The organism is Solilutibacter silvestris, assembly GCF_002895945.1.
Taxonomy (GTDB): domain Bacteria; phylum Pseudomonadota; class Gammaproteobacteria; order Xanthomonadales; family Xanthomonadaceae; genus Solilutibacter; species Solilutibacter silvestris.
Genome location: NZ_NPZB01000001.1, coordinates 1563961 through 1619671 on the forward strand (window position 1 = coordinate 1563961; position 55711 = coordinate 1619671).

Annotated in this window: 56 protein-coding genes (2 of these 56 running past the window's edge); 31 read left to right on the forward strand and 25 right to left on the reverse strand. The window is 62.7% G+C overall.

Annotation, left to right across the window (positions count from 1 at the left end):
* The 4 genes from Lysil_RS07185 to Lysil_RS07200 form a co-directional block, all read left to right on the forward strand.
* On the forward strand, window positions 1–226 hold the 3' end of the coding sequence (locus tag Lysil_RS07185; RefSeq protein ID WP_129588393.1) for an HNH endonuclease. The gene continues 980 nt to the left of window position 1, outside the view; only the last 226 of its 1206 coding nucleotides appear in the window; its start codon lies beyond the left edge, outside the window; the stop codon is at window positions 224–226.
* The gene (locus Lysil_RS07190) at window positions 223–1416 is read left to right on the forward strand and encodes a nucleotidyltransferase domain-containing protein (protein ID WP_205756880.1); all 1194 of its coding nucleotides are present in this window, start codon (window positions 223–225) and stop codon (window positions 1414–1416) included. Before Lysil_RS07185 ends, Lysil_RS07190 begins: the two co-directional genes overlap by 4 nt.
* A 3-nt stretch (window positions 1417–1419) precedes the next feature.
* Window positions 1420–2220 carry a hypothetical protein gene (locus Lysil_RS13220; protein WP_129588394.1) on the forward strand — a complete coding sequence of 267 codons (801 nt, stop codon included), beginning with the start codon at window positions 1420–1422 and terminating at the stop codon, window positions 2218–2220.
* Window positions 2221–2331: 111 nt separating this feature from the next.
* A complete protein-coding gene (locus Lysil_RS07200; protein WP_103074804.1) occupies window positions 2332–5025 on the forward strand; it encodes an ATP-dependent DNA helicase in 2694 nt (897 codons plus the stop codon).
* A gap of 459 nt (window positions 5026–5484) precedes the next feature.
* Here Lysil_RS07200 and mfd read toward each other — a convergent pair whose 3' ends face one another.
* The 5 genes from mfd to Lysil_RS07225 form a co-directional block, all read right to left on the reverse strand.
* On the reverse strand, window positions 5485–8976 hold the full coding sequence (gene mfd, locus Lysil_RS07205; protein WP_165782411.1) for a transcription-repair coupling factor: 3492 nt from the start codon (window positions 8974–8976) through the stop codon (window positions 5485–5487).
* 447 nt (window positions 8977–9423) lie between these two features.
* Complete coding sequence (locus Lysil_RS07210; protein WP_103074806.1) at window positions 9424–9849, reverse strand: TfoX/Sxy family protein; 426 nt, start codon at window positions 9847–9849, stop codon at window positions 9424–9426.
* A gap of 4 nt (window positions 9850–9853) precedes the next feature.
* The gene (locus tag Lysil_RS07215; protein WP_103074807.1) at window positions 9854–10429 is read right to left on the reverse strand and encodes a GNAT family N-acetyltransferase; all 576 of its coding nucleotides are present in this window, start codon (window positions 10427–10429) and stop codon (window positions 9854–9856) included.
* A gap of 73 nt (window positions 10430–10502) precedes the next feature.
* Window positions 10503–11393: a DUF808 domain-containing protein gene (locus Lysil_RS07220; protein WP_103074808.1), complete on the reverse strand. Its 891-nt coding sequence runs from the start codon at window positions 11391–11393 to the stop codon at window positions 10503–10505.
* Window positions 11394–11449: 56 nt separating this feature from the next.
* Window positions 11450–12310, reverse strand: coding sequence for a 23S rRNA (adenine(2030)-N(6))-methyltransferase RlmJ (locus Lysil_RS07225; RefSeq protein ID WP_103074809.1), 861 nt, complete (start codon window positions 12308–12310; stop codon window positions 11450–11452).
* 116 nt (window positions 12311–12426) lie between these two features.
* On the opposite strand from Lysil_RS07225, the gene creB reads away from it, so the two are divergent.
* The 3 genes from creB to creD all read left to right on the forward strand — a co-directional run bounded on the left by creB (window position 12427) and on the right by creD (window position 16012).
* Window positions 12427–13125, forward strand: coding sequence for a two-component system response regulator CreB (creB, locus tag Lysil_RS07230; protein WP_103074810.1), 699 nt, complete (start codon window positions 12427–12429; stop codon window positions 13123–13125).
* Complete coding sequence (gene creC / locus Lysil_RS07235) at window positions 13122–14543, forward strand: two-component system sensor histidine kinase CreC (RefSeq protein WP_103074811.1); 1422 nt, start codon at window positions 13122–13124, stop codon at window positions 14541–14543. The genes creB and creC overlap by 4 nt, the downstream gene beginning before the upstream one ends.
* Window positions 14544–14632: 89 nt before the next feature.
* A complete protein-coding gene (gene creD / locus Lysil_RS07240) occupies window positions 14633–16012 on the forward strand; it encodes a cell envelope integrity protein CreD (RefSeq protein WP_103074812.1) in 1380 nt (459 codons plus the stop codon).
* Between the two features lie 11 nt (window positions 16013–16023).
* Here creD and Lysil_RS07245 read toward each other — a convergent pair whose 3' ends face one another.
* Both Lysil_RS07245 and Lysil_RS07250 read right to left on the reverse strand, forming a co-directional pair.
* Window positions 16024–16575: a phosphatase PAP2 family protein gene (locus Lysil_RS07245; RefSeq protein WP_103074813.1), complete on the reverse strand. Its 552-nt coding sequence runs from the start codon at window positions 16573–16575 to the stop codon at window positions 16024–16026.
* Window positions 16572–17774 carry a glycosyltransferase family 4 protein gene (locus tag Lysil_RS07250; RefSeq protein WP_103074814.1) on the reverse strand — a complete coding sequence of 401 codons (1203 nt, stop codon included), beginning with the start codon at window positions 17772–17774 and terminating at the stop codon, window positions 16572–16574. The genes Lysil_RS07245 and Lysil_RS07250 overlap by 4 nt, the downstream gene beginning before the upstream one ends.
* Window positions 17775–17924: 150 nt before the next feature.
* On the opposite strand from Lysil_RS07250, the gene Lysil_RS07255 reads away from it, so the two are divergent.
* Window positions 17925–18506, forward strand: a complete 582-nt coding sequence (locus tag Lysil_RS07255) for an NnrU family protein (protein ID WP_103074815.1) — start codon at window positions 17925–17927, stop codon at window positions 18504–18506.
* A 7-nt stretch (window positions 18507–18513) separates the two neighbouring features.
* Here the strand turns inward: Lysil_RS07255 and Lysil_RS07260 are convergent, their stop codons facing one another.
* Window positions 18514–19092 carry a peroxiredoxin gene (locus Lysil_RS07260; protein ID WP_103074816.1) on the reverse strand — a complete coding sequence of 193 codons (579 nt, stop codon included), beginning with the start codon at window positions 19090–19092 and terminating at the stop codon, window positions 18514–18516.
* A 110-nt stretch (window positions 19093–19202) separates the two neighbouring features.
* Between Lysil_RS07260 and Lysil_RS07265 the strand changes: the two genes are divergently transcribed.
* Window positions 19203–19943, forward strand: a complete 741-nt coding sequence (locus Lysil_RS07265; protein WP_129588395.1) for a hypothetical protein — start codon at window positions 19203–19205, stop codon at window positions 19941–19943.
* A gap of 30 nt (window positions 19944–19973) precedes the next feature.
* Complete coding sequence (locus Lysil_RS07270; protein ID WP_103074818.1) at window positions 19974–21857, forward strand: ATP-binding cassette domain-containing protein; 1884 nt, start codon at window positions 19974–19976, stop codon at window positions 21855–21857.
* 450 nt (window positions 21858–22307) lie between these two features.
* Here Lysil_RS07270 and phbB (Lysil_RS07275) read toward each other — a convergent pair whose 3' ends face one another.
* The 4 genes from phbB (Lysil_RS07275) to gluQRS form a co-directional block, all read right to left on the reverse strand.
* Window positions 22308–23051 carry an acetoacetyl-CoA reductase gene (phbB, locus tag Lysil_RS07275; protein WP_103074819.1) on the reverse strand — a complete coding sequence of 248 codons (744 nt, stop codon included), beginning with the start codon at window positions 23049–23051 and terminating at the stop codon, window positions 22308–22310.
* Window positions 23048–23545 (reverse strand): polyhydroxyalkanoate synthesis repressor PhaR, encoded by a 498-nt coding sequence (gene phaR / locus Lysil_RS07280; protein WP_103074820.1) that lies wholly within the window; start codon window positions 23543–23545, stop codon window positions 23048–23050. The genes phbB (Lysil_RS07275) and phaR overlap by 4 nt, the downstream gene beginning before the upstream one ends.
* 219 nt (window positions 23546–23764) lie before the next feature.
* Window positions 23765–24505 (reverse strand): acetoacetyl-CoA reductase, encoded by a 741-nt coding sequence (gene phbB, locus Lysil_RS07285; protein WP_103074821.1) that lies wholly within the window; start codon window positions 24503–24505, stop codon window positions 23765–23767.
* A complete protein-coding gene (gluQRS, locus tag Lysil_RS07290; RefSeq protein ID WP_103074822.1) occupies window positions 24502–25383 on the reverse strand; it encodes a tRNA glutamyl-Q(34) synthetase GluQRS in 882 nt (293 codons plus the stop codon). Before gluQRS ends, phbB (Lysil_RS07285) begins: the two co-directional genes overlap by 4 nt.
* Before the next feature lie 81 nt (window positions 25384–25464).
* Here gluQRS and htpX point away from each other — a divergent pair, with 81 nt between their 5' ends.
* A complete protein-coding gene (gene htpX / locus Lysil_RS07295; RefSeq protein WP_103074823.1) occupies window positions 25465–26370 on the forward strand; it encodes a protease HtpX in 906 nt (301 codons plus the stop codon).
* A 337-nt stretch (window positions 26371–26707) separates the two neighbouring features.
* Here the strand turns inward: htpX and Lysil_RS07300 are convergent, their stop codons facing one another.
* Together Lysil_RS07300 and epmB are read right to left on the reverse strand one after the other, a co-directional pair.
* Window positions 26708–28783 (reverse strand): EAL domain-containing response regulator, encoded by a 2076-nt coding sequence (locus Lysil_RS07300; RefSeq protein ID WP_103074824.1) that lies wholly within the window; start codon window positions 28781–28783, stop codon window positions 26708–26710.
* Window positions 28784–28885: 102 nt separating this feature from the next.
* Window positions 28886–29896 (reverse strand): EF-P beta-lysylation protein EpmB, encoded by a 1011-nt coding sequence (gene epmB / locus Lysil_RS07305; RefSeq protein WP_103074825.1) that lies wholly within the window; start codon window positions 29894–29896, stop codon window positions 28886–28888.
* A 54-nt stretch (window positions 29897–29950) separates the two neighbouring features.
* Here epmB and efp point away from each other — a divergent pair, with 54 nt between their 5' ends.
* The 8 genes from efp to Lysil_RS07345 all read left to right on the forward strand — a co-directional run bounded on the left by efp (window position 29951) and on the right by Lysil_RS07345 (window position 35827).
* Window positions 29951–30517 carry an elongation factor P gene (efp, locus tag Lysil_RS07310; RefSeq protein ID WP_103074826.1) on the forward strand — a complete coding sequence of 189 codons (567 nt, stop codon included), beginning with the start codon at window positions 29951–29953 and terminating at the stop codon, window positions 30515–30517.
* Between the two features lie 26 nt (window positions 30518–30543).
* A complete protein-coding gene (locus Lysil_RS07315) occupies window positions 30544–31203 on the forward strand; it encodes a TMEM175 family protein (RefSeq protein ID WP_103074827.1) in 660 nt (219 codons plus the stop codon).
* Window positions 31196–32524, forward strand: a complete 1329-nt coding sequence (locus tag Lysil_RS07320) for a TRZ/ATZ family hydrolase (protein WP_103074828.1) — start codon at window positions 31196–31198, stop codon at window positions 32522–32524. Before Lysil_RS07315 ends, Lysil_RS07320 begins: the two co-directional genes overlap by 8 nt.
* Window positions 32525–32534: 10 nt before the next feature.
* The gene (ubiG, locus tag Lysil_RS07325; protein WP_103075043.1) at window positions 32535–33263 is read left to right on the forward strand and encodes a bifunctional 2-polyprenyl-6-hydroxyphenol methylase/3-demethylubiquinol 3-O-methyltransferase UbiG; all 729 of its coding nucleotides are present in this window, start codon (window positions 32535–32537) and stop codon (window positions 33261–33263) included.
* The gene (gene gph / locus Lysil_RS07330) at window positions 33260–33925 is read left to right on the forward strand and encodes a phosphoglycolate phosphatase (RefSeq protein WP_103074829.1); all 666 of its coding nucleotides are present in this window, start codon (window positions 33260–33262) and stop codon (window positions 33923–33925) included. The genes ubiG and gph overlap by 4 nt, the downstream gene beginning before the upstream one ends.
* On the forward strand, window positions 33922–34554 hold the full coding sequence (locus tag Lysil_RS07335; RefSeq protein ID WP_103074830.1) for a hypothetical protein: 633 nt from the start codon (window positions 33922–33924) through the stop codon (window positions 34552–34554). The genes gph and Lysil_RS07335 overlap by 4 nt, the downstream gene beginning before the upstream one ends.
* Window positions 34555–34563: 9 nt before the next feature.
* A complete protein-coding gene (gene folE2 / locus Lysil_RS07340; protein WP_103074831.1) occupies window positions 34564–35463 on the forward strand; it encodes a GTP cyclohydrolase FolE2 in 900 nt (299 codons plus the stop codon).
* Window positions 35464–35617: 154 nt separating this feature from the next.
* Window positions 35618–35827, forward strand: a complete 210-nt coding sequence (locus Lysil_RS07345; RefSeq protein ID WP_103074832.1) for a hypothetical protein — start codon at window positions 35618–35620, stop codon at window positions 35825–35827.
* Between the two features lie 41 nt (window positions 35828–35868).
* On the opposite strand, the gene Lysil_RS07350 is transcribed toward Lysil_RS07345, so the two are convergent.
* Window positions 35869–37218 (reverse strand): dihydroorotase, encoded by a 1350-nt coding sequence (locus Lysil_RS07350; protein WP_103074833.1) that lies wholly within the window; start codon window positions 37216–37218, stop codon window positions 35869–35871.
* A 20-nt stretch (window positions 37219–37238) separates the two neighbouring features.
* A complete protein-coding gene (yidD, locus tag Lysil_RS07355) occupies window positions 37239–37469 on the reverse strand; it encodes a membrane protein insertion efficiency factor YidD (protein ID WP_103074834.1) in 231 nt (76 codons plus the stop codon).
* 122 nt (window positions 37470–37591) lie between these two features.
* On the opposite strand from yidD, the gene dksA reads away from it, so the two are divergent.
* On the forward strand, window positions 37592–38629 hold the full coding sequence (gene dksA / locus Lysil_RS07360; RefSeq protein ID WP_103074835.1) for an RNA polymerase-binding protein DksA: 1038 nt from the start codon (window positions 37592–37594) through the stop codon (window positions 38627–38629).
* A gap of 171 nt (window positions 38630–38800) precedes the next feature.
* Here the strand turns inward: dksA and Lysil_RS07365 are convergent, their stop codons facing one another.
* The 5 genes from Lysil_RS07365 to cysS form a co-directional block, all read right to left on the reverse strand.
* The gene (locus Lysil_RS07365) at window positions 38801–39442 is read right to left on the reverse strand and encodes a CDGSH iron-sulfur domain-containing protein (RefSeq protein ID WP_103074836.1); all 642 of its coding nucleotides are present in this window, start codon (window positions 39440–39442) and stop codon (window positions 38801–38803) included.
* Window positions 39443–39473: 31 nt separating this feature from the next.
* Window positions 39474–39743 carry a hypothetical protein gene (locus Lysil_RS07370; protein WP_103074837.1) on the reverse strand — a complete coding sequence of 90 codons (270 nt, stop codon included), beginning with the start codon at window positions 39741–39743 and terminating at the stop codon, window positions 39474–39476.
* 46 nt (window positions 39744–39789) lie between these two features.
* Window positions 39790–40968, reverse strand: coding sequence for an MFS transporter (locus tag Lysil_RS07375; protein ID WP_425477152.1), 1179 nt, complete (start codon window positions 40966–40968; stop codon window positions 39790–39792).
* Window positions 40969–41030: 62 nt separating this feature from the next.
* On the reverse strand, window positions 41031–41468 hold the full coding sequence (locus Lysil_RS07380) for a SufE family protein (RefSeq protein WP_103074839.1): 438 nt from the start codon (window positions 41466–41468) through the stop codon (window positions 41031–41033).
* On the reverse strand, window positions 41465–42838 hold the full coding sequence (cysS, locus tag Lysil_RS07385) for a cysteine--tRNA ligase (RefSeq protein WP_103074840.1): 1374 nt from the start codon (window positions 42836–42838) through the stop codon (window positions 41465–41467). The genes Lysil_RS07380 and cysS overlap by 4 nt, the downstream gene beginning before the upstream one ends.
* A 375-nt stretch (window positions 42839–43213) precedes the next feature.
* Between cysS and Lysil_RS07390 the strand changes: the two genes are divergently transcribed.
* Entirely contained in the window at window positions 43214–44770 is a 1557-nt protein-coding gene (locus tag Lysil_RS07390) for a collagen-like triple helix repeat-containing protein (protein ID WP_129588396.1), read from the forward strand.
* A 157-nt stretch (window positions 44771–44927) separates the two neighbouring features.
* Window positions 44928–46550 (forward strand): ShlB/FhaC/HecB family hemolysin secretion/activation protein, encoded by a 1623-nt coding sequence (locus tag Lysil_RS07395; RefSeq protein WP_165782412.1) that lies wholly within the window; start codon window positions 44928–44930, stop codon window positions 46548–46550.
* A 26-nt stretch (window positions 46551–46576) separates the two neighbouring features.
* Here Lysil_RS07395 and Lysil_RS07400 read toward each other — a convergent pair whose 3' ends face one another.
* On the reverse strand, window positions 46577–47515 hold the full coding sequence (locus Lysil_RS07400) for a helix-turn-helix domain-containing protein (protein ID WP_103074843.1): 939 nt from the start codon (window positions 47513–47515) through the stop codon (window positions 46577–46579).
* A gap of 139 nt (window positions 47516–47654) precedes the next feature.
* Window positions 47655–47837: a hypothetical protein gene (locus tag Lysil_RS13385; RefSeq protein WP_205756882.1), complete on the reverse strand. Its 183-nt coding sequence runs from the start codon at window positions 47835–47837 to the stop codon at window positions 47655–47657.
* Between Lysil_RS13385 and Lysil_RS13495 the strand changes: the two genes are divergently transcribed.
* From Lysil_RS13495 to Lysil_RS07415, 3 genes are all read left to right on the forward strand, one after another.
* Window positions 47775–47939 (forward strand): hypothetical protein, encoded by a 165-nt coding sequence (locus Lysil_RS13495; RefSeq protein WP_205756916.1) that lies wholly within the window; start codon window positions 47775–47777, stop codon window positions 47937–47939. The genes Lysil_RS13385 and Lysil_RS13495 overlap by 63 nt on opposite strands.
* 70 nt (window positions 47940–48009) lie before the next feature.
* Window positions 48010–48765: a hypothetical protein gene (locus Lysil_RS07410; RefSeq protein WP_165782413.1), complete on the forward strand. Its 756-nt coding sequence runs from the start codon at window positions 48010–48012 to the stop codon at window positions 48763–48765.
* 257 nt (window positions 48766–49022) lie between these two features.
* Window positions 49023–50258 carry a tyrosine-type recombinase/integrase gene (locus tag Lysil_RS07415; RefSeq protein WP_103074844.1) on the forward strand — a complete coding sequence of 412 codons (1236 nt, stop codon included), beginning with the start codon at window positions 49023–49025 and terminating at the stop codon, window positions 50256–50258.
* Here the strand turns inward: Lysil_RS07415 and Lysil_RS07420 are convergent.
* Window positions 50238–50975, reverse strand: coding sequence for a transposase (locus Lysil_RS07420; protein WP_129588397.1), 738 nt, complete (start codon window positions 50973–50975; stop codon window positions 50238–50240). The two genes, Lysil_RS07415 and Lysil_RS07420, sit on opposite strands and share 21 nt — an antisense overlap.
* A 198-nt stretch (window positions 50976–51173) precedes the next feature.
* On the opposite strand from Lysil_RS07420, the gene Lysil_RS07425 reads away from it, so the two are divergent.
* Genes Lysil_RS07425 through Lysil_RS07435 form a run of 4 tightly spaced genes read left to right on the forward strand, consistent with a single transcriptional unit; the run spans window position 51174 to window position 53008 of the window.
* Window positions 51174–51434, forward strand: coding sequence for a hypothetical protein (locus tag Lysil_RS07425; RefSeq protein ID WP_103074846.1), 261 nt, complete (start codon window positions 51174–51176; stop codon window positions 51432–51434).
* Window positions 51435–51436: 2 nt separating this feature from the next.
* Window positions 51437–51772 (forward strand): hypothetical protein, encoded by a 336-nt coding sequence (locus Lysil_RS13500; RefSeq protein ID WP_205756884.1) that lies wholly within the window; start codon window positions 51437–51439, stop codon window positions 51770–51772.
* On the forward strand, window positions 51769–52596 hold the full coding sequence (locus Lysil_RS07430) for a helix-turn-helix domain-containing protein (protein WP_103074847.1): 828 nt from the start codon (window positions 51769–51771) through the stop codon (window positions 52594–52596). Before Lysil_RS13500 ends, Lysil_RS07430 begins: the two co-directional genes overlap by 4 nt.
* Window positions 52586–53008 carry a hypothetical protein gene (locus Lysil_RS07435; protein WP_103074848.1) on the forward strand — a complete coding sequence of 141 codons (423 nt, stop codon included), beginning with the start codon at window positions 52586–52588 and terminating at the stop codon, window positions 53006–53008. Before Lysil_RS07430 ends, Lysil_RS07435 begins: the two co-directional genes overlap by 11 nt.
* Before the next feature lie 31 nt (window positions 53009–53039).
* On the opposite strand, the gene mobQ is transcribed toward Lysil_RS07435, so the two are convergent.
* Entirely contained in the window at window positions 53040–54083 is a 1044-nt protein-coding gene (gene mobQ, locus Lysil_RS07440; protein ID WP_103074849.1) for a MobQ family relaxase, read from the reverse strand.
* 257 nt (window positions 54084–54340) lie between these two features.
* On the opposite strand from mobQ, the gene Lysil_RS07445 reads away from it, so the two are divergent.
* Together Lysil_RS07445 and Lysil_RS07450 are read left to right on the forward strand one after the other, a co-directional pair.
* Window positions 54341–54637 carry a hypothetical protein gene (locus Lysil_RS07445; RefSeq protein WP_103074850.1) on the forward strand — a complete coding sequence of 99 codons (297 nt, stop codon included), beginning with the start codon at window positions 54341–54343 and terminating at the stop codon, window positions 54635–54637.
* A gap of 817 nt (window positions 54638–55454) precedes the next feature.
* Window positions 55455–55711 carry the 5' portion of a DNA-binding response regulator gene (locus tag Lysil_RS07450; RefSeq protein WP_129588398.1) on the forward strand. It continues 439 nt past the right edge of the window, so 257 of the gene's 696 nt are visible here — the first part of the coding sequence; the start codon lies at window positions 55455–55457; the stop codon falls past the right edge of the window.

Consider the following 55711-nt stretch of genomic DNA (forward strand, 5'->3'; position numbering starts at 1 on the left):
AAAGGAATTGCAGGTCAGGCTTAGCCAATTGGAAGCGGAGTCCGACCAGCCAATTCATGTGTTTACCGCAATCCCCGCCGCACTTGCGATCGAGTTCGGAGCGCTCCTGTCTACCCAGCACGCCCACCGGTACGTGATCTACGACCGCGAAGGCGAATCCAATGCATTCGCGGTGGCGATGGAACTCGGGCCGCGCCGAGCACCGACCATCAACCAAGCCGCTTGAACAAGGACATATCGATGACAGCTGATGCTGACCAACGTCTCTACGCCCTCTGGCAGGAAGTCGATCTGCCGGAACGGGCTTATGAACTGGCTCTCCGCCGATACGAGGATCTGGGCGAGTGGCTCGCAAGGCCGCAATCGAGGCTGACGGCTTACGACACGCACGTCTTCGTTCAGGGCTCCTTCGCTTTCGGGACGCCGATTCGGCCGGTGATCGAGGGGGAAGAGTTCGACCTCGACTTCTCGTGCAAGCTACGATCAGGGATCAGTCGGCAGACGCATACGCAGAAGCAACTGAAGAGGCTGGTCGGTGACGAACTGGCCGACTACCGCACGGCTCGTGGTATTCAGAAGCCGCTGACGGAAAAGAACCGCTGCTGGCGCCTGGGTTACAAGGACGAGTTGCCGTTCCACATGGATGTCGTGCCAGGCATCCGGGCCGACGATGCCCGTCGCCGCGTTCTGAGCGAAGCCATGCAAGTGGCAGGCATCGATGCCCAGTTGGCACAGGAAGTCGCTCGGCGTGCCCTATGGATCACGGACATGCAGCACAGCCACTATGCCCAGATCTCGGACGACTGGCCGTCCAGCAACCCGGGCGGCTACCAACTGTGGTTCCTTTCCCGCATGCATGGCGGCGTCAAACGGTATCTGGCCGAAGCGCAGGTTGATCCGGCGCCGGTGTACCGCAGCAAGACCCCGCTGCAGCAGGTTGTGCAGCTGCTAAAGCGGCACAGGGATGTCATGTTCCAGGATGACTCCGATCGCAAGCCGGTATCGATCATCCTGACCACTGTCGCGGGTGGCGCATACATTGCAGGTGAATCGCTTTCCCAGACGATGCGTCGTGTGTTGCAGGCGATGGATGTAGTCCGCCGGTCGAACACGGACTTCATTCCCAATCCGGTCAATCCAGCGGAAAACTTCGCTGACCGGTGGACACGCCCCGATTGCACCCACCTGCAGCTCAAGGCGAATTTCCACCGCTGGATCGGTGAGGCCATGCGGGACTTCGGAAAAATCCTCGATGGCACGGATCCGCGCCAAGTCGTCGAATCCGCCGAAGATGCGCTCAAGCTGACCTTGCAGGAAGCGGTTCGTCGGCGTTTAGGGGTCATCGTCGGCACCCCGGCGATCGTGCGCAGCGTGCAGCTCCAAGGCGAACCGACCAGGCCTTGGGCCCATTGGTGACGGATGCGATTCACCGAAGAATCCATCGATGAGTTGCTTGGATCATGGTCGAGGCTGCGGCGATCACCTGCTAAAGAGGCCGGCCTCGTCTCGGTCCATGGAATTCTGGCGTTCGAGCTCGAGCCGAAAGGCCTGCCCAAGATTGACGACGCTTATCGGGTTCGAATCGATATCCGGGTTGATCGCGATGACGAAGTGCCGGAGGTGTTCGAGCTTGATGGGCGGATATCGAGAGATGTAGATGAGCACGTAAACCCGGATGGTGATTTTTGTTTGGGATCACCTCTGGCTGTTCGCCTGAAGCTGGGCCGGCTGCCTAGCCTGACCCATTTCGTCGATCAATGTGTTGTTCCGTTCCTCTACGCTGCATCGTGGCGCAGAAAGGGAGGCATTGGATGGCCGTTCAATGAACTGCCGCACTACAGCCCTGGCCTTCTGGATGATTACCAGCGGTTGCTGCGCGTGAGCACTGCCGCGAGCACCAGGTTGGCATTGGCCGCTCTGTGTGTCCGCCCCCGTGTGGCGAACAAGCTGCCTTGTCCCTGTGGCTGTGGACTTCGCCTCGGCAAGTGTTCGTATCGACAACACTTGGCCAGTTTGCGCCCCTTCGCTACGCGCCCATATTTTCGGCGTATTGCCGAAGACTTCGAGAGGCGGAAATTCTGCAATACCTCGGATGACCAAATCGACCCGCAAGCCGATATTCCGGATCTTTCCCCTCAAGCGCTAGATCGGATCCGTGCGGCAAGCCGCCACCTGGAAGCGGATTTTCATCCCACCAGTTCATTGCTCCCGGGAGTCTGACTGCGTGCACCGGGTCGACTGTTCAGGTGACCGAAAATTGATGGTCAGGTCGCTGACTCGCCAGTGGTACCTTGATCGCAGACCTTGTTGTTCCATCTATGAGGCAATGCCATGGCTTCGGTTGCAGAGCAAATCCAGAGCGCAAACGAGGCCATCTGCCAGAACATCGCGGCCTTAGGCGAGCAGCGCCCACTGTTGTCGCAGAACGTGCTCGCGCAGCTTCGCAATCTGGTCGAGGGAGTCATCGTTCGCCTGCACCTTGGCGCTGATGGCGCAGAGTTTCGCTATGAGGCCGTCGAGCCCGCTTTGGCCTACATTCGGAGTCAAGGAAAACTCAACTTTCTCGGCCGCTTTCACAAGTTGCTGCAAGCCACTGCCTCGCATTACACCCTGGACGGCGATGCTTCCGAGCGGCTGATGCTCAAATACTACGAATACCTGCATCGCCTGCGCAGTCTGGTCTGGACTACTTGCGGCAAGAGCGTTTTGGCCAATTTGGAATCGTTTCCGGTCGATTTGGATCCGTCCCTGCGCGAGTATCACTTAAAAATATCCGAGCGCATCGAGGCCGTGCGCAATACGAAACTAGATCGGGAGGTCGGCGCGCGCTACTACATCCATAAGATCCGGCCGTTCTTCGTCGAAGGACATATCTACTACGAAGTGACCTTCCATCGCGCCGTGAACCGGGTGAGCAAGTTCGATCGCGCCATCGCTTTCACCGACATTGACATCACCGACAAGTACTCCGCCTACCTAGTCTTGCAGCGCGAATCTATCCGGGTGCTCGATCAGGCGATGCCCATCACGATCATCCGCGCATGGGATGTGTCGATCCGCCCATGCGAGCTGACCAACTTCGCACGACTTCTTGGCATCAAGGCGAATGTTCAGAGCACCTCACCGGAGTTCCACTACCTGATGCACGGGCTTACAGCCACCTCTGGAAGCCTGCTGGATCTGATGGACATGGATGACGCGGAATATCGATCGATTCGTTTCGTTCCCAAGGTGGGAGACAAGCCCGTCATCTTCTCGATCTTGGATGAAGCACGTCGGCTCATCCGGGCTCGAGCTCGGGGCTACAACCTCATCCGATACTTGATGCTCCGGATGCATAACCAAACTATTAAGTTGCAGTATGCTTCTGAACCATGCCCATGGCTGTCGAATCTTTATCTGCAGATGGGTTGCACCCCGTTTGAGACAATGCCGTTTTGCACCTCGCCGAGGGGACACAATCCGCGCCTGTCGGATCTTGTCGAAGCCCTGGATGCTGGTGACCGGCGGCACGAGTTGCTCGCACGGCGGCTCCATACCAACGTCGAACAACACGGCATGCTTTATACGCCGGAAGAGGACTTCAAATCCTTCGGTGATCCTAGCGCGTTGATAGCGACATTCAATGGGAAGATTTACCACAAGCACGCGCATCGAAAACTGATGCAGGACAAGCGCCACGTCTTCATAGCTGGCTATGAGGATGAGACGGCCGAGATTGTCTCGACTCTGCAAACGATAGCGGCCGAGGGAATCGCTGGCTACACGCAAGCGGTGCAGCGCTGGTTGCAACAAGCATCGCGCGAAATCGACGACCCGGCAAAAAAAGATGCGCTTGAGCGTTTGTTCAGCGACTCCAGAGTTGCTTTGATCTATGGCGCTGCAGGGACAGGCAAGTCGACCATGGTCAATCACATTGCTAACTACTTCAACGACAAGTCCAAGCTTTTCCTCGCGCACACTAATCCGGCCGTCGATAACCTGAAACGCAAGGTCGTTGCCCAGAACGTGACGTTTCGGACCATCAGAAGTCACATCCATCGGACTAGCGTCGAGCCCGACTACGATCTGCTTGTCATTGACGAGTGCAGCACGGTCAGCAATGCGGACTTGCTCAAGGTGCTCCGGAAAGGCTCGTTCAAACTACTAGTGCTGGTGGGGGACGTCTTTCAGATCGAGTCGATCCAGTTCGGGAACTGGTTCTCGATCATCCGCTCGTTTCTTGCCCCCAGCGCGATCTTCGAGTTGACGACGCCCTATCGGACAAAGAATCCGGCGCTGCTGCGATTCTGGAACAAGGTTCGGCATATCGAGGACGACCTCGATGAGGTGATCGCTAAGAATGGCTATTCCGGAGTTTTGGACCGAACCCTCTTCGAGCGCATCGGAGACGACGAGATAATTCTGTGTCTGAACTACGATGGCCTCTATGGAATCAACAACGTTAATCGCTTTCTTCAGAGCAGCAACCCCAGGCCCCCAATCATCTGGCGAGAGGCAACCTATAAAGTGGGCGACCCGATTCTTTTCAACGAGTCCGAACGATTCCACCCGGTGCTCTACAACAACCTTAAGGGCCGAATCGTGGCGATGACTCAGGGGCTTGACTCATTGAGCTTCGATGTCGAGGTAGATCGCCCGCTCAGCGAATTCGACGTTATGAGTGCTGACTTGGAGTGGGTGGAAGGATCGATCGTGCGGTTTACCGTTTTCGATCATGATGCCAGCGACGAAGACGATGACGCGCTGCACACCTTAGTTCCATTCCAAGTCGCCTACGCGGTCTCGATCCACAAGGCACAAGGCCTGGAATACGATTCGGTCAAGGTCGTTGTGACCAACGCGAACGAAGAAGATTTGACACACAGCATTTTCTACACTGCGGTCACCCGAGCGCGAGAGCATCTTCGGATCTTCTGGACGCCAGAGACCCAGCGGAAGGTGCTGGCAAACCTGCGCCGCACAGTCAATCCGAAAGATGTCCAGCTACTTGCGGTGCGTCGTGGACTTGAACCCGTGCGCTAGCCTCTTGGCAGCAAAGTGCGTCCAAATCCGACCTTCTTGGCATTAGGGCCCGATGTCCGCTACTAGCCGACTTCGGCCCTTGTGCCTACGCCTACCATGTCGGTGTACTAATCAGAACCGATCGGTTTGGGTGGTCAGATTCATCGGTGTGCGCATCTGGGCTGCCGCCGGCTGCAGAACGAGCCATGTGGAGCCACCGAATGACGCCTCTCTGCATCACTCGGCAGCTTGAGCTTGGGTCAGCGGGGAGCTGGGCACAAACATCGGCTATGGACATAGAAACGACGAATCGAGCCCCTAAATGCGGTCTAGCCATGGACATCGTCTGTTCACGGCTGAGACCGCTCAAAAAAGGGCTTTCTTGCCTTGTCCATAGGCACATCACCTGCCGGTGTTACACGCACGTGCTCGGTCGCGGCGCTGGCGGCATCCTTAGTCCGCTCGATCGCGAGTACTGACTCAGGATGAAATCGCCAGCAACGCGAACAGTCCACGTGCGAGTTTTTGTCGCGTTTCGAAATCGGGTGCGGAGAGTTCGGTGATCCTCAGTCGATCCGGTCCATCCAGCTGGTAGCGCTTGGGCTGGCTCTGGATCATGCGGATGATCGCCATCGGATCGACGTTCGGCTTCGCTTCAAACTGCACGCGCCCGGAAGATTCGCCGATGTCGAGCTTGCGGATGCCCAACCGTGTCGCTTCCAGTCGCAGTTCGGCGATGGCGAACAGGTGCTTCACCTGGTCGGGCAGCAGGCCGAAGCGGTCGATCATCTCCACCTGCAATTCCCGCAGCGCATCGATGTCACCGGCGCTGCTGATGCGCTTGTACAGCGTCAGGCGCGTGTGGACGTCGGGCAGGTAGTCATCCGGAATCAGCGCGGGGACATGCAGTTCCACTTCGGCGCCACGATGTTCGCGCGCGTCCGCATCCGGCAAATGGCCTTGCTTGATGCTGCGCACCGCGCGTTCCAGCAGCTCGGTGTAGAGGCTGAAACCGACTTCCGCCATTTGCCCGCTCTGTTCGTCGCCCAGCAATTCGCCAGCGCCGCGGATTTCCAGATCGTGGGTGGAGAGGGTGAAGCCCGCGCCCAATTCGTCCATCGAAGTGATCGCTTCCAGACGTTTCTTGGCGTCGGCGGTGATCGATTTGCGATCCGGGATCACCAGATAGGCGTAGGCGCGATGGTGCGAGCGGCCGACGCGTCCGCGCAACTGGTGCAATTGTGCGAGGCCAAACTTGTCGGCGCGATTGATGATGATGGTGTTGGCGTTGGGAATATCGATGCCGGATTCGATGATGGTCGAACACAGCAGCACGTTGAAGCGCTGGCGGTGGAAGTCGAGCATCACCTGTTCCAGCTCGCGTTCCGGCATCTGGCCGTGGGCGATGCCGATGCGTGCTTCCGGTACCAGTTCCTCCAGCTCGCGCTGCATGCGCACGATGCTTTCGAGGTCGTTGTGCAGGAAGTACAACTGGCCACCGCGTGACAGTTCGCGCTGGAAAGCCTCGCGCATCAATGCGCTGTCCCATGGCGTGACGAAGGTCTGTACCGCAAGACGATTGGCCGGTGGGGTCGCGATGATGCTGAGGTCGCGCAGTCCGGCCATCGCCATGTTGAGCGTGCGCGGGATCGGGGTGGCGGTGAGCGTGAGCAGATGCACGTTCGCGCGCAACGACTTCAGCGCTTCTTTCTGGCGTACGCCGAAGCGTTGTTCCTCGTCGACGATGACGAGGCCGAGGTCCTTGAAATGCACATCGGCCGACAGCAGCTTGTGGGTGCCGACCATCACGTCGATTTCGCCGCGTGCGAGTTTCTCCAACGCCGCCTTCGATTCCTTGGCCGATTTGAAGCGCGACAGCACTTCGACGCGCAGCGGCCAGTCGGCGAAGCGGTCGCGGAAATTGCGGTAGTGCTGTTCTGCCAGCAAGGTCGTTGGCACCAGAACCGCGACCTGTTTTCCCGCAGCGGCGGCGACAAAGGCGGCGCGCACCGCGACTTCGGTCTTGCCGAACCCGACATCGCCGCAGACCACGCGATCCATAGGCAACGAGGATCCGACATCGCCGATCACCGCTTCGATCGCGGCGTGCTGGTCGGGCGTTTCCTCGAAGGGAAAACTCGCGGCGAACGGTTCGTACATCGAGCGATCGACATCGAGCCGCATGCCGGCGCGGGCCTGTCGACGTGCCTGGATGTCGAGCAATTCGGCGGCGACATCGCGGACTTTCTCGGCGGCCTTCTTCTTCGCCTTGCTCCACTGCTCGCCGCCCAGTGAATGCAGCGGCGCGGTTTCCGGCGACGCGCCCGAGTAGCGGCTGACCAGGTGCAGTTGCGCCACCGGCACGTACAGGCGATCGCCCTTGGCGTATTCGATGTCGAGGTATTCGCCGCGTTCGCCGCCGGCTTCCAGCGTGATCAGGCCGCGATAACGACCGACGCCATGGTCCTCATGGACGATCGGCGCGCCTTCGCTGAGTTCGCCGAGATCGCGGATGATCGCTTCGGGTTCGCGTCCGGCACGCTTGCGGCGACGCGTTTGCGTCGCACGTTCCGGGAACAGCTGGCGTTCGGTGAGGACGGCGAGCAGAGGCGCATCCAGCGCGAAACCATCCTCCAGTGGTGCAACGGTGATCGCGAAGCGCGGCGGTTTCGCCTCAGCCGCCATCTCCGCGATCGATGCCACCACCTGCGGCTGCAATTCCGCGGCACGCAACACGTCGAGCAGGGCTTCGCGACGACCGGCCGATTCCGCGGCGATCAATACGCGGCCGGGATAGCTGGCGAGGAAATCGTGCAACGCCGCGGCCGGACGATCCTGATGGCCAGCGATCGCCACCGCGGGCACCGGTTGCACGCCGAGTGCGAGAGCTTCGCCGCGGCGGGCGTGGCCTTCGTCGCAGACTTCGATGCGTTGGCCGTCGTTGAGATGTTCGCGCAACGCGATCGGCGTGAGATACAACTCGCCGGGCGGCAGCAGCGGACGTTCGATGTCATGGCGTCGCTGTTCGTAGCGATCGCCGATCTGCGTCCACGATTTTTCCGCAGCTTCGAACACGTTTTCGCCCAGCAGCGGCAAGGTGTTCGCCGGCAACCAGTCGAACAGCGTCGAGGTGCGTTGGCCGTCGCGTTCGGGTTCGAAGAACAGGGGCAGCCACGCTTCGGCGCCGGCTGGCATCAATCCGGCCTTGAGGTCCTGATAGAGCGCACTGCGGCGAGTGTCGATGTCGAAGCGCTCGCGCAATGCGGCCATCGCGCGTTCGAATGCGGCGTCGTCGCTGGGCAGTTCGCGGCCCGGCAGCAGTTGCACGGCATCGACGCGATCGAGCGAGCGTTGTGATTCCGGATCGAAGCCGCGGATCGATTCGATTTCGTCGTCGAGCAATTCGATGCGATAGGGCGTGTCCGTGCCCATCGGGTAAACGTCGAGCAGGCCACCACGCACGGCGAAGTCGCCCGGATCGAGCACCTGCGGCACGTTGCGGTAGCCGGCGGATTCGAGTCGACGTTTTTCGCCATCAAGGTCGAGGCGTTGACCGGTCGCATAATCGAAGCGTCCGCCTTCGAGGTGGCGATGCGGTGCCAGTCGTTGCATCAAGGTCTGCACCGGCACCACGACGATGCCGCGTTTCAGCCTCGGTAGTGCGTGCAAGGTCGCCAGTCGCTGCGAGACGATGTCGGGATGCGGACTGAACTGGTCGTAGGGCAGGGTTTCCCAATCGGGGAATGGCTGCAGCGGCGTCGAGGCATCGCCGGCGAGCAGGGTGCGCAGGTCGCTTTCGAGTTGATGCGCGTGTTGGGTGTCGGCGGCGATCGCCAGGATCGGGCCGTCGTGCTCGCGCGCGGCGCGCGCGATCGCCCACGCCAGTCCGGAGCCGGTGCCGGGTGCGCGCCACCAGGCACGCGATTGGCCGGTGCGTGGCAAGGGAATGGGGGGAGGGGAGGACTTGCTCATCAAGCTGCGTATTTTAGCTTGGTCGCAATGGCGCGCGCTGGCGGCATGTTGTCACCCCGGGCACTGCATGTCGTTACGAACGCAGTGAGGGATCAGCTTTCTCGCGCCCGGCGTGGGCCCGCTTGGGTGTCCCTATTGCCGACACGCCGTGAATCCATCCATGGAGGCTCAGCCGCGCCATCCGTGGCGCAGAATGGTCGGCCATAGGGACCCACCGCGCAGGCGCTGCCGGGCGGGGAGTGTTTCGTCACTTCGGTGAAGTCACAACGTGCGAGCTGTTGCTCTCGCGAGCCGCCACAACACGCGCGCGGCCAGTGGGCGGTCTGCCCGATGCGCGGGCATACGAGGCAGGATGCCGAGTCGAGCCTCCATGGACGGATTCACGGCGTCCCGCGCATTGGGTCTGCCGGCCACGCCAGCCAGCGCGTGCGAGAAACTCCGCGCGTGCTAACGCTTCTTCTTCGCGGTAGCCTTCTTTGCAGGTGCTACTTTCTTCGCGATGGCCTTCTTCGCAGCTGCCGCTTTCTTCGCAGGTGCGACTTTCTTCGCAACCGCCACCTTCTTCGGCTTCGGCGCCGGCAACTCGTCCGCCGTCGCCAGCAACACGATGCGCAGGGCATCGCCATCGTCCAGCAACTCGTCGATCACCGGATAATCCTTCGCCTCCGGATACGGCGGCCGCATCGGCGCGTGCGGCACCAACTTTTTCGCGGCGGCGGTCGGCTTCAGGAACAGACTGTTGTCGCAACCGAACGCGACGACTTTCTCATCCACATAAAACGCGTATTCCCCGAACATCCGCCGCATGGTCAGGCGACTGCCCAGCCCGGCTTGCTCCATCACGTAATCGACGAAGATCCGGTCAGTCGCCATTGTTTCAAGCGGCCTCGACCTCGGTCGAATCGCCTTCGGTCTCGGACAGATCCAACACCACGCGCACCAGCGTTTCCTTGCTGTTATCGCGATCGATCTGGAATCCCAGCGAATCGGCCAAGTGCAGCATCGGTTCGTTTTCCTGCAGCACGTCGCCGGTCAGGCGTTCCAGCCCACGACCCTTGGCCCAGCGCGCCAGGCGCTGCAGCAGGTGGCGACCCAGACCCATGCCATGCACGTAGCGGCTGACCAGGATCGCGAATTCGGCGTCCTTGGTTCCCGGCACCGTATGCGCGCGGGCAACGGCGCCAACCAGCGCCTCGCCGGGGGTGTAGGGCTCGGCCGCGACCAGCACGAAATCGGTGCGCGGATCGGGTTGGGTGAAGGACGCGGTCTCGGCCTCGGACAACTCCGACATCGCATGGTGATAGCGCAGTCGCACTTCTTCCGGCCCCAGCAGCGGGAAGGAGGCACGCAGCGGCGCGGCGTCCTCGGGGCGGATCGGTCGGATCAGGATCTCGCGTCCGTTGGCGAGACGCATGCGTTCATGCCACGGGGGCAGTTGGTTGCGGATAGCCATGGGTTCATCCTGCCACGCATTGCATGAATGGCATGTTGTCCGGGGTCATATTGCGTTCATCTATCTTAACCAATCAGCGCCGACGTCGCAGCGCAGCGATGCCCTGGACGATGGCGACAACCATCGCGCCGGCGATCAGGCCGGCCACGGCATTGGCCAGGGGCGTGATCACTCCGCCGAGCGGGCCTTGCGCCAGATCCCCGATGGTGTGGTGCAGCATGGGCAGGCCATGGGCGAGGATGCCGCCACCGACCATGAACATCGCCAGCGTACCGACCACCGACAGCACCCGCATCAGCAGCGGGGCGAGCCATAGCAGGCCACGCCCGATCGCGGCGGTCGCGCGTTTGCGCGTCAGGTGCAGGCCGAGGTCGTCGAGTTTGACGATGGCGGCGACGACGCCATAGACGCCGATGGTCATCACCAGCGCGATGATCGTCAGCACCATGACGCGTTGCGGGAACGTCGCCTGCGCCACGGTTCCGAGCGCGATCACGATGATTTCCGCGGAGAGGACGAAGTCGGTGCGGATCGCGCCCTTGATCTTCTCGCGCTCGAAGGCGACCAGGTCGAGCGCGGGATCCTCCGTGGCTTCCTCGACCTCGGCTTCGTGCTGTTCCGCTTCGCGATGGTGCAACAGCGGATGCAGGACTTTCTCCGCACCTTCGAAGCACAGGTAGAGGCCACCGAGCATCAGCAATGGAGTAATCGCCCACGGCAGCAAGGCGCTGATCGCCAATGCCGCCGGCACAAGGATCGCCTTGTTGACCAGTGATCCCTTGGCGACCGCCCATACCACCGGCAATTCGCGTTCGGCGCGGACACCGGCGACCTGTTGTGCGTTCAATGCCAGATCGTCGCCGAGCACGCCGGCGGTCTTGGCGCTGGCGGTCTTGGTCATCGCGGCGACATCGTCGAGCAGGCTGGCGATGTCGTCGAACAGGGCGAAGAAGCTGGAAGGCATCGGTGGCGATCAAACGGTCGGCGCCGCAGTTTCTCACGGCGCCGCTGGTGGCCGCTTCAGGCTGGCGCGCGCAGCCAGTCGAGGCGGGTCCAGCCGCGCGCGCCGGACGGATCGGCGAGCTGCGATTCCAGGACGCGCAATGTCGGCGCGATGCGGGCGTCGAACTGCCACGGTGCGTTGAGGATCAACATGCCGCTGCCGTTCAACCGCAACGGCGAATCATCGGCGCGCACGCACAGTTCGATTCGCAACGCCGATTTCGCCTGCAGCAGTGCGGCGGAACGGTAGAACGGATGCAGCGCACGCGCCTGCTTGATCGGATACCACAGCGCGAACATGCCTTGTGGCCAGCGTTCCAGTGCCGTGCGCAACGCCGCCAGCGCGTGATCGAACTCGTCGAGTTGCGCTTCAAAGGGTGGATCGATCAGCACCAGTCCGCGGGCGAAACGTTGTTCGCCGAGGCGTGGCGGCAGCAGCGCCTTGATCGCCGCGTAGCCGTCGCGGGCGTGCACGGCGACGCGTGGATCGTCGGCGAGATTCGCGGCGAGCGCGGCGGCATCCTCGGGATGCAGTTCGCAGCAGGCGATGCGGTCCTGTTCGCGCAAGGCATGCGCGAGCAGCCACGGCGATCCGGGATAGGCGTCGGCACCATGTTCGGTGCGACAGGCGGCCACCGCGGCGAGGTAGCGCTTGAGCAGCGGGTCGTCGCCGCGTCGCAGGCGCGCGATGCCATCGTCCGATTCGGCGGTCTTGCGCGCCTTGTCTCCCTGCAATCGATACAGCCCGACGCCGGCGTGGGTGTCCAGGGCGAAGCAGGGCGTCGGCTTCGCGGTCAGCGCATCGCACAACGCCAGCAGGGTGACGTGCTTGAGCACATCGGCGTGGTTGCCGGCATGGAAGGCGTGGCGGTAGTTCAAGCGCAGCTCTGGCAAGGATGCACGACAGGCGTGGGCAGGAGAGTATGCGGCAGATCGTGGTGGCGACTTCGCATTCGCCACACAAATCGTGGCCGCGGCTTCGCTAGCATGTCGGGATGTCGAAGATCCTGCTGGTGGAAGACGAGGCGGCCATCGCCGATACCCTGGTCTATGCGCTGGGGCGCGAAGGGCTGGAGGTGCGCCATGTCGCGCTCGGGCGCGCGGCGCTGGAGGTGTTGGCGGCTGGCGGCATCGATCTGGTGATCCTCGATGTCGGGCTGCCGGACATGGATGGTTTCAGCGTGTGCCGGGAATTGCGCCGCAGCAGCCAGGTGCCGGTGATCTTCCTGACCGCGCGCAGCGATGAAGTCGATCGCATCGTCGGGCTGGAAATCGGTGGCGACGACTATGTGTGCAAGCCGTTTTCCCCGCGCGAGGTGGCGACGCGGGTGAAGGCGGTGTTGCGACGGACGCGCGCAACGGGCGATGGCGCTGATGGCTCGGCAGCGAGCGACGGGCAGGGCGATTTCGCCCACGATGCTGCTGGATTGCGCATCGCCTATCACGGCGTTTGGCTCGATCTCACCCGTTACGAATATGGCTTGCTGGCGGCGTTGCTGGCGCGCCCGGGCGCGGTGCTGAGTCGCGCGGCGCTGATGGATCGCGTCTGGAGCGATGCGCTGGAGAGTGGCGATCGCACGGTCGATACCCACGTCAAGACCGTGCGGGCGAAACTGGCGGCGATCACTCCCGCCAGCGATCCGATCCGCACCCATCGCGGACTCGGCTATTCGCTGGATACTGGCCAGCGATGAAGATCGGTTGGCGCGTCCTGCTGGGCTATTTCGTGATCGTGGCGATCGCGGCGCTGCTGCTCGGGCGCGTATTCCTGGAACAGGTGAAGCCGGCGGCGCGCCAGACCGCCGAGGACACCCTGGCCGATACCGCCAACACCCTGGCCGAATTGGCGAGTGATGATCTCGCGTCCGGACATGTCGGCGATGGCGAATTCGCGCGCAGCTTGCGTGCGCTGCCGTCGCGGCGGCTCGGCGCGAAGATATGGAATTACAACAAGGAAGGCGTCGCCTATCGCGTCACCATCACCGATGCGCGCGGCATTGTCGTCTTCGATTCCGAAGGGCGCGATCTCGGACGCGACAATTCGCGCTGGAACGACGTCGTGAGGACCCTGCGCGGCGAGTACGGCGCGCGTTCGACCCGCGAGGACGCGACCGACAAGACATCAAGCGTGATGTGGGTGGCGGCACCGATCCGCCATGACGGTCGCCTGATCGGCGTGCTCAGCGTCGGCAAGCCCAATCGCGTGCTGCAACCGTTCATCACCGGCAGTCGCGATGTCATGCTGCACTGGGGGCTGCTGCTGCTCGGCACTGCCTTGCTCATCGGGATCGCCATGGCGTGGTGGCTGTCGCACCAACTGGGAATCCTGCGGCGCTACGCACTGGCGGTGAGCGATGGCCAACCGGCGCCGCTGCCACGCGCGGCGGCCGAATTCGGCGAGTTGGGACGCGCGCTCGACAGCATGCGCCGGCAGCTGGATGGCAAGCAGTACGTGGAGGAATACGTCCACACCCTCACGCACGAACTCAAGAGTCCGCTGGCAGCGATTCGCGGCGCCGCCGAATTGCTCGACACGCCGATGCCGGAGGAAGACCGAGCACGCTTCATCGGCCATATCCACACCCAGAGCGAACGCATGGCGGAAATGGTCGATGAATTGCTGGCGCTGGCCGCGGTGGAACATCGTCGCGCGCTGGAGCATCCACATCCGTTGCGCGTGCAGGATGTCCTCGACGAAGCCATCGCTGCGCTGGAACCGAAGGCACGCCAGGCCGGCGTGACGATCACGCGGCTGGGTGCGAACGATGCACGCGTGAAGGGCGATGCCTTCCTGCTGCGGCAGGCGCTGGTGAACCTGCTCGACAACGCGGTGGAATTTTCCGCTGCGGGAAGTGGCGTGGATTGCACGATCGATGCCACCCCGGAGCTGGTGACGATCCGCATTCGTGACCGTGGCCCCGGCATTCCCGATTACGCATTGCCACGGGTCTTCGAGCGTTTCTACTCGCTGCCGCGCAGCGAAGGTGGCAGTCGCAGCCACGGACTGGGCTTGCCCTTCGTCGCGGCAGTGGCGGTGCTGCATGGCGGTGGCGCCACGCTCGACAATGCCGATCCCGGCGCACTGGCGACGCTGACACTCAAGCGCGATTGACCGCGACTTCACCGTCGCCTCACCGCAGCCACATCGGCGCATCATGGTGGCGCGGCACGCTGGGTTCACTTCATCCGGGGAGTGGACCCATGCATCTGTTCTTCAAGGCGGCCATCGTGTTCGTGCTCACGCTCGCGATCGTCATTCCGCTGACGCTGATCCACGGCATCGTGCGCGATCGCCAAAGCTATCGTGCACAGGCCGTTGCAGATGTCGCCCAGAACGTCGGTGGCGTCCAAACCTTCGCCGGCCCGGTGCTGGTGGTGCCCTATGTCGAGACGCGCACGATCGTCAGCGACGAGGAAGGCAAGCCGATCGGCAAGGTCGAACGCACACCGGGGCGCTGGGTGTTCTATCCGGAAGACCTGCGCATTTCAGGGAATTTGCCGACCGACGTGCGCACGCGCGGCATCCATGTCGTGCCGGTGTATCAATGGGATGGCGATGTCGCCGCCAGCTTCGAGGCGACGATTCCCGACAACGACCCCGGCACCCGTCGCGACATCGGCGAACCGTGGCTGAGCTGGGAATTCAGCGATCCCCGCGGCCTGCAGGGAACACCCGCGCTCACCGTCAATGGCGCGGCGCTGAAATTGCAGCCGGGCGCGGGATTCCGCGAGGGCAATGGCATGCACGTGCGTCTGCAAACGCCGACGGCCGGTACCGCGATCAAGCTGCAGACACAGCTCGCCATCCATCTGGCCGGGACACAGACGTTCTCGTTCCTGCCGATCGGTCGCGACAACCGCATCGATCTGTCCTCGGATTGGGCGGCACCGAAATTCGTCGGGGCGTCGCCACGGCGCGAAGCGTCGGGCAAGGGCTTCATCGCCCATTGGCGCGTCAGTTCGCTCGCGGCCAACAGCCGCAGCGGTTTTCCCGGCGAACGCGCGATCTCGCAGCGCGGCGCCTTGCCCGAGGCCGCGACGGTGGAGCAGGAACTGCCCGGCCGCATCAGTATTGGACTGGTCGATCCGGTCAACGCCTATTCCAGCATTGACCGCGCGATCAAATACGGCTTGCTGTTCGTCGCCGTCACCTTCGCCGGATTCTTCCTGATCGAATTCCTCAAGCGCGTGCCGATCCACCCGATCCAGTACGGACTGGTCGGCCTCGCCATCGCGATCTTCTTCCTGCTGCTGCTCAGCCTGAGCGAGCATTTCACCTTCGGCGTGTCCTATCTCGCAGCGGCGGCGGCCTGCATCGGCTTGATCGGGTTCTATCTGGTCGCGGTCCTGCGCGGCCTGTGGCGCGGACTCGCTTTCACCGGACTGCTGACGACGCTGTACGGTGTTCTCTACGGTGTCCTGATCTCGGAAGACAACGCGTTGGTGCTTGGTTCGGGCCTGTTGTTCCTGCTGCTGGCCGCGATCATGGTGGCGACGCGCCGGGTCGACTGGTACGCGATCTCGGCATCGCGCGGGCGGCGTGCGCCGCAGGCATCCGGCAACGACGGAGCGATGTTGTGAGGCGCGAGCGATCAGCGCAACAGCGTCGCGCCCGGCACCGCCCACAACGACAACGCCGCGAGCAGGGTGCCGATGATGGAAGCGGCGAGCACGTCGCTGGGATAGTGCAGGCCGAGCACCACGCGCGACAACGCGACACTGGCGGCGAACGGCAGCAGGAGCCACGCCAGCGCCGGAAAATACGCCAGCGCCACCAGGGTGAATGTCACCGCGTGCAGGGTGTGGCCGGAGGGAAAACTGAACTCGTCGAGCGGGGCGATCCATGCGCGCACGCGAATGTCGGCAGCGAACGGGCGCGGCCGTCGTGTCCAGCGTTTCAGGCCCTTGTAGAGCAGCAACGAGACGAGTCCGGTCACCGCCATGTGCGCGGCCGCCTGCGCCCCGCGCGATCCCTCGGTCAAGGCCAGCACCGTCATCAGCACATACCAGGCGATGCCGTCGCCGAGTCGACTCACCAGCGTGAAATAGCCGCGAATTCCACGCCAGCTGCCCAGTCCGTTGCAGCGACGTGTCCAGCCGCGATCCTGCTGTCGCCAGTGTTCCAGCGACAGCGGCGTGCTCATGGCTCGATCTCCGCCAGCGCGGAGTCGTTCAAGGCCGGATCGCCGTCGAATGGTTGCGAATGCGCATACCTGGCGATATTGCGGACGGCGATGATGCGATGGAGGATCTCGTCGAGATCGCGCGCAACGTTCGCCGGCAGCAGTTTCGCCACCGCCTCGCGGCCGTTGTCGCGCATCGACCAGCGCAGCGCGTCGTCGCAGGCCAGCCGCACCGCCGCGGCGATGAAGGCGTCCTCGTCCTTGTCGGCGATCGAAGCGCCATCGACGCCATCGCGCAGGTGCTCTTTCGCCGCGCCGTAGCGGAACGCGACCGGTGGCACGCCGCTGGCCATCGACTCGATGGTGACGTTGCCGAACGTTTCGGAATGGCTGGGAAACAGGAACAGGTCGGCGCTGGCGAAATGTCGCGCGACATCGTCGCCGCGCCGCAATCCGCGATAGATGAATTCCGGATGGTCGCGCTGGATGCCGGCCAGTTCCGGACCTTCTCCCACCCACACAAAGCGCGCGTCCGGGCGTTGCGCCTGGATCGCCTGGAAGGCGCGGATCGCCAGTGGCAGGTTTTTCTCCGCGGCGATGCGACCGAGATGGATCACCGCGAGATCGTTCGGCCGCAAGCCCCATTCCGCGCGCAATTCCTCGCTGCGTTGCGCCGGCGAGAAGCGCATGGTGTCGACCGCGCGCGGCAGGTGCACCACGTCATGGAAACCGTTGGCGTTGAGGAAATCGGCCAGTTCGCAGGTCGGCACCAGCGTCGCCTGCGAGGTGTTGTGGACGTGACGCATCCAGCGCATCGCGATCGATTGCATGAACGGCACGCCGTAATCGCGCATGTATTCGTCGAAGCGGGTGTGGAATCCGGTGGTGACCGGAATCCCCAGCCGCGCCGCCGCTCGCAATGCCGAATAGCCAAGCGGACCTTCGGTGGCGATATAGAGCGCATCCGGACGCTGCTGTTTCCAGCGCTTGAGCAGTCGGAACCACGCCGGATGGCCGAAGCGCATGCCCGGATAGCGCGGAATGGCCGATCCGCGCACCAGTAGTTCGTGCAGTTGCGGCACGTCATCCGCGGATTGGCGCGGACGGATCACCTCCACGTCGTGTCCGCGTGCGCGCAGCCCGCGTTCGAGATCCTGCACGGTCAATGCCACGCCGTTGACCTCGGGCGGATACGTCTCGGTGACGATGGTGTAACGCATATGGTTGTCCCACTGTCCGCTGCGGCAAGACTGGGGGCGGGCGATGAACCGCGCGTTTCACTGCGGTGACGTGGCGATGACAGCGCAACCGGCTTGCATCTTCGATGTAACTGTTGTTAACTTCAGGATTCCCGACAGTGGAACATCGCCATGCTCTGGTTTCTGATCGGTCTCGCTGGATTCCTTGGGTTGCATTCGGTGCGGATCGTCGCGCCGGACTGGCGCGAAGCGCGCATCGCCGCGATCGGCGAAAAAGCCTGGAAGGGCCTCTACAGCCTGATCTCCATCATTTTCTTCGTGTTGATGATCTGGGGCTATTGCCAGATGCGCCAGCATCCCGTATTGGTGTGGCAACCACCGATGGCGTTGCGCCACATCGGCATGGTGCTGGTCGTGATCGCCTTCGTGCTGATCTCCGCCGCCTACGTGCCGAACAATGCCATTCGCGCACGGCTGGGCCACCCGATGATCCTCGGCATCAAGACCTGGGCGTTCGCGCACCTGCTGATGTCGGGCTGGTTGCACAGCATGCTGCTGTTCGGCGCCTTCCTGCTATGGGCGATCGTCGATTTTTCCAGCGCACGCAAGCGTCCGAGGGATACGGTCGCGAAACCCAGCGCTGCGATGACGCTCGTGACCGTCATCGGAGGGATCGCCTTTGCCGCGATCTTTGCGATGTACCTGCACGGCATGCTGATCGGCGTGCAACCGATCAACATGCCGATGCACTGACGCGCGATTACTTCGCTGCGGTTTTCTTTGCCGCCGGTTTCGCGTTCATCGCCTTGAGCGCGTCGAGCATGCTCTGCACGTGCGCCTTCGGGCTCAGGTCGGAATGCACCGCAGCGATGCGGCCATCGGTTCCGACCAAATAGGACGTGCGGTCCGACCAGCCCGGCTTCATCTTCAGCAGGGCATCGTATTGTCCGGCGATCTTGGCGCCGGCATCCGCCGCGACCGGAAACTTGCCGCCGCAATGCTCGGTTTCCTTGGAGAAATCGGCGAGCTGGTCGGTATTGCCGGCGGTCACGCCGATCACGCTGGCATGCTGCGCCTTGAACTGGTCGATCGCTTCCGAGAACAGATGCGCTTCGACATTGCAACCGGAGGTATGTGCGGCCGGGAAGAAATACACGACCACCGGGCCTTTCTTCAGCGCATCCGCCAGCGAATAGGTGAACGGTTTGGCGGCGAGGTAGGCCGGCGCGGTGAAATCGGGGGCCTTGTCGCCGGACTTCAGCGCGGCGAGGGCGGGGGTCGTGACGGTCGCTGCGAGCAGGAGCGTTTCGGCGATCAGAACAGGGAGCAGACGGCGCATGGTGGCGGTCTCGGAGGGACGTGGGCTATCGTTATAGGCCAAATCGGCGCGGGCTGCCTGTATCAGGGGTCACGGCGTCGAACGGGGATTTTCGTCAAGGGGAGCGGGGGATGGAGAGGAGACAGGGGCCGCCGCTGCGGTCGCGCACGAAGCCGCGTTCGCGGGCGTGGCCGTGGATCGTGGTTGTGGTGATCTGCCTGCTGGGTTTCGTGCTGATCTTCCGCATGTTGCTCGATCGCACGGCGTGGAGTGCGGGGCCAGCCGTCACTTCCAACGATCCGGTTGGCAGCGCAGGGCGTCCGCTTGCCGAAGTCGGGCACATGATCGCAGCCGAAGCGGCAGCCGCATCTGGCGATCAGGCAGCGGCTCGCCAACATGTCGAAGCGGCGCAAAAAGATCTGCTGCGCGAGATGAAGATGCCGGACCCCAACCGCAGGATCGATCCGGAATCGGCGCGCGCTGCTGTGCGCGGATTGCCGGGCGTCCGTTCGGCGGCCTGGACCGACCACGAAAACCTGCTGGTGATGGTCGATGGTGCGGTCTATCGCAGCGACGCGATGATCGATGCCGTCTGCCGGCAGCTCGATCCGCTGGGCGACACGCTTGCGGTGGTCGTGCATGTCGAGAACGTCGCCGCGCGCAATGCCGACGAATTGCAAACCGTCAACCGCAATTGCCAGCTCGCGCCGGGCGACCGTGCCTTTCTGCAGTCGCGGCGTTCCCTCGACGTGGTGCCCGAAGCGGTCAGGCAGCAGCATCAGGCCTTCGAACAGCAAGTCAAGGCGAAATCCACCCCGAAACAGGACCAGGCGGCCATCGACGCCCTGATGAAGCGCACGCCCGCGATGTAAAATCCCCACTGTTTCGTTTCCGGATCCATCATGTCGCTGGTGACGCTCCAGGACGTCGACTTCAGTGTCGGCGGTCCGCTGCTCCTTGAACGCGTCACATTCTCCATCGACAGCGGCGAACGCATCGCACTGATCGGGCGCAATGGTGCCGGCAAATCCACCCTGCTGAAATTGCTCTCCGGCGATTTGCGGCCAGACGATGGCGAGGTGCGCGTCGAATCCCGCGTGCGCATCGCGCGGATGGAGCAGGAAGTGCCGGCAGGCGTCCGCGGCAGCGTGTGGGATGTTGTCGCCGATGGCCTGGGTGAACTCGGGCACTGGTTGGCGGAATTTCATCATCTCAGCCATGCCGCCGAGATCGATGTCGATGCGATGTCGACGGTGCAGGCGAAGATCGACGACGCCAAGGGCTGGTCGCTGGATCAGCGCGTCACCGAAGTATTGTCGCGCCTGCAACTGGATGGCGAGGCTGCATTCGATGGGCTCTCGGGCGGACTGCGTCGCCGCGTGCTGCTGGCGCGTGCGCTGGTGTCGGCGCCTGATGTGCTGCTGCTCGATGAGCCGACCAACCATCTCGATATCGAGGCGATCGACTGGCTGGAGGGCTTCCTCAAGAGCTGGAACGGCGCGCTGGTGTTCATCACCCATGACCGCCGCTTCCTGCGTGCGCTGGCGACGCGGATCATCGAGATCGACCGCGGCAAGCTCACCAGCTGGCCGGGCGATTGGGCGAATTACCTGCGTCGTCGCGAGGAGCGCCTGCATGCGGAAGTGCAGGAACAGGAACGCTTCGACAAGATGCTGGCGCAGGAAGAAACATGGATCCGCCAAGGCATCAAGGCGCGACGCACCCGTGATGAAGGGCGCGTGCGACGACTGAAGGCGATGCGTGTGGAACGTGCGGCTCGCCGCGAACAGGCAGGCTCGGTGAAGATGGAAGCCGCGCAGACGGCGACTTCCGGGCGCAAGGTGGTCGAGGCCGAAAACGTGTCGTTCGGCTATGACGGTCGCGCGATCGTGCACGATGTCTCCACCACCATCCTGCGTGGCGATCGCATCGGCCTGATCGGTCGCAACGGCAGCGGCAAGACCACGTTGCTGCGCCTGCTGCTGGGCGAACTGGTGCCGCAACAGGGTAGCGTGCGCCTTGGCACGCAGTTGCAGATCGCTTATTTTGATCAGTACCGATCGACGCTGCGCGAGGACTGGAACGCGCTGGAGAACGTCGCCGAAGGCCGTGACAGCGTGACCATCAACGGGCGTTCGAAGCATGTCGTCGGTTATCTGCAGGATTTCCTGTTCACGCCGGAACGCGCCCGTGCGCCGATCACGCGGCTGTCCGGCGGCGAACGCAATCGCCTGTTGCTGGCCAAGCTGTTCGCGCAGCCGTCCAATCTGTTGGTGATGGATGAACCGACCAACGATCTCGATGCGGAAACGCTGGAATTGCTGGAAGAATTGCTCGCCGATTACACCGGCACGTTGCTGCTGGTCAGCCACGATCGCGATTTCCTCGACAACGTGGTGACCTCGACGCTGGTGCTGGAGGAGGGTGGCAGTGTCGGCGAATATGTCGGCGGTTACAGCGATTGGGAACGCCAGCGGAACGCGACCGTGTCGACGCCTGCCATGCGCGCGACGCTTGCTCCGGCTGCGCCAGTGGCGTCACCAGCGCTGATCGAACCCGCTGTCGCGAAGCGCAAGCTCAGCTACAAGGACAGTCGCGAGCTGGAAGCGTTGCCGGCGCGCATCGAAACACTGGAATCAAGGGTGGCGGCGCTCACTGCAGCGATGGCCGATCCGGCGTTCTTCCAGCGCGATACTGCGGCTATCACCGCCGATAACGAAGCGTTGGCGATGGCGCAGGCGGAACTTGATGGCGCGTACGCGCGTTGGGCGGAGTTGGACGGCTGAGAAGCTCGCACGCGCTGACGAGGTAGCCGGAGTTCCTCGCACGCGCTGGCTGGCGTGTGTGACCAGCTCCAATGCGCGGGACGCCGTGAATCCATCCATGTAGGCTCGACTCGGCATCCATGCCTCGTATGCCCGCGCATCGGACTGGTGCACCCACTTGCCGCGCGCGTGTTGTTGCGACTCGAGAGAGCAACAACACGCGTGTGTTGCGACCCCATCGCAGCGACGAAACACTCCCCGCCCGGCAGCGCCTGCGCGGTGTGTCCCTATTGCCGACACGCCGTGAATACACCCATGTAGGCTCAGCCGCCGCATCCATGCGGCGGAATGGTCGGCCATAGGGACACCCAAGCGGGCGCACGCCGGGCGCGAGAAAGCTGATCCCTCACGCTGTTCGGGATCACACGCTTGTGCTCGGGATAACAGCACGCCAACCAGCGCGTGCGACGCTCAAAAACTCATGAACAAGCCGCCGTTCACCGGCAGCAACGCACCCGTAATGAATCCCGCATCCTCGGCTGCGAGAAACGCCACCGCGCGCGCGATTTCCTCCGGCTCGCCGAGCCGGCCGACTGGCACTTGCGCCACGATCCCGGCGCGAATCTCCTCCGGCACCGCCATCACCATCTCCGTCGCGCAATACCCCGGCGCCACGCAATTCACCGTGATGCCCTTGCGCGCCACCTCGCGTGCGAGGGACATGCTGAAACCGTGCATGCCGGCTTTCGCCGCCGCGTAATTGGTTTGGCCGAACTGGCCGGTCTGGCCGTTCACCGAACTGATGTTGACGATGCGGCCATGACCCTGCGCCAGCATCGGCTCGATCGCATGGCGGCAGGTGTTGAACACACCGTCGAGATCGACCGCCATCACCTGCTGCCACTGCAACGCATCCATCTTGCGCAACGACGTGTCGCGGGTGATGCCGGCGCAATTGACCAGGATGTCGAGTCGTCCGTGCTTCGCCACGATCTCGCGCACCAGCGCGCCGCAGCGATCGAAATCGGTGACATCAAGTGCCGCGAATTCCACATCCAGCCCGGCCATCGCGACGGTGAATGCTTCGATGCGTTCGCTGCGGCCGGCGAGATCGCCGGCGATCACATGGCAATCCTGCGCAGCCAGTGCGCGACACACAGCGCTCCCCAGGCCACCGATGCCGCCGGTGACCAGTGCAACTCTTCGTGGACTCACTTGCGGTCGGTCCGCTTGCCGGTCGCGGCGGAGTCGGAGGTTCCGGTCGGCATCCCGGAAGTGCGCAGGAACTGTTGCTGCATGTCCTTCCACACGTCCATGTTGCGTTCGGCCATCTGGTTCATCATCGTCCACGGCGTCGGCCCGAGCATGCCGCCCAGTTGCTGGCGGAACTGCGCCTGTTGTTCGGTGAACAACTGCATTGCCCGTTCCAGGTAATTGCCCATGAAGCCCTGCATCGAATCGCCGTAGAGGCGGATCATCTGCGCCAGCATCGGCGTGGTCAGCACCGGTTCGCCGGATTGTTCGTGCTCGGCGATGATCTGCAACAACACCTGCCGTGTCAGGTCATCACCGCTCTTGGCATCGCGCACCTCGAACTCCTCGTTGTCGAGGATCAACTGGCGCACGTCCTCGACGGTGATGTAGCTGGAAATCTCGGTGTCGTAGAGGCGGCGGTTCGGGTACTTCTTGATGATGCGCGGTTGACTCATGGCTGGCAGGCCCCCTGATCGATTTCGCCAGCATGGCGCAGCGCAGCACGCTCCGCAAGCGCCGGAATGCAAAACAGGCCGGTTTTCCCGGCCTGTTTGCTTGGATGAATGGGGAGGCTCCTCACTGATGCCATCCCTGGCGTTTCCATCCGGTTCGGCATCCTGCCTCGCATGGTGATTCCGCATGCGCTGCCGATAGGACAGCGCATGAGCGCGAAATCACCATCCCATATGGTGCCCACCGTTGATGTCGAGATTGGAGCCGGTGATCCAGCCCGAACGCTCGTCGGCGAGGAAGGACACGCCGTGGGCGATTTCCTCGGGTGTGCCGAGGCGACCGGTGGGGATGTCGGCGACGATCTTGGCGCGGACTTCCTCCGGAACCGCCATCACCATGTCGGTGGCGATGTAGCCGGGCGAAATGGTGTTGACGGTGACGCCATTGCGGGCGTTTTCGCGCGCCAGCGAAATGGTGAAACCGTGCATGCCGGCCTTGGCGGCGGCGTAGTTGGCCTGGCCGTACTGGCCCTTCAACCCGTTGACCGAGCTGATCTGGATGATGCGGCCCCATTTGCGCTCGCGCATGCCTTCGATCACCGGACGCGTCACGTTGAACACCGAATTGAGGTTGGTGTCGATCACGTCGGTCCACTGGTCGGTCTTCATGCGATGGAAGGTGCCGTCGCGGGTGATGCCGGCGTTGTTCACCAGGATCTCGACCGGGCCGAGCTTGTCCTCGACTTCCTTGATCATGCGCGCGGAATCCTCGGGCGATGTCACGTCGCCCTTGACCAGGGCCACGTCGATGCCGTCCTTCTTGAGTTCCGCCTGCCACGCCTTCGCTTTTTCTTCGTTGCGGTAATTGGTGGCGACCTTGTGGCCCATGCCGGCCAATTCCCGGACGATGGCGGTGCCGATGCCGCCGGTGCCACCGGTAACGAATGCGACGCGTGAAGTCATGACTGCTCCAGATTGAGTGAAAGCGGGCCGCGCGGGACGCGCGACGGAACGAACCGCTCAACCGCATCATGCAACCATTCGTGTGACGTTGCGTGTGGCGTTGCAGCAAATTCCTGTTGACCAAGTTGTCGCCATGCATCGCGCAATGCCGGCAGCGGATCGCCGCGGTCGATTGGGTGCGCCGCCGATGACTTCGACAGCTTGTGGCCGAGGCGATCCACCAGCAACGGCAGGTGTGCGTAATCGGGCGTCGGATAGCCGAGCAATCGTTGCAGCAGGATTTGCCGCGCGCTGGAATCGAGCAGGTCGGCGCCGCGCACCACCGCGGTGATGCCTTGCGCGGCATCGTCCACCACCACCGCGAGTTGGTAGGCCCAGCAACCGTCGCTGCGTTTCAGCACGAAATCTCCGACGTCGCGATCGACGCGTTGCGACTTTGGGCCGTGGATGGCGTCGATGAAATCGATGCTGCAACCATCCGGCACGCGCAGGCGGATCGCCGGATCGGGGCGCTGCAGACCCGGCACGCAGGCGCGATGGATGCCGCCCTGCGCCTCCAGCACGTTGCGACTGCAATGGCATTCGAAGGCGTGGCCGGCGGCAATCAGGCGATCGAGGGCGGCGGCATACAGAGCATCGCGATTGCTCTGTCGTTCCACCGGGCCATCGTGCGCGAATCCGAACGCGGCCAATGTCGCCAGTTGGTCGTCCGCCGCGCCCGCCACTTCGCGGATCCGGTCGACGTCCTCGATCCGCAGCCACCATTCGCCACCGGCATGGCGCGCGAACAGCCAGCTGCCGAGCGCCGCCAGCAGCGAGCCGGGATGCAGCGGGCCTGTAGGAGAGGGCGCGAAACGACCGCGAACGTGAACTTGCATGCGTGGATACGGGTCTGGTTGCACTTGAATTTAACGCGACTGCCCCACACTGTGCAGGAAACACGAGGAGTTTCCGCTGTCATGCTCAAGCGCATCACATTGTTCCTGATCACCAATCTCGCGGTGATGATCCTGCTCGGGATCGTCATGACCGTGTTCGGGATCAACCCGGCGCGGACCTCCGGTTTGCTGGTGATGGCGGCGATCTTCGGCTTCGGCGGATCGATCATCTCCCTGCTGATGTCGAAAATGATGGCGAAGTGGAGCACCGGTGCAAAGATCATCACCCAGCCAAGCAACGAGAGCGAGCGCTGGCTGGTGCAGACCGTGCAGCACCACGCCCGGAAGGCCGGCATCGGCATGCCCGACGTCGCGATCTACGATTCGCCGGATATCAACGCCTTCGCCACTGGCGCCAACCGCAACCACGCGCTGGTCGCGGTCTCGACCGGCCTGCTCAATTCGATGAATGCCGACGAGGCCGAAGCGGTGCTTGGTCACGAGATCGGTCACGTCGCCAACGGCGACATGGTGACGATGGCGTTGCTGCAGGGCGTGCTCAACACCTTCGTGATCGTGTTGGCGCGCGTGGTTGGCCAGGTCGTTGACGGCTATCTCAGCGGCGGTCGCCGCGAGGGTGGCGGCGGGATCGGTTACTGGATCACGGTGAACGTGCTGCAGCTGGTATTCGGCCTGTTCGCCAGCGTGATCTCCATGTGGTTCTCGCGCCAGCGCGAATTCCGCGCCGACATCGCCGGTGCCGAGCTGGCTTCGCGCGAAAAGATGATAGCGGCGCTGGAACGCCTGCAGCTCAACCATGGCGAGTCGGGATTGCCGAAGCAGTTCCAGGCCTTCGGCATCTCCGGCGACCTGCGCCAGGGCTTCGGTGCGCTGCTGATGAGCCATCCGCCGCTGGAGGTACGCATCGAGGCCTTGCGCAAGGCCCAGCTCAATCCGTCAGCATTGCGCGAAGGCGTAGTGAGCTGATTCAAGGCACGCGCTGGCTGGCGTGGGTGGCCAGACCCAATGCGCGGGACGCCGTGAATCCGTCCATGGAGGCTCGACTCGGCATCCATGCCTCGTATGCCCGCGCATTGGGCAGACCACCCACTTGCCGCGCGCGTGTTGTTGCTTCTCAGAGACTTGAAAGCCGCCACCGGCGGCGCCAGCGCGGTTCGTCCGTATGGCCGACCATTCCGCCGCATGGATGCGGCGGCTGAGCCTACATGGACGTATTCACGGCGTGTCGGCCATATGGACAACCGACGCAGGCGCACAGCCGGGCGATGCTTTTCGCCAAGCCAGCGCGTGCCTTGAACCGCGATCAGAAGTCGAAGCTGAGGTCGGGGCTGGGCGGGGCGAGGAAGTTGCCCTGCACGTATTCGACGTTGGCGAGGAACAGCGTGGTCATGCTGCCGGAATCGTTGACGTCGCAGGCGATCGTCGATGCGCCCGATGCAGTGGCGGCGGCACCGAGGTCGCGGACGCGCGCCTGCTGTTCCGGCGAGCGCGCGTAATCGGTCATGAAGCTGCCGTCGAGCTTGACGAAACGCGGGCGCAGATGCGCGATCAACTGCGCCGAGCTGAGGCCGACGCCGAACTGATCGATGCAGAAGCCGGCACCGAACGCGGCCAGCTGACGATTGAACTCGGCGGCTTCGTTGACCTGGGTCGAGACCTTGGACTCGTTGATCTGGACGACCAGGCGATTGGCCGGGATGGCGTGTTCCTGCAACACCTGCTGGATGAAGGCCGGCAGCGTGGTGTCCTCGATCGAGGCGCGTGAAATGCGCACGATGAAGCGCATCTCGCGCTTGGCGTTCGCGGCCAGCGTACGGACCGCCTTGGCGATCACGCCACGGTCGAGGTCGCGGATCAGCCCGTGTTCCTCGGCGATCGGCAGGAAGGCGTTCGGCATCACCAGTTCGCCGGTGCCGTTGTCCATCCGCATCAACACATCGAAGAACGGCGCGTTGTTGCCGTGCAGGCTGATGATCGGCTGGTAGTGGAGGACCAGTTGGTCGTTCGTCAGCGCGCCGCGGATGCGCTCGATCCAGGCATTGATGCGGTCCTGCTCGGCGCGATCAATGGCGCCGGGATCGTACAGCTCCATGCGGTTGCCGCCGACGCCCTGCGCGGTTTCCAGCAATTGCTGCGCACGCGCCAGCACCCGTGGCACCTGGGCGTTGCGTTCGCTCACCTGCACGGCGCCGACGCTGGCCGTCACCGTCAGCGAATGGTCGCCGGTTTCGAGGATGCGTCCGCCGATCACGGAGACGATGTCGCGGGCCAGTACCTCGGTTTCGGCATGACTGGACCCGCGTGCCAGCACCGCGATGACCTGTTCGCCGAAGCGCGCGGCTTCGACCTGTTCGTCCAGCAGCGGGCGCAGGCGTTCGGCCAGCGCCGCCATCAGGGCATCGACATTGTTGATGCCGACGCTCTGCACCAGCGAGCCGAAATGATCGGGCTGGATCAGCAGCAGGCCATGGTGTTCGTGTGCGCTGGCAGAACGGGCGACGGCGTCTTCCAGCGATTGCAGGAAGGTTGGCCGGTTGAGCAGGCCGGTGGCGACATCCTGGCGACGCAGGGTTTCCATCTGCTCCATCATCGCCGGGTCGAAGGCGGTTTCCTTGCGCCGGAAGATGATCTGCAGGCAGGGTTCGCCGTCGTAGGTGGCCGGCGAGAATTCCATCGTCGCCGGGAATTCCTGGCCGTCGGCATCGTGCGCGGTGAGATGGTGCGGTGGCGGCGTCTCGCCGCCCTTGGACAACTGTTTCAGCAGCGTCTTGAAGTCGTTGGCATCGGCCGGCGCGACCATGTCGAGGATCGACATGCCCTCGACTTCATCGAAGTCGGCGTAGCCGAACATTTCCAGGTAGGCCTGGTTGGCGCGGATATGCATGCCTTCGTGGATGTAAGCGATGGGATCGCGCGAGGAATCGATCAGCGCGTCGCAGCGGCGTTCGGTTTCGTGCAGGCGCGCGTCGAGGTGGCGCAGGTCACGGCGGGCGTTGAGATCGCGGTACTCGCGTTCGACGGCGCGGCGGAGATGGCCATCGCGGTTGCGCAGGGCGATGTTGTCGGCGCCGAGGCCGATCATCGCAGCCAGCCCGGCATCGTCGTGGCCATCGGCGATCAGGATCACCGGCAGGTCGTTGCCGGTGGCGCGTGCGAGCGTGAGCGCCTGGGTCGGTTCCACCGTCTTGCTGGTGGCCGCGGCGAGGACCAGATCGACCGGCTGGCCAGCGAGCATCGCGCGGTATTCATCGAGACTGGTGGGGCGATTGGCGCGCACGGCCAAGCCGTCGTTGCGCAAGCCGGTGACGATGGATTCGGCATCTTCCATGCGGTCATCGATGACCAGGACCCGGATCGTGTGGTCTTTCTTCCGTTGCATCCCACCCTCTGCGCCGCGCCTGGGGGAGTGGCGCAGTCGATGGCAACTATACCGGACGGAACTGAATGGTCATCCGTGGGGACGGACGAGGCTTGATGCCGGTCACACCAGCGGGCGCTTGCCGGGATCGCCGGCGACCTCGCGAACCAGTTTCGGCACCAGATAACCGGACAGCCGCGCGGCGAGATCGCGATGCAGGGCCAATGCTTCGGCATCGGTGACTTCGAAATGCGCGGCGCCGCTGACGCGATCGAGCTGGTGCAGGTAATAGGGCAACACGCCGGCGCGATGGCCGCGTTCGCACAACTCGGCGAGGGCAGCGACCGAATCGTTGACACCTTTCAGCAGCACCGCCTGGTTCAGCAGCAGGACGCCGGCGTCGCGCAGGCGGGCGAGGGCGGCATCGACACTGTCATCGAATTCATTGGCGTGGTTGGCGTGGAGTACCACCGTGACCGGCCACGGCAGGTCGCGCAACCACGCGATGAAACCGTCATCGACACGTTCCGGCAGCACCACCGGCAATCGCGTATGGATGCGCAGGCGACGCAGGTGAGGAACGCGCTTCAGGGCATCGCTGAGTTCGGCCAGCTTGCCGTCGGCCAGCGATAGCGGATCGCCACCGGAGAGGATCACTTCGTCGATGGACGCATCGGCCGCGATGATCTCCACCGCCTCGGCCCATTGCCCGCGCGCGGCGGTGTCCTCGGCATAGGGGAAGTGGCGACGGAAGCAATAGCGGCAATTGATGGCGCAGCTGCCGGTGGCGATCAGCAGGGCGCGGCCTCGGTATTTGCGGATCACGCCGGAACCCGCGCGTGCGGCGCCATCACCGACGGCATCCAGCGTGAAACCGGGAACGACTTGGTCCTCGTCGTCCAGTGGCAGGACTTGCCGCAGCAACGGATCGCCGGGATCGCCATGGCGCATGCGCGCGACGAAGCCGCGTGGCACCCGCAGCGGGAATTGCGCCATCGCCGCCGGCGAGATGCGCGTGGCCAGCGTCTGCAGCCCGAGCAGGCCCAGCAGCTCCGCCGGATCGCGCACGGCCTCGCGCCACAGCGCTTGCCAGCGCGCTGCGGCCTGTCGTGGCAATGGTCGAGCAGGTATCATGTCGGGTTTATTCTATCGGGCCCGGCACCATCGGGCCGCACTGAGGAGCACGACATGGCCAGCCTGGGCATGAATGACGTCAAGAACGGCCAGAAGATCCTGGTCAACAACGATCCCTGCGTCATCACCGACACCGAATACGTGAAGCCGGGCAAGGGCCAGGCCTTCACCCGCATGAAGTACCGCAGCATCAAGTCGGGCCGCGTGGTGGAAATGACCATGAAGGCGACCGATTCGGTGGAGCAGGCCGACGTCGTCGACACCGACATGAACTACATGTATTCGGACGGCGAATACTGGCACTTCATGGATCCGCAATCCTTCGAGCAGGTCCAGGCCAACATCAACGGCATGGGCGGTGCCGAGAAGTGGCTGAAGGGCGAGGAACAGTGCATCGTGACCCTGTGGAACGGCAACCCGATCATGGTGCAGCCACCGAATTTCGTCGAACTCAAGATCACCGAGACCGATCCTGGCGTGAAGGGCGATACGGCTGGTACCGGCGGCAAGCCGGCCACGCTGGAAACCGGCGCGGTGGTGCGCGTGCCGCTGTTCGTCGGCCAGGAAGAAATCATCAAGGTCGACACCCGCAGCGGCGAGTACGTCAGCCGCGTGAAGTAACGTCGGTCAACGCGGAGAGGGAACGCATGTCGTCGAGCGCAACGCCTGCAACACCCGGCACCGATCTCTTTCCGCACGAGCGCGTCGTGTTCTTCAGCGACGCGGTCTTCGCGATCGCCATCACCTTGCTGGCGATCGAGCTGAAGTTGCCGGGTCACGACACGACCGATGCCGCTGCGGCCGTTGAAATCACCGCCACCTTCATTGCCTATTTCGTCAGTTTCATGGTCACTGGCGTGTTCTGGACCAGCCACATGCTGACGTGGAAACACGTCACCCGGGTCAACGGCGGGATGGTGTGGCTCACCCTGATGCAATTGATGTTCGTGGCGTTGATGCCGTTTGCCACGCGCGAGTATTCACTCGCGATCGTTGCCAATGATCCGTGGCGCTCGGCGATGTATGCCGCCGTGCTGATGATGATTTCGTTTTTCTCGCTGCGCACGCGCCTGAAGGTAGTCAGGCAGGAGGACTTGCGCGACAAGATCGGCTTCATCGAGACGCGCTGGTTCATCGCACGGGGAGTGATCCCGTTGTGCATATTCGCGGTGATGGTGCCGCTGGCCTTCGTGGTGCCGCCGAAATGGATCGCATTGGTGTTCTTCCTGATCTTCCCGCTGCTGAAGATCGTCCGTCGCCGCATCTTCCAATCATCGACTCCCGCACTGGAATCGCCGCATGACTGACACTCCGACGCCCTGCGACCTGTTGATCGAAGCCGGCTTTGTCGTACCGATCGAGCCGCATGGCGTGGTGCTGGACGATCACGCGGTGGCGGTCCGCGCTGGCGTGATCGTCGATGTGTTGCCGATCACCGCGGCGCGGGCGAAATACGCGGCGAAGGAAACGGTGTCGCGCCCGGATGCGGTGTTGATGCCGGGTTTCGTCAACGCCCATACCCACAACCCGATGACGTTGTTGCGCGGAATCGCCGACGACCTGCCGTTGATGACGTGGCTGCAGCAGCACATCTGGCCGGCGGAAGCGCGGGTGATGTCGCCGGAATATGTTCGCGATGGCGCGACGCTGGCGGTGGCCGAGATGCTGCGGGGCGGCACCACCTGCTGCAACGAAAATTATTTCTTCCCCGACGTGCAGGCGCAGACTTACCACAAGCTCGGTTTCCGGGCGATGGTCGGCCTGCCGGTGATCGATTTCCCGACCGCTTGGGCCAAGAGCGACGACGAGTATTTCGAACGCGCCGGTGAAGTGCACGACCAGTGGCGCGACGATGCCTTCATCGGCACCGCGTTCGCGCCGCACGCGCCGTACACGGTCAGCGATGCCAGCTTCGAACGCCTGCGCATGCTGTCCGACCAGCTCGACATCCCGGTGCATTGCCACGTCCATGAAACCGTGCAGGAAGTCGAGGATTCGCTGAAGCTGCACGGCCAGCGCCCGCTGGCGCGGCTCGATCGCCTCGGCGTGGTCAATGATCGCCTGATCGCGGTCCACATGACACAACTGACCGATGCCGAAATCCGCCTGTGTGCCGAGCGCGGCACCAGCGTCGTGCACTGCCCGGAATCCAACATGAAGCTGGCGTCGGGGTTCTGCCCGGTGGAGAAACTGGTGCGTTCCGGCGTCAACGTCGCCATCGGCACCGATGGCGCCGCCAGCAACAACGATCTCGACATGTTCGGCGAAACGCGCACCGCCGCGCTGCTGGCCAAGGCGGTGGCGAACGACGCCGCGGCCTTCGGCGCGGCAGACGCATTGCGTGCGGCGACACTCGGCAGTGCGCACGCGCTCGGCTGGGGCGATCGCATCGGCTCGATCGAAGTCGGCAAGCAGGCCGACCTCGCGCTGGTCGATCTCTCCGCCATCGAAACCCAGCCGCTGTTCCACGTGTTGTCGCAACTGGTCTATGCCTGCGGCCGCCAGCAGGTGAGCGATGTCTGGATCGCCGGACGCCGCAAGCTCGCCGATCGCGTGCTGGTCGAGATGGACATCGACGCCATTCGCGCCAATGCCCGCCAGTGGCGCGACCACATCGGCGTGCAATGAGGATCTCGCCATGACAAACCACGGCAGCAATGTCCGCCAGTCCGAACTCGACAAGTTCGGCGCCCTCGCCAGTCGCTGGTGGGATGCCAACGGCCCGCAACGCGCGCTGCATGCGCTGAACCCGGTACGCCTCGCCTATGTCGCCGAACGCGCGACATTGGCGGGTGCGCGCGTGCTCGACGTCGGTTGTGGCGGCGGCTTGCTCAGCGAAGCGCTGGCGCAGGCGGGGGCGAATGTCACCGCACTCGATCTCGCGCCGGAACTGATCCAGGTGGCGAAATTGCACGGCCTCGAAGCCGGCATCAAGGTCGACTACCGCGAGCAGTCGGTGGAAGCGCTGGCGGCAGAGCAGCCGGGGACGTTCGACGTCATCACCTGCATGGAAATGCTGGAACACGTGCCCGATCCGCAATCGATCCTCGATGCCTGCGCCACGCTGTTGCGTCCGGGCGGCCAGTTGTTCGCATCGACCCTCAATCGCACGCCGGCGGCATTCGGCTTGGCGATCGTAGGTGCCGAATACATCGCCGGTTTGCTGCCCAAAGGCACGCACCAGTACCGCGATTTCATCCGCCCGTCGGAACTCGCGCGCGGCATGCGCAGCGCCGGCCTCGACGTGCGCGATATCCGCGGCATCTTCTACGAACCATGGCGCCACGCCGCGCGCCTGACCTCGCGCACCGACGTCAACTACCTGATGCAGGCCGGCAAGCCCCTTGCTTCAACAGAAGCGCGATGACACCGACGTTCCCGAAGGCGGTACTGTTCGATCTCGACGGCACCTTGCTCGATAGCGCGCCCGACATGCTGGCGACGGTCAACGCCATGCGCGCCACGCGTGGCGTCGCGGCGATGATGCTCGACGAACTGCGCCCGCATGTCTCGAAGGGATCGCGCGCAATGATCGCTGCGGCATTCCCGCGATTCGACGAAACGCAGCGCGATGCGCACGTGCCGGAATTCCTCGACATCTACGCCCGCGAACTCGGCAAGCACGCGGTCGCATTTCCCGGCGTCGACGCGCTGCTGGATGTGCTCGATCGCGCCGACGTGCGCTGGGGCATCGTCACCAACAAGCCGGAAGGATTGGCGGAGTCGGCCTTGCTGGCGTCGGGCTGGACGCATCGCAGCGGCGTACTGGTCGGCGGCGACAGCCTGCCGGAACGCAAGCCGCATCCATTGCCGCTGCTGCATGCGGCGCAGATGATCGGCGTCGATCCGCGCGATTGCGTCTATGTCGGCGACGATTTCCGCGACATCGAGGCGGCGCGCGCGGCGGGCATGCGCTCGGTGATCGCGCTGTGGGGTTATCGCCTGCCGGGCGACGAACCGATGGAGTGGGGCGGCGACGTGCTGGTGGATCAGGCAGCGGACCTGCTCGACCCGGCGCGCTGGCCATGAGCGATCGTGACGCCCTCGACGCCACGTTGGCCGATTGGCGCGCACGCTGGCCGGAATGGCAGATCGCCGAACTGTTCGTCGCGGTGGAATCGCGCGTAACCGCCATGGCCTGGTTCGACCTGCTCGCGCAGCTCGCGCACGCCGCCTGGGGCGGCAGCGATCCGACGCCTGGGCTGGCCAAGCTCGGCTGGTGGCAGGAGGAGTTGCGCGGCTGGGCCAAGGGCCTGCGTCGCCATCCATTGGGTCTGGCGCTGCAGAAGCAGGCGGTTGATTGGTCAGCGTTCGCAGACACCCTGAGCGTATTGCGCGAGCGCGAGCTCGCCACCGCCGATGAACAGGTGGCGGTCGCCACGCTGCAACCGTTCCTGTCGGCGATTCGCCTGGTCGAACGCCAGCTCTTTGGCGAATCCGCGCTCGACAGCGATCCGACCCAGTTGTGGCGCAGCCTGCGGGTGATGGGCGGATTGCCGGTCGTCGCGGCGACCCTGCAACGCGGTGGCCCACGCGCGCGCCGGATCTTGGATGCACTAGCGGTCGCGCGTGCAAATGCGGCCCGCGAGGGCGATGCCATCACCATTTCGCGCTGGCGCACCCTGGTGTTGGCGTGGCGTGCCGCCCGAGGCCGCTAAAATGGGCCAATGAACCTGGAATCGCGCAAGACCCTGATGCCCGACGTCGCCCACGAGACGGCCACGCACGCGCGTGGACTGGACTGGGTGGGGATGGAAGGCATCGCCCTGCCGCTGCGGCTGGACGGCGACATCATCGCGCCCGCCATCGCCGACGTCTTTGTCAATCTGGCCGATGCCAACGCGCGCGGCATCCATATGTCGCGCCTGTACCTGCAGCTGCAGGAATCGCTGGCGAATGGCGATGTCAGCATCGCGCGCATCGGCGATTTCCTGCAGGCGTGCATCGTGTCGCAGAACGGATTGAGCACGGCGGCGCGCGTGCGTTTGCGCTACGACGTGCTGCTGGAACGCCCGGCGCTGGCCAGCGCCAATGCCGGCTGGCGCGATTACCCGATCGAACTTGAAGTGGAACTCGATGGCGATGGCCTGCGTGCCGCGTTCACCATCGAACTGCAGTATTCCAGCACCTGTCCGGCGTCGGCAGCGTTGTCGCGGCAGGTGATCTCCGAACATTTCCTGCGGGCGTTCCCCAATGGCGGTGACGCCGGGGAGATCGCCGCGTGGCTGGCCTCTCCCGCGGGGATGGCGGCGACGCCGCATGCGCAACGCAGCGTGGCGCGGATTCGCGTTGAGCTGGCGAATGGCGTGGACGTGTTGCCGATTGCAGTATTGGTCGATGCGGTGGAGCGCGCGCTCGGCACGCCGGTGCAGACCGCGGTGAAGCGCGAGGACGAACGCGCCTTCGCCGAGGCCAACGCCGCCAACCTGATGTTCTGCGAAGACGCCGCGCGCCGCGTCGCGTCAGTGGTCTCGAAGATGGCCGGCTGCCTGCGCTATCGCGTGCAGGTCAGCCATCTCGAAAGCCTGCACGCGCACGACGCCGTGGCGGTGGTGTGCAGCAAATAATTGACAGCTGCTTCACCTCGCGCCGATCAATCTTTCCGCAACATTGCGCGATGCCCGCTTTCGGATGAACGAGAGTCGATTCTGCATTGACAGTTCGCCGGGATTGCCGCTGTATGGAGGCTTCCAGTCACGGCAAATCGCAGAGGAAACATCCATGGGCGTCATCAATTTTCTTGAAGAAGCAGCAGGCGCGGTTGCAGCGGTGGAAGGTGCCAAGAAACTCGATCCTGACGCTTCGATCCTGACCGAGGGCGCAGCTGCCGTTGCCGGTTTCGTCGGCGTCGAAAAGGTGAAGGAACACTTCGAAAACAACGACGCGGAAAAACCGCAGTCGCAGGACGCCGGCGATTCCTCCGAGTCCTGATCGCAGTGCTTCGCGGCGCCGATGAACGGCGCCGCGTTGTTTCAGCGATGGAACTGCAGGCGCTGGCCGTCGGCCGGGCCGATCACGCTGGTACCGTCCCACACTTGGCGGCCATTGACCCAGGTCGAAGCGATGCGCGAGCGGAAGGTGGTGCCTTCGAACGGCGACCAACCGCATTTCGACAGTACCGCCTCGCGACGCACGGTATAGGGCGCGTCCTCGATCAGCACCAGGTCGGCGAACTGGCCCTCGCGGACGAAGCCGCGATCGACCACGTCGAACAACTGCGCCGTGGCATGCGCGGTCTTCTGCACCACCTGCGCGCGGGTCAGCAAACCGTCATGGACGCGTTCCAGCGCGCATTGCAGCGCGAACTGCGTCAGTGGCAGGCCACCCGGCGCCTTCAGGTAGTCCTGCTGCTGTTTTTCTTCCCAGGTATGCGGCGCGTGATCGGTGGCGAGCACGTCGATCACGTCGTCGGCCAGCGCACGGATCAGGGCATCGCGATCGCTGGCGTCCTTGATCGCCGGATTGCACTTGATCAGGTTGCCTAGGCGATCGTAATCGGCGCGGGTGAAATGCAGGAAGTGCACGCAGGTTTCGGCGGTGATGCGCTTGCGGCTGCCATTGGCGCGGATCAGCGGCCCGCGTTCGAACAGGTCGAGCTCGTCGGCGGTGGAGATGTGCAGCACGTGCAGGCGGGAATCGTGGCGGCGCGCCAGTTCCACGGCCAGCCGCGACGACTTCAGGCAAGCCTCGCGGCTGCGGATATCGGGATGGAACCGCACCGGGATGTCGTTGCCGTATTGCGCCACGTAACCGGCGAGATTGGCGTCGATGGTCGGGGTGTCTTCGCAGTGGGTGATGATCGTCACCGGCGAGTCGCGGAAGATGCCGTCGAGCACGTCGGGATCGTCCACCAGCATGTTGCCGGTCGATGCGCCCATGAACACCTTGACCCCCGGCGTGGCACGCGGATCGAGGCCGCGGATCGCCTCGAGGTTGTCGTTGCTCGCCCCGAAGTAGAAGCCGTAGTTGGCATGGGCGCGTCCGGCGGCGTTGGCGTACTTCGCTTCCAGCGCGGCATGATCGAGCGTTGGTGGACGGGTGTTGGGCATGTCCATGAAACTGGTGGTACCACCGGCCACCGCCGCCGCCGATTCCGTCGCCGTGTCGCCCTTGTGGGTCAGGCCGGGGTCGCGGAAGTGGACCTGGTCATCGATCATGCCCGGCATCAACCACGCACCCCTGGCGTCGATCACCCGTTCGCCCGGTTTCGCCGCCAGGCTGTCGCCGATCAGCCCGATGCGCTCGCCCTCGATGCGGACGTCGGCGTCGAATTCGCGGCCGTCGCTGACGACGCGGGCATTGGTGATGAGGATCGAGGGCATGTGGCGAGGTCCGGTTGGGGTCAGGCGGGCGGCACGGGGTCGTGGCCACCGGGATGGAGGGGATGGCAGCGGCCGACGCGGCGCACGGCCAGCCAGCTGCCCTTGATCGGGCCGAAGCGCACAATCGCCTCCATGGCATAGCTCGAGCAGCTGGGATGGAAGCGGCAACGCTGCCCGAGCAGGGGGCTGATCAGCAACTTGTAGGTGCGCAACAGCCCGATCAGCAGGCCGGATGCGAGGTCACGGAGCATGTTCAGGGGAAATCACCATCTGTCCACGCGATCTGTTGCAGCATCCTGCGCTTGCCGAGGGGGAGTAGGCAGGTTATAACAGCCGGCTTCCCGCGCTCAAGGGATCATGTAAGGACGTTGAAGTGGCTGTCAAGAAAACCGTAAAAGCCCCCGCCAAGCCCGCCAGCAAGGCCGCCGCCAAGAAACCGGCCGCTGCCGCGCCCAAAAAAGCACCAGTGAGCAGCAAACCGGCCGCCAAGGCGCCGGCGAAACCCGCCACCAAGGCCGCCGCCGTGCCTGCCAAGAAGCCGGTTGCCGTCGCCAAGGCTGCCCCGGTGAAGGCCGCGGCCAAGCCGGCACCCCTGCCCGCGAAGAAACCCGCGGCGCCTGTCGCCAAGGCCGCTCCCGCGAAAGCCGCGGCCAAGCCGGCCCCGGCACCGGTGAAGGCTGCTGCGAAGTCGGCTCCGGCGCCCGTGAAGGCTGCCGCGAAGCCGGCCCCGGTTGCTGCCAAGCCAGCACCTGCGCCTGCCGCAAGCAAGCCCGCGCCGGCGAAGGTTGCGCCCGCCGCACCAAAAGCCGTGGCCAAGCCCGCTGCGAGCAAGGGCAGCAAGACGCCCGCACCCGCTCCGGCCCCGGTGCCCCCGGCACCGCGCGCCCCGGTGCCGCGCCCGATCGGCAAGGTCGCGGTGGCGGTCACGCCGGTCACCAAGGCGCCAGCGGTGCGCGGCAAGCCGCGCGTGGTCGAGTACAAGGTCGATGAGACCAGCGGCCGCCCGATCCTGCCCGCCGGCTACAAGCCGAAGGCGGACGAGGAATACATGAGCGCGTTGCAGCTCGAGTATTTCCGCCAGAAATTGCTGGAACGCCGCGCCGAACTGGTCGAGGAGTCCAAGCAGACCATCGAGAACCTCAGGGACGAAGTGCGCGATGTCGGCGACGATGCCGAGCGCGCCAGCCGCGAGACCGAGAACGCGCTGGAACTGCGCACCCGCGACCGCTACCGCAAGCTGCTCAGCAAGCTCGACAGCACGCTCAAGCGCGTCGACAGCGGCGAGTACGGCTACTGCGTCGATACCGGCGAGGACATCGGCCTGGAGCGCCTGGAGGCGCGTCCGCAAGCCGAGCGCACCATCGATGCACAGGAACGCTGGGAGCATCTGCAGAAGCAGCAGGGCGACTGAAGCTACTGCGCTCGCCCATGCGAGCGCGTGCGCTGCTCGGAATGCTCATGTGCACCTGAGCACACTCCGCTTCCTGCGCTCCGCGCGCACACGCCTGGGCTTCGCCCGTTACGCTTCAATTGATTGCAATATGCAAACCCCCGCCTTGCGCGGGGTTTTTGTTGCCGGGAATCAGGTGCCGTCAGCCTCGAATCCGGACTTCAGGTGCGAGCCATCGCAGTAAGGCTTGTTCTGCGAATGCCCGCAGCGGCATAGCCACGTCTCGGTGACGCGATCGATGGTGCGGCCGGTGCCGCTGACGATTTCCAGATTGCCGCTCACCTTCAGCGGACCGTTGCGCTGCGGTTCGACCGCAAGAACGCCATCGCGCGCTGCCAGTGGTCCCGATTTTTTCGTGGCCGGTTCCCCGGTGGCGTGGAAGCCGCCTTCGACATGACTGTTGTCGCAATACGGCTTGTGCTTCGACAGGCCGCAACGACACAGCGTGCGACGCAGGCCGGCTGCTTCACCGGCGATCTCCAATGGCGCATTGAAGGCCAGCGGACCGTTCTCGCGCAGGCGCGCGGTGTTGACCTCAGGCGCGGGTTCTTCCTCGCCGCCATCAAGGCGCTGATAACGGATGGCGCCGGACGGGCACATCCGCGCGGTCATCACCACGTCTTCGGTGGAGGCGTCATCGGGGTGGATCCATTCGCCTTCGACATTGGGGACGAAGACCTCTGGCTGGTTCAGGATGCAATTGCGCGAATGGATGCAGAGTTTTCCGTCGTATAGGATGACGAGGTGCTTGCCGCGGATGGTTTCGGTCGCCATGGCACTGCTCCGCAGGAGTTGGGGATCGAGTCTACGCCCGCAGCGGGCGTTGCAGGCGTCGCTGCAACCACCATGCGAACAGCACGGGAACGCCGGCATTCGCCAGGAAAAACGGCAGTTCTTCCATCACCGCGTAACCGGCGCGGGTTACGCCCAGCCACAGGTTGTAGCCGCAGACCGCGACCCAGGCGACGGCGAAGGTGGCGAACACCGCGCGCAGCGTTGGTGCATTGCGCCGGAACAACATCAGCAGCAGCGCGGACAGCGCGATGCCGATGGCGACGATGATCAATGTGCGCATTCGCTGCTTCCCGCAACCGGTACGATGCCGATGATCCGAGTATGCCTCAGTGCAGGTCGCGCAGATCGAGCCGTCGCAGTTTCGGCGCACGCCAGGCAGTGGTGGCGACCACCGCGAGGGTGACGCAACCACCGGTGACGATCGCCGGCACCAGTCCGAGCAGGCGCGCCATCGTGCCGTCGTAGAAGGCGCCGAGTTCATTCGACGAGCTGATGAAGATGCTGTTGATCGACGACACCCGACCGCGCATTTCGTCCGGCGTCACCAGCTGCAGGATGGTCGAGCGCAGCACCACCGAGACGCCATCGCACATGCCGTAGAGCACCAGCAGCGCGCCCGACAGCCACAGGTTGCGCGACAGCGCGAAGGCGATTGTCGCCAGCCCGAATCCGGCGACGGCGAACATCAGCACGCGACCGGCGTGGCGTTCCAGCGGACGACGCGCAAGCCACAGCGCCACCGCGATCGATCCCACCGCCGGCAGCCCGCGCATCACCCCGAATGCTTCCGGGCCGGCATGCAGGATGTCCTTGATGAAGGCCGGCAGCATCGAGATCGCGCCACCCAACAGCACCGAGAACATGTCGAGCGCCATCGCGCCGAGCATCACCTGTTGCGAGAACACGAAGCGCAGGCCTTCGCGGATGCTGGCGAACACCGGCTCGCGTTGCGGCGGTGGTGGCGGCTCGCTCACCGCCAGCGTGAACAGCGAGATCGCGGCGATCACGCCAAGCACGAATGAAACGAGATAGGCGACCTGCACGCCGCCCCAACCGGTGAGCGCGCCGCCCAATGCCGGACCGAGCACCAATCCGGCCTGGAACACCACGCTGCCAAGACTCGCCCCACGGACGAACTGTTCGCGCGGCAGCACGCGCGCGAACAAGGCGTTGTAGACCGGGCCGAGGAAGGAACGCACCACGCCGTTCAAGCCGACCGCGACGTACATCAACGCGAGGTTGGAATGCAGCGACGGCGTGCGCGCCACCAGCCACAACAACAAGGGCGTCGCCGCGAGACCGAGGCAGGCGATCGCCCCGAGCTTGCGCCGCGGCAGGTGATCGACCAGGTAGCCGGCGAACGGCGCGACAACGAAAAACGGCAGCACCTCGGCGAGGCCGATCATGCCGAGCGCGAATGGGCTGCGGGTGAGTTCGTAGATGTGCCAGCCGACGGTCACCGCTGCGATCTGGTAGCACAGCAGTGTGGTGACGCGATACGCCATCAACTGCAGGAAGCCGCGATTGCGCCAGGGCGGCAGCGGCGTGGTGTCGGTGGTGGTAGCGATCATTGGGCCTGTGCGGCGGTGGTCTTGATGAAGTCAAGCAGCGCCGCGAGTCCGTTGCTGCGGGTCGGTGAAAGATGTTTGGCCAGTCCGATGTCGGAGATGTAGTCCGGCGCGGTGGCGAGGATCTCGCTGGCCGGGCGTCCCGAATACACGCGCAACGCGAGATAGATCAATCCGGAGACGATGGCGGAATCGCTGATGGCGCGGAAATCGAGGCGGCTGGCGTCGCCGCTGGCGGCGATCCACACTTTCGACTGGCAGCCGAGCAGGCGGTGCTCCTCGGTCTTCAATGATTCGGGGAGATCGGGCAGCTTGCGGCCAAGATCGATCAGGTACTGGTAACGCTCCGACCAGTCGCCGAACAGCGCGAATTCGTCGGCGATCTCGGCCTGTGCGGCAGCCGCAGTGGATTCGAGGGGAAATTGCGCTGCGCTCATGCCCGTTTCCAACGAACACCGGCAGGCGTGTCTTCCAGCAGGATGCCTTCGTCGGCGAGTTGCTGGCGGATGGCATCGGCGCGGGCGAAGTCGCGCGATTGCTTGGCGGTATTGCGTTCATCCACCAGTGACTGGATGCGGGCATCGTCGTCATTGCTGGCACCGCGGTTGAACCATGCGGCTGGATCCTGTTGAAGCAATCCCAGCACCAGTCCTGCGCCGAGCAATTCCGATTTCAGTTGCTTGCGGTCATCGCCCGCGGCCTTGCGTGCCTCACCGGCGATGCGGGCGATTTCTGCCAACGCGATCGGTGTGTTGAGATCGTCGTCGAGTGCGGCTTCGATGCTGGCGGGAATCACCGCTGGTGCATCGACATCGGCGAGATCACGCAACGTCCCGTACAGGCGATCGAGCGTGCGCACGCCCTGATCGACCAAGGCATCGCTCCACTCCAGCGGTTGGCGGTAATGCGCGGAGAGCAGGGCGTAACGCAGCGCTTCCGGCGGGTGCGCGCGCACCAGGTCGTGGACTTTTTCGATATTGCCCAGCGACTTGCTCATCTTGGCACCGCCGAAGTTGAGCATGCCGTTGTGAAGCCACCAGCGCGCGAACGGCTGGCCGCCATGCGCGCACTCGCTTTGCGCGATTTCGTTTTCGTGGTGCGGGAATTGCAGGTCGATGCCGCCGGCGTGGATGTCGATGGTGTCGCCGAGATGCGCTTCCGCCATCGCCGAGCATTCGATGTGCCAGCCCGGACGGCCGCGTCCCCACGGCGAATCCCAGCCGGGAAGATCGTCGGTCGATGGCTTCCACAACACGAAATCGCCGGGATCACGCTTGTACGGCGCGACGTCCACGCGCGCGCCGGCCAGCATGTCCTCGGGATCGCGACGCGACAACTTGCCGTAATCCCCATAGCTCGCGACCGAGAACAGCACGTGGCCTTCGGCGGCGTAGGCGTGGCCGTCCGCGATCAGGCGCTCGCACATCGCGACGATTTGCGGGATGTGGTCGGTCGCAGCCGGTTCCATGTCGGGCGCGAAGGCACCATCGACGCCCAGTGCCGCCATGTCTTCGCGATAGGCGGCGGTGTACTTGTCGGTGATGGTGGAAATCGGCGTGCCCAATTCCTTCGCCGCCGCGTTGATCTTGTCGTCGACGTCGGTGATGTTGCGGGCGTAGCGCAGGCTGCCGAAACGCCGGCGCAGAAGCGCTGCCAGCACCCCGAACACCACCGGGCCACGCGCGTTGCCGATGTGCACGTAGTTGTAGACCGTCGGGCCACAGACATACATGGTCGGGCCGGAGGGCGAGGCGGGCGCGAAGGGTTCGACCGAACGGGTCAGGGTGTTGTAGAGGCGGAGGCTCATCGGACGCGGTGACGTGGCAATCCCGTGATTTTATGCGATTGGCGGTCAGGCCCACCGGATTGGCACCAATCGGCTGATTTCCCATCGATGGCAGTGGCGTGCCTAGCGAATTTCAATGGATGTTGCGGTGCCCGGGATTCCTGTTCCGGTCTTTTTGCAGGTTTTACGTAGATAAGTGCGTTGCCCTGTTCTATTACGTTGAATCAAGTGCCACCACCAGTCTGTTTCGCCTTCCAGGCATCAAGCCATTTTTTGCAGTGACCTGTGGGAAGTTTCATTTCCAACACGGGGGGTTGGTTGGGTCGTGATGCGCAAGACATTGCATGTGTTGCGTGATCTCGAATCGAAGTTGGATATCCAGAGGGAGGAAATACCATGACAATGGTTGACAAGCGCATTTCAGCAAGAAAGACCGTGCTCGCGAGCTTGATCATCGCGTCCGTCGCGGCGATGACCGCATGCAGCGGATCAGGTTCGGTGCATGCGTCGCCGGGAGGCTTGGCGGTGAAGCCCTCGGGCAGCGGATCGAGTGGCGACGGATCATCCGGTGGCACCGGCACCGGCACCGGCACCGGATCGGGTACCGGTAGCGGGACTGGTACCGGATCGGGTAGTGGTTCAGGCGCTGGTGGCGGAAGTGGAACCGGCGGCACTGCGGGTGGTGGAGCCGGCATCGGTGGAAGCGCTGGTGGTGGAACCGGAACTGGCAGTGGAACCGGAACTGGCAGCGGAACCGGAACTGGCAGTGGCACCGGTAGTGGCACTGGCAGCGGTAGTGGTGGTGGCACCGGTACTGGTACCGGCTTGCCAGCGCCCAGCAACGCGATTGGCGGCATCGCCACGGGTGCTGGCGGCGTGGTATCGAGCGTGGGCGGCGCAGTGGGCGCGGTCGGCTCGCACCTTCCGGGCGGCAGCAACCCGACCACGCAGGGATTGGGTGGCGTCATCACCAATGTTGGTGCAGCCGTGGGCGCGCTCGGCAGCGGGGTGACGAATGGCGTGGGCCAGATTGGCAATACCGGCAACCCGGTGGGCACCACTGTCCAGAGTGCGAGCGGTGTAGTGAACAGCACGGGGCAAGCAGTAAGCAGCCTTGGCCAGACCGTCTCGAGTGTCGGCTCCTTCCAGGGTTCTCCGATCCAACCGATCACGTCGGCGGTCGGCAATGTGGTGTCGACGGTCGGCAACACCGTATCGGCAGCAAGCCCGCCACTGGATCATGCCTTGAGCACGGGCGTGGTCAATACGGTCACGCAGACCGCCAGCAATGTACTGACGCCGGTTGCAGCGGCAGGCAACGGCGGCAATCTGGTCGCGACCACGGGACAAGTGGCCGGCGCTGCAACCAGCGGCACCGGCAACATCGTCTCGTCCGTGGGTGCGCAATTGGCGAGTAGCGGGTCGTCGGTTCCTGGTGCAGCACCTGTCACGCAGTTGGTCGGCAATGCCGTGCAAGGGACGGGCAATGCCGTCACGACGCTTGGCAACGGCGTGACTGCTGGCATTGGTCAATCCGGCAGCATCAGCAATCCGGTGGGCGTGACGGCGGCTGGTGCCACCAATGCAGTGACTGGTATTGGCCAGACGGTGGCAGGTGCGGGGCAGGCGCTTTCCGGTGCCACGGCCTCGGGACCGACGGCAGGCCTTGCCTCGGTGACGGGTGTGGTGGGTGGTGTCGTGACAGCTGCGGGCAACACGGTCGCCGCAGTCGGCGGCACCAGCACCTCCAATGTCAACGGGCCGCTGCAACCGATCACGCAGGCAGCCAGCAACGTGGTGAACGGTGTTGCGACAGGCCTGACCGGCACGAATGCTGCAGGTGGTCTCCTCGGGACGCCAGCGAGCGGCACTTCGAACTCGGGCAGCAACAGCAATGCGAATCCGGTTGGCGGCATCCTCAATGGCCTGCTTGGCGGTGGCAAGGGTCACTGAGGCTGTTGATCGATCGAAGTGACAGTGTTGAATGGAGGCGGCCAGTGGCCGCCTCCGCTTTATCGGTGTTGAAAGCAAACGGGGGCATTGCATGAAGTCATGGGTCGGCTCGGTTCTTGGTGTTTCGATGGCAGTGTCAATGCAAGCGGAAGCACAGGTGCGCCCGCCTTCGACAGCCAACCCGCTGCAGAACCTGCCGCGCGTCGATGCGCCGACAACGCCCAAGGTCAATACGGAAGTGCAGGCCAGCGCACCGAATCCCGGGCTGGCCACGCTGCTGGAAACAGCGATCGCGCCACGCAGGTTCAATGTCGTCGGGGTACATGCGGTGCCCTTCGAGGAAGTCGCAGCCTTGTTCAGCCCGATGACGGGCAAGACCGTGCGCGTTGCCGATGTGCTTGATGCGGCCGGGAAAATCAGCGCCATTTACAAGGCGCATGGGTACGCGCTGTCGTTCGGATTCGTGCCGACGCAGGATTTCGCCAATGGCGAGGTCAACATTGTCGTGGTCGAAGGTTACGTGGCAGATGTCGTCATCCAGGGTGATGCCGGCAACATGACGGCGAAAATTCGCGCCATCGCCGCGCACATCACCAAGGATCGGCCGCTGCGGCAGAAGACCTTCGAACGTTACCTGCAGGTACTTGGCATGTTGCCAGGTGCGCATATCGATGCCAGCGTGCCTGCACCCACGACCACCGACGGCGCGACGCGGATGGTGCTGACGGTCACGCGCACGCGCTTCAACGCCAGCACCGGCATTGATTTCAACCATCCCGGCGTGCAGGGGTTGACGAGCCTGACCGAAAACGGATTGCTGCCTTTGGCGGAGCAGCTGAATTTCTCGACGCTGCTTCCTCCCGGCCGGGGAAATCCGCGACTGTATACGTTGAATTACGTGCAGCTGGCGGGATCGAATGGCCTGCAATTGCGTTTCAACGGATCGCATTACGAGGGCAACCCGGATATCAACCATCAATTGCCTGATTATCTGCAACAGAACCTGCGCCAGAACCAGCTCTCGCTTTCCGCCAGTTACCCGCTGCGACTCGACAACCACACCAACCTGTCGGTCACTGCCGGCGCATATTCCACTGGGTTGAAGCAGAGCTACACCAACACCATGACCGGTGCCAGCCTCGTGCAGCAATATGATTTGCGCGTGCTCGATGGCAAATTGGATTACGTCAAGGTCGGCGATGCGTGGATGCGAAAACTCAATCTCGAGATCGCACATGGCGTGAACGGCTTGGGGGCGAGTGCCAGCATCGTGGCGCGCGCGGGAGGTGCAGCTGTCGTCATGCCCCTTGCTCCGTCATTCACGCGCTACAACGCGAGTTTCTTGCAGAGCAATGCGTGGCCGCACCGCTTTGCCACGGTGTTCAGTGTCACCGGGCAATACAGCAAGGACACGCTGCCGACCACCGAGCAGCTGAGCTTTGGCGGCCCTCGTTATGGTCTTGCGTACGATCCCGGCGCAGTCGCGGGCGATAGCGGCTGGGGCGCGTCGTTCGAAGTGAGCAAGCGTTACGACGTGACGGCGCGTTGGGTCAAACAGGTCAGCCCCTATCTGGTCGGGCAGTACGCGCGTGCATACCTCCATGCCGCAGGTTCGCCCGCCCTCGCCACGTTGGGCACGGCCGGCGTCGGCGTGCGCTGGAGTGACAACCATCACTACTCGTTCGATCTCTCTCTCGCCCAACCTGTCGCCGACAAGCCACCCGGTGCCACGCATCGCTCCACGCGCGTGAATTTCGGCTTCAGTTACCAGCTTCGCTAAGGCGCAAGCGCGAGCGATCAGGTTGGCTATGCGCGCGCCTTGGCCAGGGTCATCGAGGGCAGGGTGCCGAACACGCGGCGGTACTGTGCGGAGAATCGACCGAAGTCCCAGACGCCATACTTCGCGCAAATGCTGGCGACGGTATCTGCTGGCCTCGCCCGCCGAATGGCCGAATGAACGGCACGCAGTCGATGCAGCATCAGGTATCGATGCGGGCTGACGCCAAGACATTGGGAATAGGCCGCGTGCAGCGTGCGTTCGGAGACTTGGGCGGCCTCGCAGAGATCGCCGACGTGAATCGGCTCGTCGATGCGCTGGTCAATGATATTCATGGTGCGACGGATGATTTCCTCCCGGTCGGCGCGCGGGCGTCCCAGATCAGCCGGAGCTGCTGGTTGCGCGGCTTCCAGGAGAACGCGGATGGACTCCAGGAGTTGCTGGCAAAGGCTCTCGCGGATCAGTGGATCCTGCAACGCCTGTGGTTCGACCGTGTCGACATGCAGGATCGAACGGAGCAGGACCAGCAATCGCGGGATGGCATCCGGGCTGGCATTGATGATCGCATTCGATGGCGTGTCGAACAACTGCGGATACACCGCCCGCAAATACGGGACACGTTGCGCATCGATGGAAATGGCCAAGGTCCGCACGCCGCCATAGCGGATGCCATGGTATTCCTGTTCGGGAGCCAGCCAGGCAAACGTTTCGTTGCTCAATGAGGTGCCGTTGAGTGCAAAGCACCCGCCCTTCGACAGCGGCAGCGCCAGGCCGAACCTCCCCGGGGAAAACGCGCCACGGAAGACGCAATCGGAGCCGAACTGCACGAGCATGATCTGGATCGCATCGAGGTCGACGACGCGAAGGCGCCACTCATGATCCGTGCAATTGGTGACGACGTAATGGCCATCCACGCCACACAGGGCGGATTCGAATTCATCGAGCTGGGTCGTGGTCAGCCTGATCATGCCATCCGTCCGGGAAACTGGATGTGGCTTTTCATGCGACGGGAGGCCGAATGGAGGTCCCGCCAGGGACGTTGTTCCAGGATCACGTGCCACCCCCTGAGAACTGTGAACGCAAGCACCAAATGACCTGCATGAACAATTAATACTTAACGATTAAGCTGTCAAGGGGATGTGAGGCTGGGTGCGGAGTCGCAGGGATGCATGGTCGGGCCGGCCGGCACATTGCGCCCCAGTTAACCCAGCAGTCGTCGATGTCGATATGGCGGTAGCCGGCGTCCTTCAGGCCGAGCTCGACGAATTTGTCGGCGATGCCGCGGATCATCGCCTCATTGAATTCGGCGCGACAATGAGCAGTCGATGCATTGCGGTTTCCTCCGGAAAGGATGGCGCGCCGCCGAACGGGTTGATCACAGCCATGATTTAATCATCATATAAATATGATGGATTCGCCCGTAATGACTCGAAACTCGGTATCGATGAGGGCTTTTTTCACCATGGCAGCGCTGCTGGGCGTGGCCGGCTGCGCCATGAGCGGGACTGGTGGGCCTCGCGGGCGGGACATTGTCCTTCCCGAAACCTTCGTGATCGGCCCCGCCTCGGGTGATCCCCATTCGCACGCCGCCTTTCCGGGAGTCCCGAATGACGTGGTGAAGGTGTCGTCGCGCTTGCGCATCACCAGGGCGATCGATCACGGACTCAATTTCTTCGCCATCCAGGTCAATTTCCCGAACCGGACCTGGGCACACGGCGGACTGCAGCTGGTGGATGGCGGCAGATACCAGATGAACTGGGGTGGGCTCGTGAATCGTGGCGGGGGTTCCGCCGACTACCAGAAGGAAGATCCGGCGTCGGATCTCACACAGATGCAGAACGGACCGGATCGCGAGCGCAGTGCTCGGTACGACTGGGCCGTCGGCAAGGAATACATCCTCACGATCGAACGGGGAAAGCAGATTGATTTCCCGCCCGGGAATTACGTCTTCATCGGTTCCGGGCCATCTGTTCCAGTACCCAATCAGCGGGTCTTGTGGGAGTGGAAATTCACTCTGGCACCGGCTGATGGCACGGGCCCGATCCAGATTTCCACGCTTTACGATGCTGCGGATCGCATCGCCAGCTTCTATCTCTGGAACGAATGTGGATATGGCTCGTGCGGCCAGGGGCAGAGTGCGACGTGGTCGATGCCGGTCTATGCGCGACTGGGTGCAGCGAATGAGGAGATCCAGACCCGGACACTGAAACGGTTCTGACGGTTCGGCTTCGCTGCCGGTGCAACGAAAAAACCGCCTCTCGGCGGCTTTTCGGCAAACAGCTTGTTTTGTTGGTCGGGGAGACAGGATTCGAACATGCGACCTCTACGTCCCGAACGGGATTTTTAGAGGTTACAGATCAAGCAATTAGACGTTAAGTAATTGATTTATAAGAAGGCGATATGCCGCGGAATTTCGCGGTATGATGCTTTTTGCAGGACATTTGCAGGACGTGCTGCATAACCGGAGAAGCAGGTATGCCGCGAATTATCCGCGAGCCGTTGACGCTGAAAGTCATCAATCAGGCCAAGCCGACCGGCAAGCTGTACCGGCTGCGCGATGCCACTGTTCCTGGACTTCTGCTGCGCGTTACACCGGCAGGAACGAAGGTTTGGGCTATCACGTGGGGAAGGGGGCAGGAGCGTGTCATCGGGACGTACCCTGTCATGACGCTGGAGGGAGCGCGGGAGGCCGCACGTCGGGAGTTGGGGGAAGCCGCAGAGCATGGCGCTCCGGTGGCTGTGGTGGAGGCTCGCAAGCCGGCCAGCGAGAAGCCAATCACTCTCGGTGACTTCATCCGTGATCATTTCGCCCCATGGGCGCTGGCCAACCAAAAGCAGGGGCAGGCGACCGTGGATGCGTTGGAAGCGTGCTTTGGCGGTCTCTACGAACGTGAACTGCGAAGTATCGCCGCGTTCGATATTGAGCGATTCAAGACTGCACGCAAGAAGCACGGGATCAAGCCGGCGACGATCAATCGCGACCTTGACCGTATTCGCAAGGTGTATTCCTGTGCTTTCGAGTGGGATTTTCTGACCGAGCATCCACTGAGGAAGGTCAAGCGGATCAAAGTGGACAATGTCCGCGTGCGCTACTTGAGCGACAGCGAAGATAAAGAGCTACGAAAGGCTCTGGCTGCGCGCGAAGTTGAGCGTAGGGCGAGCCGGGTTCGGCACAACGCATGGCATGAGGAAAGAGGTAGCGTTGGGCATCCTCAATGGCCGAAGGATGGCTACACCGACCATATCGTGCCCATGGTGTTGCTGGCGCTGAATACGGGTCTTCGCCGTGGCGAACTGTTCGGGTTGGAATGGGGCAACTTGAACCTGCAGGCGCGTCTACTTACTGTTGAGGCGGGTAACGCGAAGTCCGGAAAAACCCGCCATTTGCCACTAAATGATGACGCCATGAGGATGTTGAAGCAGTGGAAAAAGCAGGGGGACGGCAAAGGGTTGGTCTTCCCGTCGTCAAGCGGAGCGAGGTTCAACAATATCAACAAGGCATGGAGCGGCATCGTTGCAGCAGCAAAGCTGCCGGATTTCAATTTCCACGATCTGCGGCACGATTTCGCCAGCAAGCTGGTTATGGCCGGCGTGGATTTGAATACCGTTCGTGAGCTACTTGGGCATGCGGACATCAAGATGACATTGCGTTACGCGCATTTGGCCCCAGGCAAGCTGGCCGATGCAGTTTCAAGGATCAATCGGACCTAGTTTCGAATCTGCTTGATTGGATAGCTTCTTCTTTCGTCTCGCCCTGTAATTCTGATCTGCTGATATCGCCATGAAGTTCTTGACGCTAGATGTACGAATTTTCGGGGCTGGCTTGAGACGATCATAAATATGCAAAGTGCCATACTCGGTATCCAGAGTTTCGAGGGCATAGCCGATCAAGCCAGTGATCACCTGGTTCAAGCTGCCCTCCGATTGCTTTTTCAGTCTGTCGTGTAACGCCGCTGGCAACCTGAGCTGCAACTTCACAATTTTCTCGCTTGGGAACCTCTTGCCGTGCACCTTGGCTGATAGTGTTTGATCCCAACGTGCAGCTGGCATCCATCCGATGCGAGGAACGCTCACTTTCAAGCGATAGCGTGTGTCTGCATCTATTTGTTCCAGCCGTCGTTCCTCCCATTCCCAGAACTCATTCGGATAATCAGGAGTTTCGCCGTAATCGACACCACCCTTGAGCTTGAATTCTTCTTGTCCATGCTTGGCATCGGAGTTTTTGAATAAGAAACTCAGATATTCGGACCTTCCTTTCTCTTGGAGAACTGCGTAAGCATCCGCTGCGTATGGGAACTCATTCATCCAATCATAGAGCGTCGATTCGTGAATGCTGTGTCGTCTGGCCACAGCTACCTTGTCCCAGTTTCCAGACATGGCTTCAGCCAGGATTCGAATTTTCTCATCGGTGCTGCGGTGTTTGCCCATGGTGTCCTCACGGCGAGTGACGGCTCGGTTTTTGTATCTGGATTTTACGTCTGTAGTCACCTGTAATGTTAGCAAATATATGAAAATATAGCCTTTTTAATCGAATTATTAACAGATTCATCGGCTTGGAAATTATAGGTTGATTTCGCGGATCTCCGCGGGCTACGGTCGGTGCACGTCAATCGCAGATGTGCAGCCATGGCAAAAGACTTCGATCCATCTCACAGGATTCCGCCGCTCAAATGGAGTCTCGCCCAGATTCGGGAGGCTACTGGCGAGTCGATGCAGGTGATCTTCGACGCCATTCGCCTCGGACACCTCGATACCTTTCTATGCGGCCGAAGACGTTTCGCTCGCCCAGAAGCCGTTGCCCGTTGGATCGATTTCCTGGAAGCCCGCAGCAAGGCAGGTCACCCAGTTGTCTACCGTGCCCGCCAGTACGATCACGAGAGGGGCTGACCGTGGCAAAGAAACTGCCTGCTGTTGACTGGTCGTTACTTCCTCTGCTTTTGACCAATGAACTTGTTGCTCAAGTGCTCTCCAAGGCGGTGCGCACAGTACAGGATGATGCCACCCGAGCGCCGTGGCGGTTGCCACCGCGCGTAGCAATAGAAGGCTCCAACAGTGTGCGATACGACCGAGATGCCTTTCGCCGCTGGCTCGAAGAACGGATAGTGGGGGACATTCCGAATCCGGTTTTCTCGCCTCGTCCAGGTCGCTCGAAGGGAACAACGGTGGAGGCAATGCGTGCGCGCAGAGAATGCCAGCGTAAGGCTGCGAGTGAAGGCGTTGTATGAGCAACTTGCTCATGGGGCAGGTGTTCCAACTTGATCTGGAACCATCGATCAAGCTGGTCCTCATGGGGCTGGCAGATGCAGCTGATGACCGCGGTGGCAGCTGTTTCCCCGCTGTCGCGACCATTGCCAGAAAGGCGTCAATCAGTGAGCGTCAAGCGCAGAGAAACTTGAAGTTGTTGAGAGAGGCAGGCTGGTGCTACATCGAGAGCCATAAAAATGGCGGACGCTGCACCCGTCGCTATCGACTTAATGTCGGGAAACTTAGGGAAAAATCTGACGATGCGATGAGGGGTGACAAATTGTCATCCCTGAAGGCATCGAACGAGCGCCGTCACGAGCGTCACCCCAGCGGCGACGTCTCTGGCACTGCTGCGGTGACATGTGCGCCACCCGAACTACCAGCCGAACTATCAGTAAAAATTACTACCAGAGACTTGGTCTGGCCACAGGCATTGGAAGAGGGGCAGGTAGTAGTAGTGGAAAGACTCATCTCAGAGCAGGAGCTGGATGACCAGCAGCAACTTCTGGATGAGCTGGCCGGAGCGCTTGCAAGCACAAACCAACCGCGGAGGTTGGCTAGCTGGATGCGTGCGCTGGTCGGTCGTGTTCAAGGAGGAACCTTCGTTCCTGACCTTGGTTTAGCGGTGGCCACAGCCCGGGCTCGTCGGGCCCAAGAGAAAGCCGAGCAGCAGCAGCGGATGGAAGAACGGCGGCGCGAAGAGGAGAGAAGGAATGCTCCTGAAGTGCGCGCTCGCAGCGAGGAAAGCCGCAAGAACGCAATGAACGAAATTTCAAAACAACTAAGGAGGAACAATGACAATTGAACAGAAGGTGATGGAAAAGCTGGCATCGATGCCTAGCGAGGTGTCAAAGGAAGAACAGGAGCGGGATGAAAGGGCTGCAATCGGAACTGCAAGCTGGGCCAAGGACTACCAGGATTGGATCGACCGAGGAGCCGACTTGGACGATGCTCTGGAGCCTGAGGTGCTGGCAATCGCCGATTTGCCAGATTCACAGTTCCAACTCGTGGCCGGCATTGCAGGTTGTGTCGACCAAAAGACGCAGGAAGATTTCGTCAAGTCAGTCGAACCACTGGCGCTCCGCGAGCTTGAAGTTTGGTACGAAACGCTCAAGGATCAAATTATCGAGGAAGGAGAAGATGAGGCTGATCCCCGGGATCCGGCACTGCGGCCCCGACCTCGAAAAAAGGGGCGAGGGTTTGTGAATGACTGGTGAGTTAATGACGGCCCCTACGGGGGCCGTTGTTTTAACCCGGCCTTGGACCACGACGGCGCATCCTGGGACGCGGCCTTGGCGATGCCGGCGCAGGGGCGTCGTGACTGTCGAGCGGGTCCGGGTGCTCAGAGATTTGTTCTTGGTCATCAGGCCTGTCAATGCGCCAAGGCGCATTGACTAGTGCTTCGTGCATTTCCATTAACTCATGGGTAGTGGGGAGCTGCTGGATGCTTCGAAAATGTGACAGAAATCGTTTTCGAAGTTGCTCAATATCTGCGCCCACGGACAAGAGCGTCATCGACCGTTCGGTCATTATTCGTAGCATTCTCCGGACTCCTTCCAGCCACAAATTCACTATTTTTGTCTCTCGGTTCAGATCACCCGGTGTTGTACGAACACCGCGTCTCTCGAGCGTTGAAGCACGTGGGCCGAGATGAACCGTCGGCAGATCGGCGAGCGCGACGTCTCCGCCTTCCTCCATCGATTGACGTGCGTAGCTCCTGTGATCAATGCGAGATGAGGCTGTGCTGATCTCTAGAACTTTGTTGACGCGCAAAGCCCAGCGCTCGCGCCACTGTTCCACCAGTTCCTTGTCGTTCCATTCTCGAGCTTTGTTGCCGAAGCCTTCATCATTGATATGGCGTAGCGTGAGCAGGATATGAGCATGCTCATTACGCCGGTCACCCCGATTGCCAGGAGCGTGCATGGCGATATCGGCCACCATTCCCTGGTCAACGAACTCATCAGTTGCGAATCCGATGAGCAACATACGGTGTTGCTCATGTGATAGCTCATGGGGTAATGCAACTTCAATCTCTCGACAGAGCTGGGCGTCTTTGCGCTTTTCTCTGGCTTCGACACCGTTCCATAAATTAGAACGGTCAAGCATCCATGAAGGGGCATATTCCGGGGTCAGGATAAAGGTCTCCCGGATGCCGATCTTACGCGTGAAGTCGTGTATTTCTCCAGTTCTCGCATCAGCAAGTCGCGTGCCTGAACGGTACGCAGCGGCAGCGGTAGCCGAGCGGCCACTGCTGCGCCCGATGACTTTGGCTGCTAGATGAAAGATTGCCATGTTCTACGTTGCTCTGCCGCTAGCGGCCGCACACATCGCGTAGCGATGTATAAGTGCGCCCTTTGCTAGCGCTTTGGTCATTGCCGATCTATCAGCTGAAATAAATTCTGGCAGCCTCGGCGTACAAATGATTCCGCATCATTCCGCGCTGAATTATTTTTCTTGTGGAATTGGGTGTTCGGTTGTTTCATTGAACCCAAGTTGGAACAAACGCCTCGTCCTTGTTCGGGGCGCATGCGACAAACGGAGACAACCTAATGCCGATTTCCGAAAACGAAAGAATAGCCGCGCTCATTTCCAGAAAGGAAGCGCTTGAGGCTCGTATTCAGCGATTGAAGGCTCGCGATGCAAACGTGGATCGCAAAGCGCGTAGCCGTGCATTGCTTCTGCTCGGCGTGGCGGTGGAAAAACATTTGCAAGCGCAGCCCGCAGCAATGGGTCTAATTCGCCAAATGCTGTTGCAGCATTTGAAGGGTCGCGAACAGGCTGCGGTTGCGAGTTACCTGTTCGAAACGCGGACTGAGCACCAACAAGCAGGTGGCGGCGCCTCCTGATCGAGCCTGTTTGCATCATTATGAAGGGGTCGAATATGGTGCGTGTGCCAGGATATCTGCATCAGTAGGCCGGGCATTCATAATTAGGCCGCTTACGACCCCAGCGGACGCTGGTGACTCCCGGTCAAAATGGAAAATCGGCCAAAATGCCTGAGCTGGCTCTCAATAGCGAGTCTAGTTCGGCCACCGATTCAAAGACGTGGTGCGCGCCAGTCGTGCGGGGGGCGCTGTTTCGCGAAGGAATGGATAGGCTCCTAAAGCATGAAGTTGGGGGGGTCTCGACCGCACTACATGGCCGGGACCGGCCCGACCGACGCCTAGTCGAGCCAGCTGCTACCGCTAGATCGCCAGTATTCGGGGGGGTGCCCGCCAAGGCTCGCGCTGGGGACGCTTTACTGTGGGAAGCCGCCCGTTGCGGTGTCAATACCCGCTATCCCCGGGGCAGGCTAAACGAGCTGCGCATCGGCGACCGCCACGTGGTTCCATCGCCTTATTTGATGCCGCATGCCGGGCCGGGACAGAACGTGGGCTCGGGAGCCCGAGGCAGAAAACCGGCGACGATCCATCAGCCTGTCGCTGGGTTACCGGTCGGGCCAACTGATATCGATGTATAGGGTAAGGCCATTTGTAACGACTGGTCGGACGGCCCATATCGGGTTGGTCCCGACCGAGGTTTAGGGTGCCTACGAATATCAATCAGACCATTGAAATGCCTGCGGCACCACTTACGGGAGCGCTACCTTTGATCGAGCCACTGCGAAAACAAGATAAGAACGGCGCCCCATACAGTAGATTTTCCGACATCCAGAGCATGCTAATGACGCTGGATACTCTGCCGGACGCCGACATCGTGGCCCGGTGCAGGTTGGGCCGCGGAAACAGCGCCTTCGTGCCCATCGAGTGTGTGGTTCATATGTTGCGGCGCGGACTGCGTGCCAACAACGACGCGCTCACCAGTCCGCTGTTCACGGAGTTCCTTCAGCGCCTGCGCCGCCACATCCCCTTGCGTGAGGACAAAGAAAGCCACTTTCGCGTCCAGGTCTTCGAGCAGGTCCAGGATCGGCTGACCTCGCT

Excerpts from the sequence above, each read along its gene's own strand:
- Lysil_RS13220 (WP_129588394.1), top strand. The coding sequence starts at position 1,420 with ATGCGATTCACCGAAGAATCCATCGATGAGTTGCTTGGATCATGGTCG.
- Lysil_RS07200 (WP_103074804.1), top strand. The coding sequence starts at position 2,332 with ATGGCTTCGGTTGCAGAGCAAATCCAGAGCGCAAACGAGGCCATCTGC.
- mfd (WP_165782411.1), bottom strand. The coding sequence starts at position 8,976 with ATGAGCAAGTCCTCCCCTCCCCCCATTCCCTTGCCACGCACCGGCCAA.
- Lysil_RS07210 (WP_103074806.1), bottom strand. The coding sequence starts at position 9,849 with ATGGCGACTGACCGGATCTTCGTCGATTACGTGATGGAGCAAGCCGGG.
- Lysil_RS07215 (WP_103074807.1), bottom strand. The coding sequence starts at position 10,429 with ATGGCTATCCGCAACCAACTGCCCCCGTGGCATGAACGCATGCGTCTC.
- Lysil_RS07220 (WP_103074808.1), bottom strand. The coding sequence starts at position 11,393 with ATGCCTTCCAGCTTCTTCGCCCTGTTCGACGACATCGCCAGCCTGCTC.
- creB (WP_103074810.1), top strand. The coding sequence starts at position 12,427 with ATGTCGAAGATCCTGCTGGTGGAAGACGAGGCGGCCATCGCCGATACC.
- creC (WP_103074811.1), top strand. The coding sequence starts at position 13,122 with ATGAAGATCGGTTGGCGCGTCCTGCTGGGCTATTTCGTGATCGTGGCG.
- creD (WP_103074812.1), top strand. The coding sequence starts at position 14,633 with ATGCATCTGTTCTTCAAGGCGGCCATCGTGTTCGTGCTCACGCTCGCG.
- Lysil_RS07245 (WP_103074813.1), bottom strand. The coding sequence starts at position 16,575 with ATGAGCACGCCGCTGTCGCTGGAACACTGGCGACAGCAGGATCGCGGC.
- Lysil_RS07250 (WP_103074814.1), bottom strand. The coding sequence starts at position 17,774 with ATGCGTTACACCATCGTCACCGAGACGTATCCGCCCGAGGTCAACGGC.
- Lysil_RS07255 (WP_103074815.1), top strand. The coding sequence starts at position 17,925 with ATGCTCTGGTTTCTGATCGGTCTCGCTGGATTCCTTGGGTTGCATTCG.
- Lysil_RS07260 (WP_103074816.1), bottom strand. The coding sequence starts at position 19,092 with ATGCGCCGTCTGCTCCCTGTTCTGATCGCCGAAACGCTCCTGCTCGCA.
- Lysil_RS07265 (WP_129588395.1), top strand. The coding sequence starts at position 19,203 with ATGGAGAGGAGACAGGGGCCGCCGCTGCGGTCGCGCACGAAGCCGCGT.
- Lysil_RS07270 (WP_103074818.1), top strand. The coding sequence starts at position 19,974 with ATGTCGCTGGTGACGCTCCAGGACGTCGACTTCAGTGTCGGCGGTCCG.
- phaR (WP_103074820.1), bottom strand. The coding sequence starts at position 23,545 with ATGAGTCAACCGCGCATCATCAAGAAGTACCCGAACCGCCGCCTCTAC.
- phbB (WP_103074821.1), bottom strand. The coding sequence starts at position 24,505 with ATGACTTCACGCGTCGCATTCGTTACCGGTGGCACCGGCGGCATCGGC.
- gluQRS (WP_103074822.1), bottom strand. The coding sequence starts at position 25,383 with ATGCAAGTTCACGTTCGCGGTCGTTTCGCGCCCTCTCCTACAGGCCCG.
- htpX (WP_103074823.1), top strand. The coding sequence starts at position 25,465 with ATGCTCAAGCGCATCACATTGTTCCTGATCACCAATCTCGCGGTGATG.
- Lysil_RS07300 (WP_103074824.1), bottom strand. The coding sequence starts at position 28,783 with ATGCAACGGAAGAAAGACCACACGATCCGGGTCCTGGTCATCGATGAC.
- epmB (WP_103074825.1), bottom strand. The coding sequence starts at position 29,896 with ATGATACCTGCTCGACCATTGCCACGACAGGCCGCAGCGCGCTGGCAA.
- efp (WP_103074826.1), top strand. The coding sequence starts at position 29,951 with ATGGCCAGCCTGGGCATGAATGACGTCAAGAACGGCCAGAAGATCCTG.
- Lysil_RS07315 (WP_103074827.1), top strand. The coding sequence starts at position 30,544 with ATGTCGTCGAGCGCAACGCCTGCAACACCCGGCACCGATCTCTTTCCG.
- Lysil_RS07320 (WP_103074828.1), top strand. The coding sequence starts at position 31,196 with ATGACTGACACTCCGACGCCCTGCGACCTGTTGATCGAAGCCGGCTTT.
- ubiG (WP_103075043.1), top strand. The coding sequence starts at position 32,535 with ATGACAAACCACGGCAGCAATGTCCGCCAGTCCGAACTCGACAAGTTC.
- gph (WP_103074829.1), top strand. The coding sequence starts at position 33,260 with ATGACACCGACGTTCCCGAAGGCGGTACTGTTCGATCTCGACGGCACC.
- Lysil_RS07335 (WP_103074830.1), top strand. The coding sequence starts at position 33,922 with ATGAGCGATCGTGACGCCCTCGACGCCACGTTGGCCGATTGGCGCGCA.
- folE2 (WP_103074831.1), top strand. The coding sequence starts at position 34,564 with ATGAACCTGGAATCGCGCAAGACCCTGATGCCCGACGTCGCCCACGAG.
- Lysil_RS07345 (WP_103074832.1), top strand. The coding sequence starts at position 35,618 with ATGGGCGTCATCAATTTTCTTGAAGAAGCAGCAGGCGCGGTTGCAGCG.
- Lysil_RS07350 (WP_103074833.1), bottom strand. The coding sequence starts at position 37,218 with ATGCCCTCGATCCTCATCACCAATGCCCGCGTCGTCAGCGACGGCCGC.
- yidD (WP_103074834.1), bottom strand. The coding sequence starts at position 37,469 with ATGCTCCGTGACCTCGCATCCGGCCTGCTGATCGGGCTGTTGCGCACC.
- Lysil_RS07365 (WP_103074836.1), bottom strand. The coding sequence starts at position 39,442 with ATGGCGACCGAAACCATCCGCGGCAAGCACCTCGTCATCCTATACGAC.
- Lysil_RS07370 (WP_103074837.1), bottom strand. The coding sequence starts at position 39,743 with ATGCGCACATTGATCATCGTCGCCATCGGCATCGCGCTGTCCGCGCTG.
- Lysil_RS07375 (WP_425477152.1), bottom strand. The coding sequence starts at position 40,968 with ATGGCGTATCGCGTCACCACACTGCTGTGCTACCAGATCGCAGCGGTG.
- Lysil_RS07380 (WP_103074839.1), bottom strand. The coding sequence starts at position 41,468 with ATGAGCGCAGCGCAATTTCCCCTCGAATCCACTGCGGCTGCCGCACAG.
- cysS (WP_103074840.1), bottom strand. The coding sequence starts at position 42,838 with ATGAGCCTCCGCCTCTACAACACCCTGACCCGTTCGGTCGAACCCTTC.
- Lysil_RS07390 (WP_129588396.1), top strand. The coding sequence starts at position 43,214 with ATGACAATGGTTGACAAGCGCATTTCAGCAAGAAAGACCGTGCTCGCG.
- Lysil_RS07400 (WP_103074843.1), bottom strand. The coding sequence starts at position 47,515 with ATGATCAGGCTGACCACGACCCAGCTCGATGAATTCGAATCCGCCCTG.
- Lysil_RS13495 (WP_205756916.1), top strand. The coding sequence starts at position 47,775 with ATGGCGGTAGCCGGCGTCCTTCAGGCCGAGCTCGACGAATTTGTCGGC.
- Lysil_RS13385 (WP_205756882.1), bottom strand. The coding sequence starts at position 47,837 with ATGATCCGCGGCATCGCCGACAAATTCGTCGAGCTCGGCCTGAAGGAC.
- Lysil_RS07410 (WP_165782413.1), top strand. The coding sequence starts at position 48,010 with ATGGCAGCGCTGCTGGGCGTGGCCGGCTGCGCCATGAGCGGGACTGGT.
- Lysil_RS07415 (WP_103074844.1), top strand. The coding sequence starts at position 49,023 with ATGCCGCGAATTATCCGCGAGCCGTTGACGCTGAAAGTCATCAATCAG.
- Lysil_RS07420 (WP_129588397.1), bottom strand. The coding sequence starts at position 50,975 with ATGGGCAAACACCGCAGCACCGATGAGAAAATTCGAATCCTGGCTGAA.
- Lysil_RS07425 (WP_103074846.1), top strand. The coding sequence starts at position 51,174 with ATGGCAAAAGACTTCGATCCATCTCACAGGATTCCGCCGCTCAAATGG.
- Lysil_RS07430 (WP_103074847.1), top strand. The coding sequence starts at position 51,769 with ATGAGCAACTTGCTCATGGGGCAGGTGTTCCAACTTGATCTGGAACCA.
- Lysil_RS07435 (WP_103074848.1), top strand. The coding sequence starts at position 52,586 with ATGACAATTGAACAGAAGGTGATGGAAAAGCTGGCATCGATGCCTAGC.
- mobQ (WP_103074849.1), bottom strand. The coding sequence starts at position 54,083 with ATGGCAATCTTTCATCTAGCAGCCAAAGTCATCGGGCGCAGCAGTGGC.
- Lysil_RS07445 (WP_103074850.1), top strand. The coding sequence starts at position 54,341 with ATGCCGATTTCCGAAAACGAAAGAATAGCCGCGCTCATTTCCAGAAAG.